The sequence below is a fragment of the Azospirillum sp. UFLA03-27 genome, from assembly GCF_059803775.1.
The window spans coordinates 1-40,439 of record NZ_JAUQTX010000024.1; the positions used below are offsets into that span (position 1 = coordinate 1).

Here is a 40,439-nt window from a genome sequence, read left to right on the forward strand (position 1 = left end):
GCGTATAATCGTCGGCAGCGTCAGATGTGTATAAGAGACAGGGATGAAGGCGGCGCCGATCATGGCGGCGACGGCGGTCAGCAGGATCGGCTTGAAGCGGATGGCCCCAGCCTCCAGCACCGCCTCGCGCAGCGGGGTCCCGCGCTCCCTCAGATGGCGGATGAAGTCCACCAGCAGGATGGAATTGCGCACGATGATCCCGGCCAACGCGATGAAGCCGATCATCGAGGTGGCCGTGAAGGCCGCTCCGAACAGCCAATGGCCCAGCACGATTCCGATCAGGGTCAGCGGCACCGGCACCAGGATCACCAGCGGCAGCTTGAAGCTCCCGAACTGGGCAACGACCAGCAGATAGATGCCGAGGATCGCCACCCCGAAGGCCGCCCCCATGTCGCGGAAGGTGACATAGGTGATCTCCCACTCGCCGTCCCACAGCAGGACGGGCCGGCTCTGGTCGTCCGGCTGGCCGTGCAGCCGGATCTCCGGCGCGGCGGCCAGCCCGGCGGCGGGCCAATCGACGGCCTTCAGATGCTCCTGCACCGCCAGCATGCCGTAGATTGGCGCCTCGAAGCGCCCGGCCAGATCGGCCATGACCATCTCCGCGAAGCGCCCGTTGTGGCGGAACAGCGTGTGGGAGGCGGGTTCCCGCGTCATCGTCACCAGATCGCCCAGCTCCACCGTGCCGCGCGCCCCCGGAACCGGGGTGGAGAGGAGGCGTTCGGACAGGAACAGGCCGGAGCGCGGCATCTGCACGGCGATCTCAATGGGCGTGCGCCCCGCCCCGCGGTGCGAGTAGCCGACGGGAACGCCGCCGGTCAGCGCGCGCAGCGTGTCGTAGACGGCCTGCTCCTCCACGCCGTGGAACTCCAGGCTTTCGCGATCCAGCGCGAAACGCAGCCGTTCGCCGGGTGGGCGGATGCTGTTCTCCACGTCGACGATGAAGTCCACGCCGCGGAAGGCGCCCTCCACCGCCAGCGCCGCCTTGCGCCGGGTCTCCGCGTCGGGGCCGTAGACCTCCATCAGCAGGGTGGACAGCACGGGCGGGCCGGGCGGCACCTCGACCACCTTCAGCACGGTCCCGGCGGGCAGGGGGAGGGTGGAGAGCCGCGCCCGGATGTCGAGCGCGACCGCGTGGCTGTTGCGGGCCCGCTCGCTCTTGGGGGCGAGATTGACCTGCAGGTCGCCCTGCTCCGGCTGGTCGCGCAGGTAGTAATGCCGGACCAGACCGTTGAAGTTGAAGGGGGATGCGGTCCCGGCATAGGCCTGGACGCTGGCCAGTTCCGGCAGATCGGCGATCTTCCCCGCTGCGGCGAGCAGGGCGCGCTCCGTGTCCTCCGGCGCCGCGCCGCGCGGCAGGTCGAGCACCACCTGAAGCTCCGACTTGTTATCGAAGGGCAGCAGCTTGACCGCCACGTCCTTGGTGTAGAACAGCGCCGTCGAGGCGAGCGTCGCCACCCCGACCGCCAGCAGGAAGATCCAGGCCCGGCGCTTGCTGCGGACCAGCGGGCGCGCGGCGGCGCGGTAGAGGCGCCCGAGCCGCCCGCCGTCCTGCTCGCCGTGTCCGGTCCCGTGCCCGCTTGCCGGAGACTCCCCCGGACGCAGCGCCACCATCAGCCAAGGCGTCAGCACCATGGCGACGAAGAAGCTGAAGACCATGGCCGCCGAGGCGTTGGCCGGGATCGGGCTCATGTAGGGGCCCATCAGGCCGGAGACGAACATCATCGGCAGCAGGGCGGCGATGACCGTCAGAGTGGCGACGATGGTCGGATTGCCGACCTCCGCCACCGCCTCGATGGCGGCCTGGACCTTGCTCCGCCCGTCGCGCATTGACCAGTGGCGGTCGATGTTCTCGACCACCACGATGGCGTCGTCGACCAGGATGCCGATGGAGAAGATCAGGGCGAACAAGCTGACCCGGTTGATGGTGTAGCCCATCAGCCAGGACGCGAACATGGTCAGCAGGATGGTCGTCGGGATGACCACCAGCGTCACCAGCCCTTCCCGCCAGCCGATGGCGAGAACGATCAGCCCGACGATGGTGACGGTGGCGAGCGCCAGATGGAACAGTAGCTCGTTGACCTTCTCGTCGGCCGTCTCGCCGTAGTTGCGGGTGACGGTCAGCGTCAGGTCCTTGGGAAGCCCCTCCGCCTGGATGGCCTGGACGCGCTCCAGCACGCGGTCGGCGATGGTGACGGCATTGGCCCCGGCGCGCTTGGCGATGGCGATGGTGACGGCGGGGGTGCGGACCAGCCCGCCCTTGCCGTCCGGCACCAGATGCCAGGCGCTGCTCTCGCCGGGCCGCGCCCCCGCCACCACGTCGGCCACGTCCTTCACATAGACGGGCCGCCCGTCACGGGTGGTGACCAGAAGCAGCCCGATGTCCGCCGTGCCCTGGAGCGTCTGGCCGGCGACCACCGGCAGGCTGCCGCCCGCGCTGCGCACCGACCCGGCGATGAAGGAGCGGTTGGCGTTCTTCACCTTGTCCACGAGCTGGTTCAGCGTGACGCCGTAGAGCGCCAGCCGCTCCGGGTCGGGCTCCACGCGGATCTGGTCGGGCTGGCCGCCGACGATGAAGCTGCGCCCCACATCCTCCACCTGGACGAGCTGGCCCAGCAGGTCGTCGGCCACGCCGTGCAGGGCATTGTCGGTCCAGCGCCCGGCGGCCTCCGCCCTGGGCGACAGGGTGAGCGTCAGGATGGCGACGTCGTTGATGCCGCGCCCGACGATCAGCGGTTCCGGGATGCCCAGCGGAATGCGGTCCATGCTGGCGCGCACCTTCTCGTGCACGCGCAGGATGGCGTCGTCGGACGGGGTGCCGACGAGGAAGCGCGCGGTGACCACCACGCGGTCGTCCATGGTCTGGCTGTAGGTGTGCTCGACCCCGTCGATGCCCTTGACGATCTCCTCCAGCGGCCGGGTGACCAGCTCCACGGCGTCGCCGACCTTCAGCCCGTCCGCCTGGACGAGGATGTCGACCATGGGGACGCTGATCTGCGGTTCCTCCTCACGCGGCAGCGACAGCAGGGCGATGGCGCCGACCGCCAGCGAGGCGAGCAGCAGCAGCGGGGTCAGGGGCGAGCGGATGAAGGTCCGCGTCAGCACCCCGGAAAGGCCGAGCCTCATGGCGTCCCCCTCACGAGCCCGCCGGGCGGACGATGACGTCGCCGGGCTTCAGGCCGGACAGGATCTCCAGCCCGCCGGGCCGGTCGCCGACCGTGGGAATCTCACCGCCCGCCTGAACCGGGACCTCGGTCCCGTCAGCCAGCCGGACGAAATCGGTGCCGAAGCGGCGCAGCAGCCAATCCGGCGGAATCACCACCGCGTCGCGCGTGCCGGTGGCGACATAGACCCGCACCCGCTCGCCGACGAAGAAGTCGCCCAGGCCGCTGACCGTGGCGTCGGCGACCACCCGACCGCCGGCCATCTCGGGATAGACCTGCCGGACGGCGCCGCGCGCCAGCGCCGTGGCGCCGGGATCGGTGACGGTCACCGGAGCCAGCCCGCGCTGGCCGACCAGCACCGGGTCGCCCTCCTTCAGGAAGCGGGCGTGCCGCTCCGGCAGGCGCAGCCGCAGGATGTAGGTGTCGGTGGCGATGCTGGCGACCGGCTCGCCCGGCATGACCACGGCGCCGGCGATCACCTTGACCTGAAGGATGCGCCCGGCGGCGGGGGCCAGCACCTCTCCCTCCCGCGCCTGTTGGGCGACGACGGAGCGTTCGGCCTCCATGGCGGCGATCTGGGCGCGGGCGACGTCCAGCGCGGCCTGCGCGTCGTCCAGCCGCTGCTGCGTGCCGGTGCCGCTGGCGCGGAGCTGGCGGGCGCGTCCAAGCTCCAGCTCCGCCTGATGCTGCTGCGCCTTCAGCGCCTGGATGCGCGCGTCCAGCGCGGCGAGTTGGAGCGGCAGCTTGGGGTCGTGAACGGTGGCGATGACCTGCCCGACGGTCACCTTGTCGCCCTCCGTCGCCTTCAGGTCGGCCACGGTGCCGCCGATGCGCGTGCGGGCCAGCGTCTCGCGCACGCTTTCCACGGTGGCGAAGACGGCCTTCAGATCCTCCACCGAGCGCGGCTGCACGGTCAGGCTGTCGGGCTCGGCCGCCGTCGCGGACAGGGGAAGGAGGGCCGCCAGCAGGGCGACGGCGAGCAGCGCCTTGCGGACCGGCGTGCGTGGAGGAAGGGAGCGGGGCATGGCGGGCCACTTCGGACGGGAGGAGCGGAACTCAGGGCGTCTTGATCCTATATTTTAGACATTGCTAATTTAGCGTCAACGAATAAAATGCGAAAGCCAGCCGGCAGTCCGTCCGGCCTGAAGGAGACCGCCTCATGAGCATCGACCGCATCGTCATGGCTTTCGCCGGGACCGTGATCCTGCTGAGCCTCGCCTTGTCCCAGCTTCACGGCCCGAACTGGCTGTGGCTGACCGCCTTCGTCGGGGCCAACCTGCTCCAGGCGGCCTTCACCGGCTTCTGTCCGCTGGCGATCGTGCTGAAGCGGATCGGGCTGCGCCCCGGCATGGCCTTCGAGTAGGCGCGGGCCGGGCAAGGCGGGGCATTCGACCAAGACACACAACCGGGCAGCCCAACAGACCCGGATCTTCCGGAGAGGAAACGGATATGGCCCACATCGTCGTACTCGGGGCGGGCATCGGCGGCATACCGATGGCCTACGAGCTGAAGGATCGGACGCGGCCCGGCGACCGGATCACCGTCGTGTCGAACAGCGGCCAGTTCCAGTTCGTGCCGTCCAACCCCTGGGTGGCGGTCGGCTGGCGCAAGCGCGGCGACATCACCGTCGCTCTGGCGGAGCCCTTCGCCCGCAAGGGCATCGCCTTCAACCATTCCGGCTGCCGCGCGCTGCGGCCCCAGGACAACGCGCTGGATCTCGGGGACGGGACCAGCCTCGGCTACGACCAACTCGTCATCGCCACCGGCCCCGAACTGGCCTTCGACGAGATCGAGGGCTTCGGGCCGCAGGCCAACACCGTCTCGATCTGCCACGTCGACCACGCGGAGGCGGCGGCCCAGCGGTGGGAGGCGTTCTGCCGCAACCCCGGCCCGCTGGTCGTCGGGGCGGTTCAGGGGGCGTCCTGCTTCGGTCCGGCCTACGAGTTCGCGATGATCGCCGACGCCGACCTGCGCCGCCGCAGGATCCGCCACAGGGTGCCGATGACCTTCGTCACGTCGGAACCCTACATCGGGCATCTCGGGCTGGGCGGGGTAGGCGACACCAAGGGACTTCTGGAATCGGCGCTGCGCGAGCGCCACATCCAATGGATCGCCAACGCCCGCGTCGACCGCTTCGAGCCCGACACGGTCCACGTCACGGAGGTCGATGCCGACGGCAAGGACAAGGCGCGGCACATGGTGAGCAGCCGCCTGACCATGATGCTCCCCGCCTTCCGCGGCATCGCCCCGTTGCGCGGTGTGGAGGGGCTGGTGAACCCGCGCGGTTTCGTGCTGACCGACCGCCACCAGCGCAACCCGACCTTCCGCAACGTCTTCGGCGTCGGCGTCTGCATCGCCATCCCGCCGGTGGAGAAGACCCCCGTCCCGGTCGGCGTTCCGAAGACCGGCTACATGATCGAGACCATGGTGACCGCCGCCGCCCACAACATCCGCGCCATCCTGGACGGCAGGGAACCGACGGAGGAGGCGACCTGGAACGCGCTCTGCCTCGCCGATTTCGGGGACAGCGGCGTCGCCTTCGTCGCCATGCCGCAGATCCCGCCGCGCAACGTCAACTGGTCGTCGCACGGGCGCTGGGTCCATCTCGCCAAGGTCGGTTTCGAGCGCTACTTCCTGCGCAAGGTGCGCAAGGGCATCGGCGAGCCGGTCTATGAACGCTACGCGCTGAAACTGCTGGGCCTGACGCGCGTGCAGCCGGACGCGCCGGCCACGCTGGACGGGTAAGGAGCCATACGGATTGAAAGTGGCCGGGCGTGGGTGTATGCGGCGCAAGGGAGAAGCCGACGCCCCCGCGACCGCTCCCGTTCACCGGCCCCGTCCGAAGGAAGCCATGCCCCCCACGCTCCGACCGGTCCGCCTGACGCTCGCGCTGGCCGCGATGCTCGCCGCGGTGGCCCCGGCCGGGGCGGCGGAGCCGCCGATCCGCGTCGGCGTGCTGGCCTACCGGGGCGGCGACCACGCCAACGCCGTCTGGGAACCGACCGTCCGCTATCTGGCGGACCGCTTTCCGCAACGCGGGGCGGAGATGGTGCCGCTCGACCTGCCGGGCATGGACGCGGCGGTGGCCGCCGGCGGCGTCGATTTCGTGCTGACCAACACCGGCAACTATGTGGAGCTGGAGGCCCGCCACGGCGTCACCCGCATCGCCACGCTCCATTCCTCCCGCTCCGGCGCGTCGGGGGCGGCGGTGGGCTCGGCGCTGATCGTCCGCGCCGGGCGCGACGACATCCGCAGCCTCGCCGACCTCAAGGGCAAGACCGTGATGGCGGTGGACCCCGACGCCTTCGGCGGCTTCCAGGTCGCCTGGGCGGCGCTGCTGACCGCCGGGGTCGATCCCTACGCCGACCTGAAGGAGCTGCGCTTCTCCGGTTTTCCCGTGGACCGCGTCGCCTTCGCCGTCCGCGACGGCGCGGTGGACGCCGGCGTGCTGCGCGCCTGCGTGCTGGAGGAGCTGGCCCAGGAAGGCCACCTCGACCGCGCGGGTTTCCAGGTCGTCGGCGCCCGGACGGAGCCGGGGTTCGGCTGCGCCCTGTCCACCGGCCTCTATCCCGACTGGCCGCTCGCCCGGCTGGCCAACACGCCGGAGGATCTGGCGAAGGCGGTGGTGGTCGCTCTGTTCCAGATGCCCGACGGCCATCCGGCGGCGCTGGCCGGCGGCTACGAGGGCTGGACGGTGCCGATGGACTACCAGCCGGTCCATGGCCTGTTCCGCAGCCTGCGCATCGGTCCCTACGAGCATCTGCGCGACGTCACCCTGCTCGACCTCGCGCGCGAACACTGGCACTGGCTGGCGCTGGCGGCGCTGGCCCTGTTGTGGTGGGCGGTCCATTCGCTGCGGGTGGAGCATCTCATCAAGGTGCGCACCGCCGAGCTGCGCGCGGCCAACCGCGAGCTGCGCCGCGAGATGGCCGAGCGCCATCGCGCCGAGGAAACCGCCCGCGAGCGGCAGAAGGAGATGGACCACGTCGCCCGCCTCTCCATCCTCGGCGAGATGGCCAGCAACATCGCTCATGAGCTGAACCAGCCGCTGGGCGCCATCGCCAACTACGCGCGCGGCTGCACGCGGCGGCTGGAGGCCGGGGTGGGCAGCCCCGCGGAGTTCGCCGAGGCCTCCCGCGCCATCGCCACCCAGGCCGACCGCGCCGGGCAGATCATCGCCCGCATCCGCGACTTTGTGCGCAAGCGCGCCGTCCAGTTGGAGCCGGCCGACGTCAACGGCGCGGTGGAGGCGGCGTTGCAGCTTTGCGAGGGGCGGGCGCGCAGCGGCAACATCCCGGTCACCCGCGCACTGGCCCCCGGCCTGCCGCCGGTCCTGGCCGACCGGGTGCAGATCGAGCAGGTCGTCCTGAACCTTGTCAAGAACGCGCTGGATGCGATGGATGGTCTGGCGGACGGCGAGGCGGGGGAGGGACGCGGCGTCACCGTGCGCACCGGGCTGGACGTGGAGGGGCGGGTGGAGATCGCCGTGTCCGACCGCGGGCATGGCCTGTCGGAGGACGCGCGGGCGCGCCTGTTCGATCCCTTCTTCACCACCAAGCCGGGCGGCATGGGGCTGGGCCTGTCGATCTGCCGAACCATCGTGGAAAGCCATGGCGGCCATCTCTGGGCCACGGACAATCCGGGCGGGGGCGCCGTGGTGCGCCTCGTCCTGCCCGCAGCGGAGGAGAAGGTCGATGCAGGCTGACGCGGCCCGCACCGTTTACGTGGTGGACGACGATCCGGCGATGCGCCACTCGCTGGGCTGGCTGATCGGCTCGCTGGGCGTGGCGGTGGAGTCCTTCGGTTCCGGCGAGGAGTTCCTGCGCGCCGTCCGCGCCGACCGGCCCGGCTGCCTCGTCACCGACGTGCGCATGCCGGGGATGAGCGGGCTGGAGTTGCAGGACACGCTGGCCCGCGCCGGGTCGGTCCTGGCCGTCGTGGTCATCACCGGCCACGGCGACGTGCCGATGGCCGCCCGCGCCTTCCGCGCCGGGGCGGTGGACTTCATCGAGAAGCCCTTCAACGACCAGCTCCTCCTCGACCGGGTTCACGAGGCGCTGGAGACGTCCCGTCGGGCGTGGGAGGCGCAGGCGCGCAAGGCCCATGTCCGCGCCCTGCTGGCCCGCCTGACCCCGCGGGAGCGGCAGGTCGCCGATCTGGTGGTGCAGGGCAAGCCGAACAAGGTCATCGCGGCGGAGATCAACCTCAGCCTGAAGACGGTGGAGGTCCATCGCCACAACGTCATGGATAAGCTGGAGGTCGCCTCCGTCTCCGACCTGACCCGGCTGCTTCTGGAAGCGGAATAAGGGTCAGACGGCCGCCATCGCCTGCCGCACCCAGCCGAGCAGGGCGGGCAGCGGCATCGCCCCGGCGGTGCGCGCCACCTCGCGCCCATGGTGGACCAGGACGAGGGTCGGAATGCTGCGCACGCCGAAGCGGGCGGCGAGATCGGGGGCAGCCTCGGTGTCGACCTTGGCGAGCCGGACGTGGGGCTCCAACTTGCCGGCGGCCTGTTCGAAGACCGGCGCCATCATCCGGCACGGCCCGCACCACTCCGCCCAGAAGTCGATGAGCAATGGCAGGTCGCTGCGCTCGGCCTGGGCGGTGAAGCGGGCGGCGGTCAGCGCGATGGGTTTGCCCTGGAACAGAGGCTGGCCGCAGCGGCCGCATTTGCCGGCGCCGGGCTGGTCCAGGCGTGCGCGCGGTAGGCGGTTCAGGGTGTCGCAGCTTGGGCAGGCGACGTGCAGAAGGTCGGACATGGCGCGGCTTCCCTCCAGGACGGGCGTCTTTATCAGCGTGATCTAATGCAGCGTCCGTGAAGCGCAAGAGGCCGCCGGCGCGGGACAGGGCTGCGGTCGGCGCCCCTTTTCATTGTGGGGTCAAGCGAGTGGCACGACCCTGCGATGTGCGCCTTCGGCATTGCGGTTGGCGGGGCGCTGTTCCTAGAATGCCGGCCCGTGGCCCTTCCCTCTCCGGGAGCGGCCAAGCCCTTCCGCAGAACCGCGATTCCGAATGAAGCCTTCCTTTTCGTCCGCCTCCGCCGCCGGCTGTTCCTCCGTGGACGATTCCGGTTCCGCCCTGGCGCGCGCGCGGGCTCTGACGATGGGGTGGGGGCCTGGAGCACGGGGATTGTCCGCGCTGTCCGCCACCACGGTCCCGGCGCCGTATCGGGCGCTGCTCGACCACGACCGCGGCATGACTGCCGTCCTGTCGGAGCGGTGGGGCGAGCCGGTGGGCGTGCGGGTGCTGCGCCAGCGGACGGAGCCGGACGGGACGGCGCTGCAGCGCGACATCGTGCTGACCGTCGGGCCGGATGCGCTGCCGGTGGAACTGGCGAGCATCCGCATCGCGCTCGGCGGCTTTCCCGCGGCCTTCGCCGAACAGCTTCGCGAGGGGACGGAACCCTTCGGGCGTCTGCTGGCGCGGAACGGAATCGCCTTCTCGGTGCAGGTGCTGGGTCTGTTGACCGCCCCAGCCGCCGACGTCTGGGCTGCGGAGGGGCGCGTGTCCAGTGGCGCCACGCTGTACGGGCGCCTCGGGCGGCTGGTGCGGGCGGACGGCTGGACCATCGCGGAAACGGTGGAACTGCTTCCCCGCGCCTGAGGCCCGATGTCGGACAGCGTGCCATCCGGCGGAGCATCTGCTAAACCTGCGAAACCGTTCACGTCCTCCGCATCGGTGACCATGACCGCTCCGCATCTCCCCTATCTGTCGCAGTTCTCGCTGGAAGGCCGGGTGGCGCTGGTCACCGGGTCCGGGCGCGGGCTGGGTCTGGAAATCGCCCGCGCCATGGCTGGGTCCGGCGCCCATGTGCTGCTGAACGGGCGTGACGCCGCGCGGCTGGAACCGCAGGCCGAGGCCATCGCCGCGGCGGGCGGACGGGCCTCGGTGCTGGCCTTCGACGTGGCCGACCGGGACGCGGTGCGGGACGCCTTCGCGCGGATCGGGCAGGATCACGGGCGGCTGGACGTGCTGGTCCAGAATGTCGGGCAGCGCAACCGCAAGCCGCTGACCGACTTCGCGGATGAGGAAATCAGCGAGCTGCTCAACGTCGATCTGGCCGCTGGCCTGATCCTGGCGCGGGAGGCGGCGCGGCTGATGCTGCCCCAGGGCTTCGGACGGCTGATCACGGTGACATCCATCTCCGGGCAGATCGCCCGTGCCAACGACGCGGTCTATGCCGCCGCCAAGGCCGGGCTGGCCGGCATGGTGCGGGCGCTCGCCGCCGAGTACGGTGCGAAGGGCCTGACCAGCAACGCCATCGCGCCGGGCTTCTTCGCGACGGAGACCAACGCCGGCATCATCGGCAATCCGGCCCTGTCCGCCTATTTCGAGGGACGCACCCCGATCGGCCGCTGGGGCCGCCCGGAGGAGATCGCCGGGGCCGCGGTGTTCCTGGCCTCGCCCGCCGCGTCCTACGTCAATGGGCATGTGTTGGTGGTGGACGGCGGCGCCACCATTCTCATGTGAAGGCCGGTCTTACAGGAAGCAGCACCGCCATGCTGGCGATCCCCTTGTCATGCGCCGATCCGGCGGAGGCCTTCCGCGCCCTGTCCGGACAGCCCTGGTCGATGCTGCTCGACAGCGCCGCCGCGCACCCGGCCCATGGCCGCTACAGCTACATTGCCGCGGAGCCCTTCCGCACCCTGGAGTCGCTGGACGGGCGGGCGCATCTTGATGGCCAACCGGTGGACGGCGACCCCTTCTCCGTGCTGGCGGAGGAGCTGGCGCGCCACGCCCGGCCGGAGGGGCCGCCGGGACCGGCGCCCTTCTGCGGCGGGGCGGTCGGCTTCATCGGCTACGAGGCGGGGCTGCGGCTGGAGCGCATCCGCCCGCGCCACGCCAACCCCGGCGGCCAGCCCGAGATGGCCTTCGGCTTCTACGATGCGGTGGCCGCTTTCGACCATGCGGAGCGCCGCGCCTGGGTGATCGCCGCCCGTCCGGAGGCCGAGGACCGCGCCCGCGCCCTGGCCACCCGGCTGGAGGGCGGCGGAGCGTCCCCCCTCGGCCCCGTCCCAGCCGCCCCCTGGCGGAGCGAGCTGGAGCGCGACGACTATCTGGCGCGGGTGGAGCGGGTGCTGGAGTACATCCGGGCCGGCGACATCTATCAGGCCAACTTCACGCAGCGCTTCCTGGCCGAGCGGCGCGACGGGCTGGACAGCTACGCGCTGTACCGGCGGCTGCGCGCGATCAGCCCGGCGCCCTTCGCCGCCTATCTCGACTGCGGCCCGCGCCTGTGCATCGCCAGCGCCTCGCCGGAGCGCTTCATCCGATTGAGCGCTGCGGGGGAGGTGGAGACGCGCCCGATCAAGGGCACCCGCCCGCGCTACGCCGATCCCGCCGTGGACGCCGCCGCCGCCGCGGAACTGGTGGCCAGCGTCAAGGACCGGGCGGAAAACCTGATGATCACCGACCTGCTGCGCAACGACCTCGGTCGGGTGTCGCGGGTGGGCAGCGTCCGGGTGCCGACGCTCTACGGGCTGGAGAGCTTCGCCAGCGTGCATCACCTCGTCTCGGTCGTCACGGCGCGGCTGCGGCCCGGCCTGGGGGCGGTGGACCTGCTGCGGGCGGCGCTGCCCGGCGGCTCGATCACCGGGGCGCCCAAGATCCGCGCCATGCAGATCATCGACGAGCTGGAGGTGGCGCGGCGCGGCGCCTACTGCGGGTCCGTCGCCTGGCTCGGCTTCGACGGCGCGATGGACAGCAGCATCGTCATCCGCACCCTGTCGGTCACGCCGGATACGGTGTTCGCCCAGGCCGGCGGCGGCATCGTCGCCGATTCTGACCCGGCGGACGAGCATGAGGAGATGATGGTCAAGATCCGCGCCCAACTCCGCGCGCTGGGGGAGACCCAGGGATGAGTCCGGCCATGAACGTCGTCTGGCTGAACGGGCGCCTGCTGTCGGCGGAAGAGGCGCGGATCGACCCGGCAGACCGCGGCTTCACGCTGGGTGACGGGCTGTTCGAGACGATCCGGGTGGCCGGCGGCACCGCCCGCCATCTCGACCGGCATCTTGCCCGGCTGGCGGACAGCGCGGCGCTGCTCGGCCTGCCGCTCCCCCAAGGCGCGGCAACGCTGACGACCGCGGCCGAAGCGCTGATCGCGGCGCAGGGTTGCGTTGAGGGTGTGCTGCGGATCACGCTGACGCGGGGGACCGGAGCGCGCGGCGTGCTGCCGCCGGCGGACGCCGTGCCGACGCTGCTGATGACGCTGGCGCCCGCGCCACCGCCCGTCGGCGCGGTGGAGGCGGTCATCACCCTCTGCACCCGGCGCAATGAGCATTCGCCGCTGTCGCGCGTGAAGTCGCTGAATTACCTGGACTCCATCCTCGCCCGGCAGGAGGCGGCGACGCGCGGCGCGGGGGAGGCGCTCCTGCTCAACAGCGCGGGCCGTCTGGCCGAGTCCAGCGTGGCGAATCTGTTCATCGTCCGGGATGGGCGCCCGCTGACCCCGCCAGTCGTCGAGGGCGCGCTGCCGGGCATCCGCCGCGCGCTGATCCTGCAACGGGGCGATGCGGGGGAGGCGCCGCTTTCCGTCGCCGACCTGCTGGGGGCTGAGGAAGCCTTCCTGACCAACAGCCTGGGTCTGCGCCCGCTGCTGCGCGTCGACGGGCAGGCCATCGGCGCCGGAAGGGTGGGGCCGGTGACGGCGGCCCTGCTGAAGGACATCGCGGCGGAATAGAGAGCCCGGTCACGGACGAAGGTAGGACCAGCCCTCTTCCTGAAGCTGCATCAGGCGGACGACTCCGGAGGGCACCAGCTTGGCTTCCGGCACCATGGGGACCTCGCCCTGCTCGACGCGGATCATGCCGTTGCGGGTGTTCTCGCAGGCGGAATAGGTCAGGGTCGGCAGGCTGCCCTTCAGCAACGCCAGCCGGTCCTTCACGGGTGAGCGGTCAGCGCGCAGCATGTGCAGGCCGGGGCCGAAGGTGACCAGCTCGACCTCCACCGTCTCACCGATGTTCTTGTAATATTCGATGATGTTCTTGACGTTGTTCAGCGCCATGTTCATCAGCGCCGGGTCGTTGCTGCTGACCTGGATGGCGACACGGTGAACGCCGGGCTGGTCCGCCGCGGCCTTCCGCCCCGCCATGGCCGCGGTCATCCCGGCGAATCCGGCCAGAGCCAGCGCCGCCCGGCGCGTGGAGCGCATTGCCATGTCATCCTCCCTTCCGCTGTGGGGGCATCCGCTGTCCTAGCACAATGACCCCGGACGCCGCTTGTTCCCGAAGGGAGAGGCGCCGCAACGGAAGGGGGAGGGCGTCAGCGGCGCAGGGCGTGTTTGGCGGCCTGAACCATCATCATCTCCCCCACATTTTCGGGCGTCACCAGACCGACCAGCCGGCCGCTGCCGTCATCGACGCCGACGGCGGGCAGGCTCTTCTCCTGCATCAGGCGCAGCGCCTCCTCCAGCTTGCCGTGCCGGTGGATTACCGGGATATCGGGGCGCATCACCTCCAGCACCGGCGTGTCCGGGCCGCGGTCGCGCAGGGCGCGGATCAGGTCGTCGCGGGTCAGCACGCCGCGCAGCTTGCCAGCCCCATCCACCACGGGAAACTCGTGCTGGGTCGTCCGGATCAGGCATTGCACCGCGTCCTCCAGCACGCCGGAGGGCGGCAGCGTTTCGAAGCGGGTGACCATGGCGTCCGACACGACCACGCCATGGGTGATCTCGCGCATCTGCACCGCGTGCGCCTCCGACGAGGCGCCCAGATAGACGAACAGCGCGATGAACAGCAGCATCGGGTTGCCGAACAGCCCGAGCAGCCCCAGCCCGATGGCCACCGCCTGCCCGACCGAGGCCGCCACCTGGGTGCCGCGGACATAGCCCATGCGACTCGCCAGCACCGCCCGCAGCACGCGCCCGCCGTCCATCGGGAAGGCCGGAATCAGGTTGAACAGCGCCAGGAACAGGTTCACCACGGCCAATCGGGACAGCACGTCGATGCCGGCGTTCCGCACCTCCGCCGCCTCCGCCGGCACGAAGCCGCCGAGTGCGGCATAGAGCAGCGCCGCGATCACCAGATTGACCGCCGGCCCGGCCAGCGCCACCACCAGCTCCTGCGAGGGCTTTTCCGGCAACCGCTCCAGACGGGCCACCCCGCCGATGGGCAGCAGGGTGATGTCCGGTGTGCGGACGCCGTAGCGCCGGGCGGCGAAGACGTGCCCGAACTCGTGCAGCAGCACGCAGAGGAACAGCAGCGAGAGGAAGACCACCCCCTCCAGCGCCGCCGGCCAGCCGCCCTGCGCGTGGTAGGCGGCGCCGATCCACAAAAGGAACAGGAAGAAGGTGATGTGGATGCGGATCACCGTGCCCTTCACGGTGCCGATGGGGATCGACCAGCTCATCCCGACCTCGCCTCGCGCTGTGACCGATGTGGGTGTGATCCTTATGTGGTGATCCAAGGGGCGTGGCGTCACGCTGCGCTTGGGGAGGGGCGAACGGGCTGAACAACGCCGGTCCGTGCCGTGGGTCGGCGCCCGCTCAAACCAAATGGGGCAATTCCTGCTGCGACTATCGACGAGAAGGAATTTTGTCAAATCTCTTATCGCCAAATTCTTACTGATTAATCAAATTTATGCTACTTTTAAGAGCATTCAGTGCGATGTGCGGAGGCTTTCGGTGAATTTTTTTGACAGCTTTGCCGGTTCGTATTTCAAGACGGGCGTTACCGGACAGCGGATCTATTATCCATTTGGGATATTCGGTCGCGGCCGCATTTTATCAGAAGAAGCCGAAGAGAGGAGATTGAGAACCATAATAAAATTTGCCTTTATTGCTTCCGTGGCAATGTATGCGGTTTTGTTCTCAGCAAGCTTGTCCTTCTGGGTAAAGATGCCCGCATTGTGCGGGGTGGTGGTGGCGCAATATGCCTCCCACTACATGCCCGTGCGGACCCACCGCGTATCAAAGGAACGAATGTCTCTGGTGGAATCGTGGCTGATATCCGCCCGGGGCATCGGAAAGCGCACTCTGTGGGTGTTTTTCGTTCTCAGCGTTCTGATGACGTTGGTCTGCGCGTTTGTCACGTTCGTTGGTAAGGGAGGCATCTGGGACAGGCTTACAATGCTTCTTGGAGTGGCATTCTTTGGAGCGTGCAGCCTTGTCCACCTATGGATGATCCGTCAAATCGACCGAAAAGACCGCCGACCATAACACCCGTCTCCGGACAGCCGCCGCGCTCGCGTGTGAAAGGGAGCGGCTCACCGAAAGCGGGACCGGCCAAGCGGGAATGCGAACCCCCGCCTTGGAACGCCGTCACATCCGGCCCGCGCCGTGGATGTCTCCCGCGCTACACCGCTTTCAGATGGCGGACCGGGCGGCCGGGGGACAGGGCCTCCGCCGCACGGACGATGGCCTGGGCGTCGATGCCGTGATGGCGGTAGAGATCGGCGATGGTTCCGGTCTGGCCGAAATGCTCCACTCCCAGCGCCCGTGTGCGGTGACCAAGGACCGAGCCCAACCAGCCCAGCCCCGCCGGATGCCCGTCCTGCACCGTCACCAGCGCGCAATGGGACGGCACGCCTTCCAGCAGGCGTTCGACATGGGAGCGCGCGTGGGGCTTGCCGCGCTCGCGCGCTCGTTGCGCCGCGCTCCAGCCGGCGTGCAGACGGTCGGCGGAGGTGACGGCCAGCAGCCCGACGTCGCGGCGGTCCTCGCCGAGCATGCCCACCGCCTCGATGGCCTCCGGCGCCACCACGCCGCTGTAGGCGACGACCACCTGGGCGTTCGGGCCGGGGCGGCGCAGCCAGTAGGCGCCTTGGACGATGCCGCTCTCCAGCTCCTCGTCCATCGTCCGGACCGGCTGCTCCAGCACGCGCGAGGACAGGCGCAGATAGACCGAACCGCCGGTCTCGTCGCGCAGCCAGTTCCGCTCGTCCGGCTCGCCTTCGCCCTCCCGCTGCATGTAGTCGAAGGCCCAGCGCATGGTGACGGCCAGCTCGTCGGCGAAGGCCGGCTCGAAACAAGCCAGCCCGTCCTGGGCCATGCCGACCAGCGGCGTGGCGATGGACTGGTGCGCCCCGCCCTCCGGGGCCAGCGTCACTCCGGACGGCGTGGCCACCAGCAGGAACCGTGCGTCCTGATAGCAGGCGTAGTTCATCTGGTCCGCCGCCCGCATCACGAAGGGGTCATAGACGGTGCCGATGGGCAGCAGCCGCTCCCCGAACAGCGAATGCGACAGGCCCAGCGCCGACAGCAGGATGAACAGGTTGGACTCGGCGATGCCCAGCTCGAAATGCTGGCCGTCGGGGGAGAAGTCCCAGGTGTAGGTGGACGGGATGCGCTCCTTCTTGAACAGGTCGGCCAGCGCGCTCTTGGCGAACAGGCCGCGGCGGTTCACCCAGGCGCCGAGGTTGGTGGACACCGTCACGTCCGGCGCGGTCGTCACGATGCGCTCCGCCAACTCCGTCTTTTCGCGCCCCAACTCGTTCAGGATCAGGCCGAAGGCCGCCTGGGTGGATAGCGCCTTCTGCGCCGGGGCGGCCAGGGCCGCCGGCACCGGGACCGCCGCCGCACCATGGCGCCGCCGCCCTTTGGCCGCGAAGGGCACCCGCTTCAGGAAGGCGTCCAACTCCGCCGCCGGCCGGCTCAGCCCTTCGAAGCGGTCCCACTCATGGCCCGGACGGACGGCGTTGGCGGCGCGGAACGCCTCCATCTGCGCCGGGGTCATCAGGCCGGAATGATTGTCCTTGTGCCCGGCCAGCGGCAGCCCGGCGCCCTTGATGGTGTAGGCGATGAAGCAGACGGGCCGGTCGTGCGTGCGCGCCTGGGCGAAGGCGTCGAGCAGTGAGGGCAGGTCGTGGCCGCCGAGATTGCCCATCAGAAGGGCCAGCTCCTCGTCGTTGCGGCGCTCGATCAGGCGGGTGACCGGCCCCTGGTCGCCCAGATCGTCGAGCAGCCGTTTCCGCCACGCCGCTCCACCCTGGTAGGTCAGTGCGGAATAGAGTTGGTTCGGGCACCGGTCGATCCAGTCGCGCAGGCGCTGACCACCCTCCTCCTGGAAGGCCGCCTGCATCAGCGCGCCGTATTTCAGGATCACCACGTCCCAGCCGAAGGCGCGGAAGATGTTCTCCAGCCGCTCCCACAGACCTTCGCGGATCACCGCGTCCAGGCTCTGGCGGTTGTAGTCGACGATCCACCAAGTGTTGCGCAGACCGTGCTTCCAGCCTTCCTGAAGGGCTTCGAAGATGTTGCCCTCATCCATCTCGGCGTCGCCGACCAGCGACACCATGCGCCCCTCGGCTAGGTCCTTCGCCCAGCCCTTGGCCTTCACATAGTCCTGCACCAGCGAGGCGAAGAGCGTCTGCGCCACCCCCAGCCCGACCGAGCCGGTGGAGAAGTCCACGTCGTCCACGTCCTTGGTCCGCGACGGGTAGGATTGGGCGCCCTTGAAGCCGCGGAAATTCTCCAGATTCCCGCGCGTCTGGTTGCCCAGCAGATACTGGATGGCGTGGAAGATCGGGCTGGCGTGCGGCTTCACCGCCACCCGGTCCTCCGGGTGCAGGGCCTGGAAATAGAGCGCCGTCATGATCGTCGCCAGCGAGGCCGAGGACGCCTGATGCCCGCCGATCTTCAACCCGTCCTGGTTGGGGCGGACATGGTTGGCGTTGTGGATCGTCCAGGACGCGAGCCAGAGAACCTTGCGCTCCAGCTCGCGCAGGCAGGCGAGGTCGGCGTGGTTCGGAACGGTCGCATCCATGTCTGTTCCCCTCTTGACGGAGCGGCGGTCGATGATCGGTGAAGCCTATCATTTGTGCCGCGGCAGGAGTTTGCAAAGTGGCGCCGGAAACGCCGCTGGTTTAGCATTAGATTGCGCAAAACGGCTGATGGCAGCATGAAATGCCAAAAATCAAACTCGATCGCATCGACTGGAAGATCCTGGCCCTGCTCCAGCAGGACGGGCGGATGCCCAACAACGAGCTGGCGGAGCGCGTCGGCCTGTCGCCGTCACCCTGCCTGCGTCGGGTCAAGGCGCTGGAGGAGGCGGGCGTCATCACCCGCCACGTCGCGCTGGTCGATCCCGCCGCGGTCGATCTGCCGGTGAACGTCTTCGTCAGCGTCAGTCTGGAGCGGCAGGTGGAGGAGCGGATCGACGCCTTCGAGGCCGCCGTGATGGCGCTGCCGGAGGTGATGGAATGCTATCTGATGACCGGCGACGCCGATTACCTGCTGCGCGTGGTGGTCCCCGATCTCGCCAGCTACGAGCGCTTTCTCAAGGAGCATCTGACACGGATTTCCGGGGTCGCCAACATCCGGTCCAGCTTCGCCCTGAAGCAGGTGCGCTACCGCACGGCCTTGCCGCTGGGTCATCTGGCGGAATGAGCGGAGCGACCGCATATCGATGGAAATCGAAGCACTCGCATCGAGAATATTGATTAGATCTCTAAGTATTTTCTCTTTTATTGTTGAGCTTTCAAAATGAATGTATCATTTTTTCAATTCAAGGGCGCGGCTTGATGGGGGAAGGATGTCGAACGTTTCCTTGACCAGTGCGATCTCTTCAGTCTCGATACATCCGACGATACCGTCCGCCAAGCCGCCGGTGGGCCGGGCCAGGGAGGACGAAGCCGGCACCGGCAGCGGGAAGGCCGACCAAGTGGCTTTGAGTCCGTTGGCGTCGGCCTTGGAAGGCGACGCGCTGTCGTTGTTCAGCAATTTATCCGGCAATGACCGAAGCACCTTGGGTCTCTTCGTTTCATCCGGCCAAATGTCGTCCGATGAAATGAACGATGCGCTTTCGGGGAAACTGAAGGAATCCCGCAGCCAGACCTTCTGGAAGAGCGCCGTCGAAGCGGGTGTCGGACAGGAAACCAAAAACCAGAAGAAAATCAGATTGCTTTCGGAAAGCATCGAAGCACGGCTGTCCGCCATCGATAAAATAGCAAGTTCGGCGTCACGCCTGGATCAGGCCGTGGCGATCACGAGCGAACTGCGACGCTCAATGTGGGAACGCAGCTCACTGATGAGTCGAGCGGACGAAGGCGCGACCACCGTGAAGTTGACGGCGGAATTTGCCTTGAACAAGATGGCGCGGACCGACTCGGAACGCGCGGCGGGGGACAAGCTCAGCGCTCTGGGCTTCAAGTCCGAGAGCTTCGATCAGTTGTTGAAGGACACGGCGGTCAAGGACATCGCCGCCATGTGAGCGATGCCCCGCTGTGACAACCGGCGCCTGCCGGCCGTATTCCCGCTGCCAACGCGTTCGGCATCCCGTCGTCCGGAACGCCCATGACGTTCGCAATGGAAGACCTGGGCCGCGTTTTGCCATAAAGAGTATTGGAACAGGGGCGTGCGGCGAATTTACCCGCTGACAGACCCCGATCAACAGGCAAAGGCATCGGGAAGCAGGACGGGATGATGGACTGGGACAAGTTGCGGGTGTTCCATGCTGTGGCCGAGGCCGGCAGCTTCACCCACGCCGGCGAGGCCCTCAACCTCAGCCAATCGGCGGTCAGCCGGCAGATCAGCGCGCTGGAGGACAGCCTCGGCGTTCCGCTGTTCCACCGGCACGCCCGCGGGCTGATCCTGACCGAGCAGGGCGAGTTGCTGAATCACGCGGCGCGCGACATCTTCGCGAAGCTGTCGATGACCCAGGCGATGCTGAGCGAGAGCAAGGACGCCGCCAAGGGGCCGTTGAAGGTGACGGCCACGGCGGCCTTCGGTTCGACATGGCTGACCCCGCGCATCGGAGAATTCCTGGCGCTCTACCCGGACATCCAGCTCACCCTGCTGATCACCGACACGGAGTTGGATCTGGGCATGCGCGAGGCCGACGTGGCGATCCGCGTCAGCCCACCGCGCCAGCCCGACCTGATCCAGCGTCATCTGATGACCTTCCGCTCTCACCTCTACGCGCACCGCCGCTACCTGGACCGGAAGGGAGAGCCGCAGACGGTGGCCGATCTCGCCTCGCACGACTTGGTGACCTATCCGCAGGAACTGCGCCCGCCCTTCGCCAACACCCACTGGCTGCGCGATCTGGTGACCGATCCGGTGGCCCGCGACCGGACGGTTCTTCAGGTTAACAACCTGTACGCGATCTTCCGCGCCGTGGAGAGTGGGCTGGGCGTCGGCTCGCTGCCCGATTATCTGGTGACCGGCCTGGACGATGTTGTTCGGGTGCTGCCGGATCAGTCCGGGTCGAAGGTGGACGCCTTCTTCGTTTATCCGGAGGAGTTGCGCCATTCCAAGCGCATCGCGGTCTTCCGCGACTTCCTGGTCAAAAAGGTTGCGGAAAGCCAATTCTAATTCCCGCTCAGCGGGTTGGCCAACAAGGGGCGCGGCGCCGGACAGGGCCGTGCCCCTTTGTTCTTTCGCCCATTCGGCTTTGGCCGGCGGCGGGGCGAACCCCGTTTTCGTGTTGGGCCGATGCAAGCACCGCGCGCTTCGAAGACGAACCGCGCAATCCGCATCCGGCGTTCAAGCGGATTCGGCGATCGGTTCGGCCGGAGTGGAATCGCTGTCGAACAGGTCGGGGAAGCGCCGGGCCAGATCGGGCAGGGAGTTCAGAATCTCGCGCAGATGCACGCGCATGGCAGCCTCGGCGGCGTCGGGGCAGCGCGCCCGGATGCCCTCGACGATCTGCTCGTGCTGGGCGATCAGCCGGTCCAGCGGAGTCGCCTGGGGCAGGCTGAGGTAGCGCACGCGGTCCATCTGGGCCTTGGTTTCCTCCACCACCCGCCAAGCGTATTCGCAGTCGACCCCCAGCGCGATGGTGCGGTGGAAGGCTTCGTCCAGATCCAGGAAGGCCGCTGGGTTGGTGCTCGTGGCGGCGTCGCGCTGCGCCTTCAGGTTGGCCTCCAGCTCCGCGACGGCGCGGGCCGGCAACCCCTCGCCGGCCTTGCGGGCCACGGCCAGTTCCACCGCCTCGCGGACGAAGCGGGCGTCCATCACCTGCTTGGCCGAGATCTTGACGACGAAGGTGCCGCGCTGCGGGCGGATGACCACCAGTCCGGACTCGCTCAGCTTGATGAAGGCCTCGCGCACCGGCTGGCGGCTGACGCCCAACTGCCCCGCAACCTCCTGCTCGGACAGCGGCTGGCCGGGCTGAAACTGCATCGTCACGATGGCGTGGCGCAATTCCCGAAAGACGCGGCGCGCCACGGGCTCGGTCGAATCCGGCTCGATCCTCCTCAACATGCTCCCCCCAATCCCTTCTTTTTTCCGTCCGCCCCGCCGGTGCCCGCCCGGACGATCCTGTACAGCGGATTCATCCTGCACCGTTCGCAAGCCCATGGACAACACCATTCTTGTATACTACCATACCAGTCGCGTATCGAACAATCGCCTCCGTGCAAGAGGCGTTGTCCTCAAAGGGAGGAAACATGAGCATCATCACTCGTACTTGGCGCGTCGCCGCTCTCGGCTTTGCGCTGGCCACCGTCGCCGGCGGCGCGCTGGCCGCCGATTACACGCTCAGCGTCAACACGGCGCTGGCCCAGCAGGACCCGCTCTACAAGGGGCTGGAGGAGTTCAAGAAGAACGTCGAGGCGCGGTCCGGCGGCAAGATGGCCGTCCGCCTGTTCCCCGGCTCGCAGCTCGGCAAGGACGAGGACGTGCTGGAGCAGGCCCGCGCCGGGGCCGGAGTCGCGGTCGTCGTGGACGGCGGGCGTCTCGCCGTCTTCGTGAAGGAGTTCGGCGTTCTGGGCGGCCCGTACCTCGCCCAGGGGTACGACGGCATCCGCAAGGTCGTCACCTCGCCGATGTTCGACCAATGGTCGGACAAGCTGCGCAAGGCGTCGGGCCATCAGGTGCTGTCCTTCAACTGGTGGCAGGGCGAGCGGCACCTGCTGACCAACAAGTCGGTGAAGGGTCCGGAAGACCTCGCCGGCATCCGCATGCGCACGCCGGGCGCTCCGGTGTGGATGGAGACGATCCGCGCCATGGGCGCCACCCCGACCCCGATGGGCTGGTCGGAGGTCTACACCGGTCTGCAGCAGAAGGTGATCGACGGCGTCGAGGCCCAGCATCCGGCCAGCTTCGGTTCCCGTCTGTATGAAGTGACCAACCACGTCACCAAGACCGGCCACATCAACCTGATCACCGGCATCGTGACCAGCGCCGCCTGGTTCGACAAGCTGCCGCCGGAGCAGCAGACGATCCTCAGGGAAGAAGCGCTGAAGGCCGGCGACAGCGCGTCGCGCGCCACCCAGGCGTCGCTCGCCGACTTCGAGAAGCAGATGAAGGACAAGGGCATGACGATCGAGGAGATCGACGTGACCCCGTTCCGCAAGGCCACCGCGCCGGTCTACGAGAAGCTGGGCTACGCGGAACTCCACAAGGAAGTGGAAAAGCTGCTGCAGAACTGACGCGGGGTTCGGTTCGCGCTGACCTTGCTCCCTCCCTGACCCTCCCCCGCTTACGCAGGGGAGGGGACAAATTCTCCCTCCCCTGCGTAAGCGGGGGAGGGGCGGGGCGGGGCAATGCTTCCTAAATCCAAGCCGTCCGCCGCCATCAAGGGACCGCCATCATGTCGTCCTTGTTTCACAAGGGGGAAGCCTTCCTGGCGATGCTTCTCCTCGCCGCCATCGTCCTGCTCGTCTTCGCCGCCGGCGTTATGCGCTGGTTCGGCCATCCCCTGGTCTGGTCGGTGGACGTGGCGCAGCTCCTGTTCGTCTGGGTCGCCTTCCTCGGCGCCGACATGGCGCTGCGCAAGCGCGCCCACATCGGCATCGACTATCTGGTCAAGCGTCTTCCGGCCTCCAGCCGGGCCATGCTCGATTTGGTGCTCGGTGTGCTGGTCCTCGCCTTTCTCATCACCATGACGGTGATGGGCTACCGGCTGACCATGCTGAACCTGGAGCGCCAGTTCGGCGACAGCGGCATCAGCTACGCCTTCGTGACATCGGCGGTGCCGGTGGGCTGCCTGCTGCTGGCTGTCACGCTGACCGGCCAGATCCTGGAAACGCTGCGCGAGCTGCGCAGCCATCCCAAACCGGTCTTCGCGCCGGCCCCCAAGGCCGGCGACATCGAGGAGGTCGTGCCGTGACCCTTCTTGCCGTCACCTTCTTCGCGCTGATGGCCTTCGGGCTTCCGATCGCCTTCGCCATCGGCATCGCCGGCTTCTCCTTCTTCGCCACGAACGACATCATCCCGATGTCCATCGGGGTGCAGCAGGTCGCCTCGGCCTCGCAGAGCTTCCCACTGCTGGCCGTGCCCTTCTTCGTGCTGGCCGGTCACATGATGAACCGGACGGGCATCACCAGCCGCCTGATCAACTGTTCCAACGTGCTGGTGTCCTGGATGTCCGGCGGGCTGGCGCAGGTCTGCATCGTGCTGTCCACGCTGATGGGCGGCGTCTCCGGCTCGGCGGTTGCCGACGCCGCGATGGAGGCCCGCATCCTCGGCCCCAGTCTGATCGCCCGCGGCTATTCGAAAGGCTTCACCTCGGCCACCATTGCGGTCGGCTCGCTGATCACCGCGACGATCCCGCCCAGCCTTGGTCTGATTCTCTACGGCTTCGTCGGCAACGTGTCGATCGGCCGGCTGTTCCTGGCCGGCGTCATTCCAGGTCTGTTGATGATGGCCGGGCTGATGCTGACGGTTTGGCTGATCGCCAAGCGACGCGGCTACCGTCCGGAGATGGCGGAGCGGCCGACCCTGCGCGCCGTGTGGCGGGCGATGGCCGACGCGAAATGGGCGCTGCTGTTCCCGGTGGCTCTGCTGTTCGCCATCCGCGGCGGCCTGTTCACCCCGTCGGAGGTCGGCGCCTTCGCCGTCGTCTACGCCGCCGTCGTCGGTTTCCTGCTGCACCGGGAGCTGACCTGGGCCGCGGTGGCCGAGGCGCTTCAGGAAGCGGTGGTGGACACCGGCCTGATCATGCTCATTATCCTGTTCTCGGGCATGGTCGGTTACGCCATCATCTTCGAGCAGGCGCCCCAGACCATCGCCGAGGCGATGACCCAGCTCACCACCAATCCTCTGATGGTGGTGGCGCTGATCCTGATCTTCCTGTTCATCGCCGGGCTGTTCGTCGAAAGCACGGTGCTGGTCCTGCTGCTGACGCCGATCTTCCTGCCCATCGTCACGCCGCTGGGCGTCGATCCGGTGCATTTCGGCATCCTGATGATGACCATCGTCACGCTGGGCTCGATGACGCCGCCGGTGGGTGTGGCGATGTACACGGTGTGCAGCCTGCTCGACTGCCCGGTCGAGGAATACATCGTCGAATCGCTGCCCTTCGTCGGCACAGTCATCGCTCTGGTCGCCGTGCTGGCACTCTGGCCGGGGCTGGTGCTGTTCCTGCCGAACATGCTGATGTAAGGGAAGAGGGGGCTTGCCTTGGGATGGGGCGCTGATATACTAGTATATGGCGCTCCGATCTCTCGGCGGACCCACGGCCGGTCCGGGCACACCAAGCCCCGTCCATGGAGCGTCCTTGTCATTGTGGAAACGGGGCAGGGCCGCGTGTGAAGGGCAAACGCCAAGGGGCGGTCCGGGCAGGGCCGCCCCTTCGCGCTTCCAGACGCTCTATTTGCCTTTCACCATGCCCCAGAGCGGCTCGATCACCTTGTGCACCAGGGGGATCAGCAGGGCGCCCAGCAACAAGCCGAACACCCCGGCCCCGGCCGCCCCGACCAGCCATTCCACCGCGGCCTTCGCCGTCGGCACGGCCTCTCCCGCCGCTACGGCGGCGCCATGGATCGCGTGCCCGACCGCTGTCAGGCCGAAGCCCTCCAGCCCATGGATGACGATGCCGCCGCCGACCCACAGCATGGCCGCGGTGCCGACCAGGGCGAGCAGCTTCAGGAAGACCGGCATCCCCTTGACCAGCCCACGCCCGATCGCCTGGGTGACCGGGGCGAGCGTTCGGTCGGCCCCGCCCGGAGCGCCGGGGGAGAGGGTGCGCAACCCCAGGAGGCTGGCCGCCGGACGCCCGTTCTGCGCCAGCGACAGGCCGACGTCGTCCGCCTTCACGATCAGCGCCACCGCGCCATAGACCAGCGCCGTGATTCCCACCCCGACGATGGCAAGGACGGCGGCCTGCATCCAGAAGGACGAGGTTTCGGCGGCGACTGTGGACAGGACGATGGCCATGATCTCCGCCGACAGGATCAGGTCGGTCTTGATGGCGCTGTTGACCTTCTCCCGCTCGAACTGCGCGGCTTCCTGCCCCGCGGCGCCTGGTCCCTCCGCGTCGTGATGCGCCGCGTGGGGGCGCAGTGCCTCCCAGACCTTCTCCGCACCTTCGTAGCAGAGAAAGCCGCCGCCCAGCATCAGCAGCGGCGTGATCGCCCAGGGCGCCACGAGGCTGAGCGCCAGCGCCAGGGGCAGCAGGAACACCAGCTTGTTCTTCAGCGAGCCCAGCGCGATCTTGCCGATGATCGGCAGTTCACGGTCGGCGGTGAAGCCGACCATGTAGCGCGGCGTCACCGCGGCGTCGTCCACCACCACCCCGGCGGCCTTGGCCCCTGCCCGCGCCGCCTGTCCGGCGGCATCGTCCAGCGAGGCGGCGGCGACTTTCGCCAACCCGGCCACATCGTCCAGCAACGCGATCAATCCTGTGCTCAAGGCTTTGGCTCCCCTCCGTATCGGCGTCCATGGAGCAGACAACGCCGCCGGGGGCAAGCCGGACCTTCGGAGGGGCGGTCAGTCGTCGACCAACTCGTCGGCGGTGAGCATGTGGAGATCCGGGTCCGGCATATCCCGGCCGTCGTCCAGATAGAGCACCCGGTCGACCAACACGAGGACGCGCACGCCGTCCACCGGGACGACGCTCAGCCGCCGGCTGATGACGGCGTTGCGGAAGGCCACGGCCCGGTCGTTGTAGGTGACCGACAGGACGTCGTTCGTTCCTTCCAGCATGGGCAGCGCGTAGCGCTCCATCATCTCCGCGGTCAGCCCGTCGATGCGTGGCAGCAGGGAGGAACCGACGATGTCGAAGCGGTGCCGCTCGATCCAGCGGGCCAGCGGCGGGGACACAGCCTGAGCGATCAGGCCGGGTGTGTAGAGGGTGCATTTCTCGCCCATGCTCCGCACCATCGCCTTCAGGCCGAGGAAGGTGGGGTGGTGCCGGAAATGGCCGGTCAGCACGTCGCGCAACAGCGCCTGCTCCCGCGGGTCGGGCAAGGTGGCGCCGGATTCCCAGCGGGCGACGGTTTCCTCGGTGGTGGCCAGCATGACGGCGAACTGCGCGGCGGTCAGGCCGTGCAGCCTTCGCAACGCGCGCACGATCTGCGGCCACTCATGCACCGGCACAGACGGCTCTCCAGATTATCTCCAGGGGTAATGATCGGAGAATACGCGATTCCCCGGCAAACACATACGCAATCCTGTGGGAGAAGTCATACCGGAGTATCCAAAATTTTGGTTCGCCAAGCCGACTGTTCCGATTCTAAACGCTTGAGGCAGCTGTAATTTTTCGGTCTTGCTGATCTGCGGGCATAGCGCTTCTGGTATCGGGTATACCACGGCACAATAACCCCATCAGCAAAGAGGAGACACATCATGGCTTACGCTTCCGCCCATCACAGCCATCACGACGGCCTTCTGTCGAACATCGCCAAGGGTGTTACGGAATTCGCCAGCGCTTGGTTCTCGGCCACTCCGCTGTATATCGTATACCAGGCGGTGTCGTCCGGCACCTACGCTCCGGCGGCCAGCACCTCCACGCTCGACCTGCCGACGCTGATGCGCGAATGACCGGCGCCAGGGCCTTCCGGCCCCACGACGCGGCGGCCCGCCCATCCGGGCCGGAAAAAAGGACCGACTCCTCCGGAGCGGTCCTTTTTCGTTTTGTGCGCTGTTTTATCCGGCGACGGTGAAGGTCGTCGGCGGCTTGCCTTGGCGCTGGCGCTCCAGCATCGTCAGCAACGCCTGATCGAGAAGGCGCGTGTAGGCGTTCATGTCGAACAGCGTCCCGCCGTCGCGCTCGGCGCGCAGCCTTTTCCGAACGGCGTCGAGACCGGCGCGGTTGTTCGCCCAATGAAGAACCGCGCTTTCGTAGTGCGCCAGGGATTCCATCACGAAGTCGGGAAGGCCCGCGGTGTGGAGCAGACTGGCGGCGACGCGCGATTGCAGCGTGTGTCCCGGGCACGTCACCAGCGGAAGCCCCACCCACAGCGCGTCGCTCGCCGTCGTGTGGGCGCCGTAATGCAGGGTGTCCAGCATCAGGTCGGCGTTCTGGAGCCGGGACAGGTGATCGTCCAGGGTCGGCGCCCAGGGCGCGAAAACGACGCGGTCCGCGGCGATGCCCGCCGATTGGGCGGCTCTAAGCAGGTTCCGCTCGGCCTCCGCCGTCGCATGGGCAAGCCACAGCACCGCTTCGGGGATTTTGTGCAGCAAGGCCATCCAGACGGCCCAGATCTCGGGCGTGATCTTGTAGGCGTTGTTGAAGCAGGCGAGCACGAAGCCATCCGCCGGAAGACCGCAGGCCGACCGCGGCGGGGGCGGCGGGACTCCATGACGCCGGTCCCGCGGCAGGAAGCAGCGCGGCATCCGGGCAACCGCCTCGGTGAAGCCGTTTTCCAGTTCCGGCGGCAGGGAGACGGGATCGGCGACGATGTAGTCGATCCAGGGCGCGCCCATGGTGCCTGGATAACCCAGGAACTGGACCTGCACCGGTGCTGGCCGGGCGGCAAGGATGTGCGGCCGCGGGTGGCCGGTGTAGCCCTTGAGGTCGATCAGAATGTCGACGCCATCCCGCCGGATCGCTTCGGCGGTCTCCTCCGCGGTCAGGGGATCGATGTCGATGAAACGGTCGACGCCCTCGCGGATGCGGCCACGCTCGACGCTGTCGTCATCCGGCCCGTAGGTGTAGGCGAGCACGCGGAAGCGCGAGCGGTCATGCAGCTCCAGCACCTCGGCCAGCAGCTGCGCGACCGGATGCTGGCGGAAATCGTTCGACAGGTAGGCGATGGTGGCGACGCCCGTCCTGCTGGGCTTCGTCTTCAGCCGCACCGGCTTCGACCGGATCGTCTGCGCGTGCGCCCGCGCCGCCGCCAGGAGCGACCGGGCGGACACGCGGTGGGACAGCATCATGGAGGCCTGGACCGGCACGCCCTGCGCGGCGATGGAGTCCAGCGCGACCGCGTCGTCGTCGAAGCTGGACCAGTCGCAAGACCGTTGCTTTGTCTGGATCAGTCCAACCGTCGCGGTCGGGTTCCCGGGTGCAATCCTCAGCGCGCGGCGGTAGGCGTCCGCGGCGGCGGCCAGCTTGTCCTGCCCCTTGAGGGCGGTCCCCAGATTGAACCACACCGCCGGGGCGTTCGGCGCCAATGCCGCCGCCTGATGGGCCAGACGCTCCGCCTCCGCAAGGCGTCCCAATTGGAACAGCGCCGCCGAGAGGCTGAGCAGCGTGTCCGGACTCGCCGGGTGCAGCGACCGCGCCTGTTCGAGCATCCCGGCGGCCCGGTCGTAGGCGGCCATCCTGAACAGGGTGTTGCCGATGTTGAGCAGGATTCCGGGGTGATGCGGGTCGCAAAGACGCGCCCGCTCGAACGCGCTCAAGGCGTCGTCGTAGCGCTGGCTTCCGAAGGCGGCGTTGCCGGCCGCCGCATGGAGGTCCCGCCCAAACCCCGCGATCTGCGGAGTCAGGGCGGCGCCCCTGGTCGCTTGTTCGAACAACGTGACGGCGCGCCCCAGATCGCCTTTCTGGGCCAGCGCCAGTGCGTCCGACAATTTGCGCATGTCCGGCGCGGAGAGACCGCCGGACTGCCTGTTCTTGTTCATGGTCGATACAACCCGGATTGCTTCGGTTCACGCAACACACCGAACCGGGCTGCGCCCGTCGCAGTCCGGTTCGTGCGAGCCGCACCGCCACCGCGACGCGCTCCATAAGGTTATGCTAACGCGGCGCCACCCTGGGGAGGAGAGCGTTGTCGTCGGACCTGCTTCCACACGCAGGCCGTGCCGGGACCGTCAGGCGTCCCCGGCGATCTCCGCCAGAAGCTGGACCTGGAAGGACAGCAGGAAAGCCGCCCGCTCCTGCGCCCGCGCCCGGCCGGCCGGGGTCTGCATGGTGTTGGGAAGCAGCAGCAGCTTCGCCTTGAAATGGTCCAGCGCGTACTGCAGGTCGTCCAGCGGGCGGGTCTCGGCCATCGGGTCCTCGCCGTGGAACAGCGCCCGCTTCATCAAGCCGGAGGTGGCGAAGCAGCGGGCGATGCCGATGGCCCCCAGGCTTTCCAGCCGGTCGGCGTCCTGGACCAGCTTCGCCTCGATGGTCAGCGGCGGGATGCCGGCGGAGTAGCTGTGCGCCTCGATGGCGTGGCGGGTGGCGGGGATCAGCGCGTCCGGGAAGCCCATGCCGCGCAGAACCTCCTCCGCCCGATCCGCCGACAGGCGGGAGGCGCGGCTGCGGTCCGGATGGTCCTTGGGCACGTTCACGATGTCGTGGAGCAGGGCCGCGGCCAGCACGACGAGCATGTCGGGTGGCGGTCCGCCCTCCCGTTCGGCCTCCGCCGCGGCCAGAGCCTTGGCGGTGCGCCAGACGCGAAGAAGATGGTCGATGTCGTGGGCCGGGTCCTCGGCCGCGTTGGAACGCAGCCATGTGGTGATGGAGCTTTCCCAAACATCGACATCGCTGAGCACAACATCTTTTGGCATGAGCGCTCGTCCTCTTTCGTGCTTTTTACATAATATGGGGATGGGCAGGGCTGTTGTCCCGAAATCATTTGTGGGCGGGCATCCCCCACCCCGAATCGGGACTCCCAAATCAGGCCCCCCTTATCCGGAATGGTTGCGTCGCGCCGAATGCCCGATGACCACGGGCCGTCCCGCCGTTAAGGTGACGCCCGCCCGGAACGGGCCGACCGACAGGCAGAGGGGAGACATGCAGCCGATCATTCAGGTGCGTGGGCTGGAAAAGACCTACGCCACCGGCTTCCAGGCGCTGAAGGGGGTCGATCTCGACATCCGCCGCGGCGAGATCTTCGCCCTGCTGGGACCGAACGGGGCCGGCAAGACGACGCTCATCAGCACCGTCTGCGGCATCGTCAACGCCACCGCGGGCACCGTGATGGTCGACGGGCACGACATCGTGCGCGACTGGCGCGCCGCGCGCTCGCTGATCGGCCTCGTCCCGCAGGAGCTGACGACCGAGGCGTTCGAAAGCGTCTGGGCAACCGTCAGCTTCAGCCGCGGGCTGTTCGGCAAGCCGCCCGATCCTGCCCACATCGAGAAGGTGTTGAAGGACCTGTCCCTCTGGAACAAGAAGGACAGCAAGGTCATGGCGCTGTCCGGCGGCATGAAGCGCCGCGTGATGATCGCCAAGGCCCTGTCGCACGAGCCGCGCATCCTGTTCCTCGACGAGCCGACCGCCGGGGTGGACGTGGAGCTTCGCCGCGGCATGTGGGAGATGATCGGGCGGCTGCGCGACAGCGGCGTGACCATCATCCTGACCACCCACTACATCGAGGAGGCGGAGGAGATGGCCGACAGCATCGGCGTCATCTCCAACGGCCGCATCGTGCTGGTCGAGGACAAGGCCGCGCTGATGCGCAAGCTCGGCAAGCGGCTGTTGACCCTGCAGCTCCAGAACCCGCTGGGGTCCATCCCGGCGGAGCTGGCCGGCTACCCCCTGACCCTGTCCGGCGACGGGCGTGAGCTGGTCTACAGCTTCGACACGCAAAACGACCAGACGGGCATTGCCCGGCTTCTCCGCAAGCTGGGCGACCACGGCATCGATTTCACGAACCTGCACACCGAGGAAAGCTCCCTCGAGGAGATCTTCGTCAGCCTTGTGAAGGAGCGGGCATGACCTCCCCCATCAACCTTCATGCGGTCAAGGCCATCTACCTGTTCGAGCTGGCCCGCACCTGGCGCACGCTGTTCCAGAGCATCGCGGCGCCGGTCATCTCGACCTCGCTCTACTTCATCGTCTTCGGCGCGGCCATCGGCGGGCGCTTCACGGCGGTGGACGGTGTGAGTTACGGCGCCTTTCTGGTGCCCGGCCTCGTCATGATGTCGGTGCTGACGGAAAGCGTATCCAACGCCTCCTTCGGCATCTACATGCCGCGCTATTCCGGGACGATCTACGAGGTGCTGTCGGCGCCGATCTCGGCCTTCGAGACGGTGCTCGGCTATGTCGGGGCGGCGGCGACCAAGTCGATGATCCTCGGCGTTCTGATCCTGCTGACGGCCCGGCTGTTCGTCGACTACTCGATCCAGCACCCGTTCTGGATGGTCGCCTTCCTGGTGCTGACCTCGGTCACCTTCAGCCTGTTCGGCTTCATTCTGGGTGTCTGGGCGGACGGCTGGGAGAAGTTGCAGATCGTACCGATCCTGGTCATCACGCCGCTGGCCTTCCTCGGCGGCAGCTTCTACTCGATCAGCATGCTGCCGCCGCTGTGGCAGAAGATCACCCTGTTCAACCCGGTCGTCTACTTGGTCAGCGGCTTCCGCTGGAGCTTCTACGGCCAGGCCGACGTGCCGGTGGGGATCAGCCTCGCCATGACCGCGCTGTTCCTGGCACTCTGCCTGACGGCGGTCTGGTGGATTTTCCGCACCGGCTACAAGCTGAAGAACTGACCGGTCCGGACGGCGGGGATCACGCCCCGCCGTCCGGTTTCCCGCTGCCCGACTTTCCTTTGTCCAGCATCCCGTGGGCACGGTGCCACTCCTCCAGGGATTCCGGCGGGTAGTCGTCGCTGCGCTCGTTCCCTGGCCCCGCCTCGACCGGGACCCAGTTGGCCTTCGACCCCAGCATCATGTGGACGTGGGCCGGCGCCTCCGGCAGGGGGCTGTCGATTGCGCTGGCGAAGGGGTGGACCAGCTCCGGCCAGCGCGGGTCGCTCACCCACAGGGCGGAGCCGCAGCGCGCGCAGAAGCGCCGCTCGCCGGGGCTTTCCTCCCCGTCGATGCGGGCGTGGAAGACGGTGATGTGCTCCGCCCCCGTCACCGCCAGCGTGTCGGCCTTGGCCCCCAGATTGATGGCGTAGCCGCCCCCGCCCGCCGTCTTGCGGCAGATCGAGCAGTAGCAGCGCAGGTAGGGGACCGGCGCGTAGGCGTCCACCGAGAATCGCACCGCGCCGCAGTGGCAGGACCCGTCCAGCTTCATCCGTCCTCTCCTCCGATCCTCGGGCGCCCGGCCGCGGCGCCGCATCCATCCAACCCTCCCGGTTCGGGAAAGTTTCCGAGGGACGCGGCGTCGTTTCAAGTCACGGATGGCAGTAGGGCAGGCAATCGCATGCGCGCCTCATGAACCCTCTCCCCTCCGGGGAGAGGGGATTTCGCCGGCTCTCAGACGTCGACCACCGGGGCCATCGCCTCGGCCATCGCCAGCAGCGCGGCGTCCTGGAAACGCGGCGCCACCAGCTGGACCCCCACCGGAAGCCCGCGCGGCCCGCGGCCGCAGGGCATGGCGAGGCAGGGGACGTGCAGCACCGTCCAGATCGAATTGAAGATGTGATCGCCCGTGGTGTGCAGCCCCTCCGGCGCTTCGCCCGGCGCGGGTGGGGTCAGGATCACGTCGATGGACTCGAACAGGGCGGCGAAGCGCGGCCGGCAATTGTCGGCGACGTCGTAGGCCTCGGTCAGGGTGCGTGCGGTGATGCCGTGGTTGTGCTCGCAATGGTCGGCCAATTCGGAATGCAGCCGGTGGCGGTCGCTGATGTAAAGGTCGAGGAAGGAGGCCCGCCCCTCGCCGCGGCGGATCACGTCCTGCACCTCGGCCAGGGTCGAGAACGCGTCCGGCAGCTCGAAGGGTACGACCACCGCTCCGGCCTCCTCAAGCCGCCGGGCAGCGAGCAGCAGCGCCGCCTCGCCCGCCGGCTCGATGCGCGACCAGACGGGGGAGCGGCAGAGCCCGACGCGCAAGCCCGCCAGGGTGACCGGCGGAGTCGCGCCCATGCCCTCCAGTTGGAACGCCTCGGCCATCAGCGCGAGGTCCGCGACCGAACGCCCGTACCAGCCGAGCGTGTCGAGGGACACCGCGTAGTGCTTCATCCCCTCGCGGCTGACCACGCCCCAGGTCGGCTTGAAACCGTAGATGCCGTTGAAGGCGGCGGGACGGATGTGCGAGCCGCCGGTCTGGGTGCCGAAGGCCAGCGGCACATGCCGGTCGCCGACCGCCGCCCCCGACCCGGAGGAGGAGCCGCCCGGCGTGTGGGCGAGGTTGACCGGGTTGCGCGTTGCCGCCTTGCGCCCGCCGGAGGCGAACTCCACCGTGTCGGTCTTGCCCAGCAGGATGCCCCCGGCGCTGCGCGCGATGGACACGCAGGCGGCGTCGCGGGCGGGCCGGTGGCCCTGGAAGATCGGCGAGTTCTGGGTGGTCGGCAGGTCGGCGGTGTCGATCACGTCCTTCACGCCGAAGGGCAGGCCGTGCAGCGGGCCGGCGGCGGGACGCTTGTCGGCCTCCCGCGCGGCGGCCAGCGCCAAGGCGGGATCGACGGTGATCCAGGCGCGCACCTCCGCGTCGCGGGCCGTGATGCGCTCCAGGCAGGAGCGGATCAGCGCCTCGCTGGTCAGGCGGCCGTCGCGGATGGCGTGGGCGGCCGCGCTGGCCGTGAGTTCGAACGGTTCCATGGCGGGTCCTTTCGGTGAGTCAGACGTCAGGCGGGCAGAGCAGGGCGCTGGCGGTGGTGGTCGGTCACCGCCTGGAACGCCATCCCGGCGCGGAAGACCAGGGGCTCGTCGAACCAGCGCCCGACGATCTGCATGCCCACCGGCATCCCGTCGCCGTCGAAGCCGCAGGGCACCGACATGGCGGGCAGGCCGAGCGCGCCGAAGCCGTAGGTGAAGCGGCTGACCGCCCGCGTCGCCTCGATCATGTCGGCGCTGTCGTAGATGCGCGGGGCCACGATGGGGGTGGTCGGGGTGAGGATCAGGTCCACCCGCTCGAACAGCGTGCGGAACCGCAGCTTCCAGGACGCCAGCCAGCGCCTCGATTCCGCGTATTGCACGCCGCTCACCGGCAAACCGAGCTGCAGGCGGCGCAGCACCTCCGGCCCGATGGACTCCGGGGCGGTCTCCATCTTGTCGAGGTGATACTGCGCCATGTCGGCGACGAGCAGCGAGAAGGCGGTGCGGGCCTGCGCCACCTCCGCGTCCTCAATGGTGATGTCGACCAGGACGGCGCCGGCCTTCTCCAGCACCGCCGCCGCCGCGCGCACCCGCTCCGCCACCGCGGGCTGGAGAGTGTCGAAGTAGAAGTTGCGCGGAAGCCCGATGCGCGTGCCGGCGATCCCCGCCTTCAAATCCGGCAGGAAATTGCCGAGCGGCACGTCGACCGAATTGGGGTCCTCCGGGTCGTATCCGGCGATGGCGGCGAAGGCGCGCGCCACGTCGGCGACCGAATAGGCCAGCGGGCCAACGGTGTCGAAATCGACGCTGCACGGGATCATGCCGACGTTGGACACCCGGCCGACGCTGGGCCGCAACCCGACCACCCCGCAGAGCGCCGCCGGGATGCGGATGGAGCCGCCGGTGTCGGTGCCGATGGAGACCCGGCACAGCCCGGCGGCGACCGACGCCGCCGATCCGCCGCTCGACCCGCCGGGCACCCGCCCGGTGTCCCAGGGATTCCGGCAGGGGCCGTGATGCTCGTTCTGGTTCGTCGAGCCCAGGCAGAATTCGGACAGGTTGTTGCGCCCGACCAGGATGGCGCCGGCGTCGCGCAGGCGGCGGATCAGCGGAGCGTCCCGATGCCCCATCCGGGCGAAGCGTTCGGAGGAGCCGTAGCTGGTCGTCTCCCCGGCCAGTTCGAAGCAGTCCTTGACGGTGACGGTCACCCCGTCCAGCAGGCCGGGCCAGTCGCCCGCCGCCCGTGCCTCGTCCTGCGCCCGCGCCCGGTGGATCGCCCCGCCGGCGTCCACCGCCAGCAGGGCGTTGACGATCGGGTTCAGGCTCTCGATGCGGGTGAGGCGGGCGCGGGTCTCCGCCTCGCTGGCGCCGGGCATGGAGGGGCTGCCGCCGCCGGACCGGGCCGGATGCGTTGTCGAAAGTTCGGACATGCGTTGCTGCTTTCCGCTCGCGTGCCGGATGGCTTCGGACGAACTGCTCCGGCGACGGCCTGTTGAGTCGCTTCGTTGCGCTTAGGGACGGAACCGCCGGATCAGGCGGCGTCCGCCATCGCCAGATGGGCGATGACCGCGTCCAGCGGCATCACGTCGGCGTATTTCTTGCCCATGTCGAACAGGTTGGCGCGGTGCGGCTCCTCCGCCCGGTCGCCCACGCACTCCTCCACGATGATCGGGCGCAGCCCGTGGGCGGAGGCGTCGATCACGCTGGCCCGCACGCAGCCCGAGGTCGTGCAGCCGGTGACCAGCAGCGTGTCGACCGCGTTCGCCCGCAGCCAGGATGACAGGGCGGTGCCGAAGAAGGCCGAGGCGTGCTGCTTGCGCACGATGAACTCGTTGGGCAGCGGTGCGACCTCCGGAGCGAAGGCGACGTCGGGCGAGTCGGCGGTCAGGGTCAGCAGCGACGGAATCTTCTCGCCGAACGGGCCGATGCCGCCCGGAGCCTCCGGCGCGATGAAGCAGGCGTGGGCGATCGGCATGCCCAAGGGACGAACATGTCCGAGCAACTTTCCCGTGGCGGTGATGGCGCTGTTGATGTTGAAGCCGCCGAAGGCGTCCTCGCGCGTGAAACCGATCTGGAAGTCGATGATGAGGAGGGCGCACTTGTGGCCGAAGCCGAGCGGCTTGCCGATGCCCTGGCGCTCGTAGATGGAAAGATCGCTCATTTCAGGAGGTTCCTTCTTCCGCTGCTGCGCCGCATCACGGGCGCCCAACCAGCATACAACGAGGTTTTTTTGCATTCAAAGTCCATAGTTTCACCATTTCAAACCCGCCTCTGCCCGTCTTTTGCGCAGATATGCATATTGCTGTATTCATAAGCAATGCCACGAAACCCATCGCTAAATTGCTGATTTAAAATGATTTACACGCGGACTGCGACAGCCTGTCGCAGGATGGCACGATTCCTGCGAATTTGGTCGGGCATAAGGGTCCAGCGCAGATTGTGTGCAAAAGTAGACCGGACAAATCTTAGCGCTGCCCGTAAAATCTTTGACACAGAGGAGCAGGCTTATGGACGGGATCAATCGCAAGGAACGCGCCGGCCGGAGCGAGCGGAGCGGCGTCAACCGCCGCCAGTTCGGCACCTTGCTGGCCGCCGGCGCCCTGGCGGCGGGCAGCGGCTGGCCTCTGCCGGCGTCGGCGGCGCCGCCGGTCCTGCGGGTGCGCATCGGCAGCGACATCGGCAACCTGGATCCCGCCCGCATCTTCCAGATCGAGAACCAGACGGTCGCCACCCAGATCTTCAACGGGCTGGTCAAGTATGACGAGGCGAGCAACGCCATCGTCCCCGACCTCGCCACCGGCTGGGACATCTCCGGCGACGGCACCGTCTACAGCTTCGCCCTGCGCAGCGGCGTCACCTGGCACAAGGGCTTCGGTCCCTTCACCTCCGACGATGTGAAGTTCTCGTTCGAGCGCGTGTTGGACCCGCAAACCGGCAGCAGCTACAGCGGGCAGCTCGCCTCCATCAAGTCCATCGAGACGCCGTCCCCTGACAAGGTTGTCATTACGCTGAAGGAGCCGAACTCCGGCTTCCTGCACAAGGTGTCGGCCTTCAATCAGGGCTGGATCGTCAGCCGCAAGGCGCTGGGCGAGATCGGCGACAAGGCCTTCGCGCTGAACCCCATCGGCACCGGCCCCTTCGTGTTCCAGAACTGGGCGCCGGGCCGCGAGGTCAAGCTGTCCGCCAACAAGGACTATTTCGCGGGCGCCCCGAAGGTCGAGGAGGTGCAGTTCCGCGTCATCAAGGACGAGACGGCGGCGGCCATCGCCCTGGAGAACGGCGAGATCGACATCTTCTTCGGCCTGCAGCAGCCGGAGGTTATCCAGCGGCTGAAGGGCGGCGGTCTGGTCACCGTGCACGACCGTGACGCCAACCACACGATCAACCTCGTCCTCAACACCTCGATCAAGCCGCTGGGCGATGTACGGGTGCGGCAGGCGATCTACCACGCCATCAACCGCAAGGCGCTGATCGACGGCTTCTTCAAGGGCACCAAGTCGGAGGCCAGCGGTTTCCTCACCCAGGCGTTCCAGGAATTCACCGATCAGGTCCCGCTGTTCCCCTACGACCCGGCGAAGGCCAAGGCGCTGCTCAAGGAGGCCGGGGTGGGGGCCTTCACGCTGGACCTCGTGGCGCCGGGCGCCAACCCCTACGACAAGATCGTCGTGCCGATCGCCAGCGACCTCGCCGCCGTGGGCATCGACGCCAAGATCAAGGTGCTGGAGCGCGGCGCCTACCTCCAGGCGCGCAACAAGGGCACGGTGCCGACCTGCATCACCGGCGTCGTCGGCGCGCCCGACCCGGACAGCCCGATCCTGTCGCTGTTCGCCAAATCCTCCTTCCCGCCGGGCCTCAACACCGCCCATTACGAGGGCATCGAGGACCTGATCGCCGCCGCCCGGCAGGCCCAGGGCGACGCCGCCCGCAAGGAGGTCTACGGGAAGATCCAGGCCAAGGTGATGGGCGACGTGCCGGTGATCCCCCTCTACGCCGACCACCTGTACATCGCCCACACCAAGAAGGTTTCCGGCTTCGTCCAGAACTCCCTGTTCACGATGAGCGCCTATCCGGTCTCGCTGCTGGAGGCCTGAGAATGGACCGGCTTCTTCGCCAACTCTCGCAGCTCGCGATCACGGTGTTCGGCATCGTGACCGTGACCTTCTTCCTGGTCCGGATGATCCCCGGCGACCCCGCCCAGTACATGCTGGGCGACTACGCCACCGAGGAGGCGCTGGCGACGCTGCGCGCCCAGCTTGGGCTCGACCAGCCGGTCTACGTGCAGTACGGGCTCTACGTGCTGCGCGCCGTCACCGGGGATTTCGGGTCGTCGGTGGTCACCGGCCGCCCGGCGCTGGAGGAGATCCTGTTCAGCCTTCCCGACTCCGCGATCCTGGCCTTCGCCGGGCTCGCGGTGGCGGTGGCGATCGGCATCCCGCTCGGCATCCTCACGGCGGAGCGCCAGGGATCGTGGAGCGACATGCTGATCATGATCGTCGCGCTGTTCGGCATCTCCTTCCCGGTCTTCTGGCTCGGCCTCGCCTCCGTCCTGCTGTTCTCGCAGGAGCTGAAATGGTTCCCGGCGCTGGGGGCCAGCTCGGGCGGTGGGGTCCTCACCCACCTGCACCATCTGGTGCTTCCGGCGGGGGTGCTGGGCATCTCGGTCGCGGCCTACATCACCCGCCTGACCCGCTCGGCGATGCTGGAGGTGCTGGGCCAGGACTGCATCCGCGTCGCCCGCGCGATGGGGGTGCCGGAGCGCCGGGTGGTGTGGCGGCTGGCGCTGAAGAACGCGCTTGTGCCGATCCTCGCCATCGTCGGGGTGACCTTCGCCTGGTCGCTGGGCAGCGCCATCCTGATCGAGGTGGTGTTCAGCCGGCCCGGCATCGGCTCGATGATCCTGAAGGCGGTCTCGGCCCGCGACTACCAGCTCGTCCAGGCGGGCGTGCTGGTGCTGGCCGTCGCCGTCGTCCTCGTCAACAGCCTGCTCGACCTCGCCTACGGGCTGGTCGATCCGCGCCTGTCCACACGGTGACCCCATGGCAGCCACAGCAACCCTCTCCGCCTCCGCTTCGGCGCGGCGGTCGTCCCTGATGCGCTACTTCCGCCATCCGGGCTTCCTGATCGGCGTGATCCTGCTGACCCTGCTGCTGATCGTGGCGGTGGCGGCCCCGTGGATCGCCCCGATGTCGCCGCTTGAGACCGACCTCGCCAACACGCTGGCCCCGCCCTCGGCGGCTCATCTCCTGGGCACCGACCAGTTCGGGCGCGACGTGCTGTCCCGCCTGATCTGGGGCACGCGCATCTCTCTCCAGGTCGCCGTCGCGGTGATGGCGCTGTCGCTGTCGCTGGGGATGGTGATCGGCGCCGTCGCCGGCTTCTTCGGCGGCTGGGTCGAGCGGGTGACCGTCTCGATCATCGACATCCTGCTGGCCTTCCCCGGCTTCCTGCTGGCGCTGGCGCTGGTGGCGGCCCGCGGCTCCTCACTGGAGTCAGTCATCATCGCGGTGGCGCTGGCCTTCACGCCGCGGGTCGCCGCGGTGATGCGGGCGGTCGTGCTGACCATCAAGCCGCGCACCTACGTCGAGGCGTCGCGGGCCATTGGCATGGGCACGATGCGGCTGCTGTTCCTGCACGTCGTGCCGAACAGCCTGCCGCCGGTGATCGTGGTCGCCACGGTCAGCGCCGCAACCGCCATCCTGGCCGAAGCGGGCCTGAGCTTCCTCGGCCTCGGCGTCCAGCCGCCGGCCCCGACCTGGGGCAACGTCATCGCCGACGGGCAGAGCTTCCTGGCCTCCAACCCGCTGATCTCGCTGTCGGCGGGGATCTGCATCGCGGTGATGGTGGTCGCCCTGAACCTGCTGGGGGACGGCCTGCGCGACACGCTCGACCCGCAGATGCGCCGTTCGTCGGGGCGTGTGCTGTGAGGACGCCCCCCATGCCAAACAAGGCCATGCCGAACCTTCATGCCGTGGCGCCGGCGGCTCCCGTCGCCCCCGCCACGGCTCCCCGCCCGGTCGCCCTGGAACTGCGCGACCTGACTACGGTCTTTCCCGGCGACGACGGGCCGGTCACCGTCATCGACGGCGTGTCGCTCGCCGTGCGGGCCGGCGGCACGCTGGCGGTGGTCGGCGAGTCCGGGTCGGGCAAGTCGATGACCTTCCTGTCGGCGCTCGGCCTCGTCGCGGCGCCGGGCCGCGTCCGCCGCGGCGAGGTGCGGATCGACGGCGCCGACATCCTGCACCAGCCGCCGGAGCGGCTGCGCCGCCTGCGCGGGGCGGTCATTTCGATGATCTTCCAGGACCCGCTGACCGCGCTGAACCCCGTCTTCACCATCGGCGAGCAGATCGTCGAGGTGCTGCGGGCCCACCAGCGCATCGGCCGCTCCGCCGCCCGCGCCCGCGCCATCGAACTGCTGGCCCGCGTCCAGATCCCCGACCCGGCGCGGCGGGTGGACGACTACCCGCACCAGCTCAGCGGCGGGCAGCGCCAGCGCGTGCTGATCGCCATGGCCATCGCCCTGTCGCCGAAGATCCTGATCGCCGACGAGCCGACCACGGCGCTCGACGTGACGGTGCAGGCGCAGATCCTCGACCTGCTCGCCGACCTCCAGGCGGAGACCGGCATGGCGCTGGTCCTCATCACCCACGACCTCGGGCTGGTCGCCAGATACGCCGACGACGTGGCGGTGATGTACGCCGGGCGGCTGGTCGAGACCGGCTCCATGGAGGAGGTCTTTACCCACCCCCGCCACCCCTACACCCGCGCGCTGTTCCGCAGCTGTCTCTTATACACATCTGACGCTGCCGACGATTATACGC

General features: G+C 68.5%; 37 protein-coding genes. 22 read left to right on the forward strand and 15 right to left on the reverse strand.

Annotated elements, in window-relative coordinates; all coding sequences use genetic code 11:
* A partial coding sequence (locus Q4I23_RS05845; RefSeq protein ID WP_498525576.1) for an efflux RND transporter permease subunit occupies positions 1–3,123 on the reverse strand: 3,123 nt, incomplete at its 3' end.
* A 10-nt stretch (positions 3,124–3,133) separates the two neighbouring features.
* Positions 3,134–4,186, reverse strand: a complete 1,053-nt coding sequence (locus Q4I23_RS05850) for an efflux RND transporter periplasmic adaptor subunit (protein ID WP_498525577.1) — start codon at positions 4,184–4,186, stop codon at positions 3,134–3,136.
* Positions 4,187–4,320: 134 nt separating this feature from the next.
* Between Q4I23_RS05850 and Q4I23_RS05855 the strand changes: the two genes are divergently transcribed.
* From Q4I23_RS05855 to Q4I23_RS05870, 4 genes are all read left to right on the forward strand, one after another.
* Positions 4,321–4,524, forward strand: coding sequence for a YgaP family membrane protein (locus Q4I23_RS05855; RefSeq protein WP_454016268.1), 204 nt, complete (start codon positions 4,321–4,323; stop codon positions 4,522–4,524).
* A gap of 86 nt (positions 4,525–4,610) precedes the next feature.
* Positions 4,611–5,906 carry an NAD(P)/FAD-dependent oxidoreductase gene (locus Q4I23_RS05860; RefSeq protein ID WP_498525578.1) on the forward strand — a complete coding sequence of 432 codons (1,296 nt, stop codon included), beginning with the start codon at positions 4,611–4,613 and terminating at the stop codon, positions 5,904–5,906.
* Between the two features lie 106 nt (positions 5,907–6,012).
* Positions 6,013–7,866: a sensor histidine kinase gene (locus tag Q4I23_RS05865; protein WP_498525579.1), complete on the forward strand. Its 1,854-nt coding sequence runs from the start codon at positions 6,013–6,015 to the stop codon at positions 7,864–7,866.
* Complete coding sequence (locus tag Q4I23_RS05870; RefSeq protein ID WP_145624798.1) at positions 7,856–8,467, forward strand: response regulator transcription factor; 612 nt, start codon at positions 7,856–7,858, stop codon at positions 8,465–8,467. Before Q4I23_RS05865 ends, Q4I23_RS05870 begins: the two co-directional genes overlap by 11 nt.
* Before the next feature lie 3 nt (positions 8,468–8,470).
* On the opposite strand, the gene trxC is transcribed toward Q4I23_RS05870, so the two are convergent.
* Positions 8,471–8,920, reverse strand: a complete 450-nt coding sequence (gene trxC / locus Q4I23_RS05875; RefSeq protein ID WP_498525580.1) for a thioredoxin TrxC — start codon at positions 8,918–8,920, stop codon at positions 8,471–8,473.
* A gap of 370 nt (positions 8,921–9,290) precedes the next feature.
* Here trxC and Q4I23_RS05880 point away from each other — a divergent pair, with 370 nt between their 5' ends.
* The 4 genes from Q4I23_RS05880 (at position 9,291) to Q4I23_RS05895 (ending at position 12,843) form a co-directional block, all read left to right on the forward strand.
* A complete protein-coding gene (locus tag Q4I23_RS05880; RefSeq protein WP_498525581.1) occupies positions 9,291–9,764 on the forward strand; it encodes a hypothetical protein in 474 nt (157 codons plus the stop codon).
* 81 nt (positions 9,765–9,845) lie between these two features.
* Positions 9,846–10,631 (forward strand): SDR family oxidoreductase, encoded by a 786-nt coding sequence (locus tag Q4I23_RS05885; RefSeq protein WP_498525582.1) that lies wholly within the window; start codon positions 9,846–9,848, stop codon positions 10,629–10,631.
* A 29-nt stretch (positions 10,632–10,660) separates the two neighbouring features.
* A complete protein-coding gene (pabB, locus tag Q4I23_RS05890) occupies positions 10,661–12,022 on the forward strand; it encodes an aminodeoxychorismate synthase component I (protein ID WP_498525583.1) in 1,362 nt (453 codons plus the stop codon).
* A complete protein-coding gene (locus tag Q4I23_RS05895; RefSeq protein ID WP_498525584.1) occupies positions 12,019–12,843 on the forward strand; it encodes an aminotransferase class IV in 825 nt (274 codons plus the stop codon). The genes pabB and Q4I23_RS05895 overlap by 4 nt, the downstream gene beginning before the upstream one ends.
* A gap of 9 nt (positions 12,844–12,852) precedes the next feature.
* Here Q4I23_RS05895 and Q4I23_RS05900 read toward each other — a convergent pair whose 3' ends face one another.
* Together Q4I23_RS05900 and Q4I23_RS05905 are read right to left on the reverse strand one after the other, a co-directional pair.
* Positions 12,853–13,320: a DsrE family protein gene (locus tag Q4I23_RS05900; protein ID WP_498525585.1), complete on the reverse strand. Its 468-nt coding sequence runs from the start codon at positions 13,318–13,320 to the stop codon at positions 12,853–12,855.
* 104 nt (positions 13,321–13,424) lie between these two features.
* A complete protein-coding gene (locus Q4I23_RS05905; RefSeq protein WP_454016276.1) occupies positions 13,425–14,510 on the reverse strand; it encodes a site-2 protease family protein in 1,086 nt (361 codons plus the stop codon).
* Positions 14,511–14,625: 115 nt separating this feature from the next.
* Between Q4I23_RS05905 and Q4I23_RS05910 the strand changes: the two genes are divergently transcribed.
* Entirely contained in the window at positions 14,626–15,318 is a 693-nt protein-coding gene (locus Q4I23_RS05910) for a hypothetical protein (RefSeq protein ID WP_498525586.1), read from the forward strand.
* 136 nt (positions 15,319–15,454) lie between these two features.
* On the opposite strand, the gene Q4I23_RS05915 is transcribed toward Q4I23_RS05910, so the two are convergent.
* The gene (locus tag Q4I23_RS05915; protein WP_498525587.1) at positions 15,455–17,863 is read right to left on the reverse strand and encodes a thiamine pyrophosphate-binding protein; all 2,409 of its coding nucleotides are present in this window, start codon (positions 17,861–17,863) and stop codon (positions 15,455–15,457) included.
* Positions 17,864–18,003: 140 nt separating this feature from the next.
* On the opposite strand from Q4I23_RS05915, the gene Q4I23_RS05920 reads away from it, so the two are divergent.
* The 3 genes from Q4I23_RS05920 (at position 18,004) to Q4I23_RS05930 (ending at position 20,412) form a co-directional block, all read left to right on the forward strand.
* Complete coding sequence (locus tag Q4I23_RS05920; protein WP_454016279.1) at positions 18,004–18,486, forward strand: Lrp/AsnC family transcriptional regulator; 483 nt, start codon at positions 18,004–18,006, stop codon at positions 18,484–18,486.
* Between the two features lie 160 nt (positions 18,487–18,646).
* A complete protein-coding gene (locus Q4I23_RS05925) occupies positions 18,647–19,309 on the forward strand; it encodes a hypothetical protein (protein WP_498525588.1) in 663 nt (220 codons plus the stop codon).
* Between the two features lie 212 nt (positions 19,310–19,521).
* Positions 19,522–20,412 carry a LysR family transcriptional regulator gene (locus Q4I23_RS05930; RefSeq protein ID WP_454016281.1) on the forward strand — a complete coding sequence of 297 codons (891 nt, stop codon included), beginning with the start codon at positions 19,522–19,524 and terminating at the stop codon, positions 20,410–20,412.
* A gap of 171 nt (positions 20,413–20,583) precedes the next feature.
* On the opposite strand, the gene Q4I23_RS05935 is transcribed toward Q4I23_RS05930, so the two are convergent.
* A complete protein-coding gene (locus Q4I23_RS05935; RefSeq protein WP_237907472.1) occupies positions 20,584–21,303 on the reverse strand; it encodes a GntR family transcriptional regulator in 720 nt (239 codons plus the stop codon).
* 185 nt (positions 21,304–21,488) lie between these two features.
* Here Q4I23_RS05935 and Q4I23_RS05940 point away from each other — a divergent pair, with 185 nt between their 5' ends.
* The 3 genes from Q4I23_RS05940 (at position 21,489) to Q4I23_RS05950 (ending at position 24,426) form a co-directional block, all read left to right on the forward strand.
* Positions 21,489–22,472 (forward strand): C4-dicarboxylate TRAP transporter substrate-binding protein, encoded by a 984-nt coding sequence (locus Q4I23_RS05940; RefSeq protein ID WP_498525589.1) that lies wholly within the window; start codon positions 21,489–21,491, stop codon positions 22,470–22,472.
* 161 nt (positions 22,473–22,633) lie between these two features.
* On the forward strand, positions 22,634–23,152 hold the full coding sequence (locus Q4I23_RS05945; protein ID WP_454016282.1) for a TRAP transporter small permease: 519 nt from the start codon (positions 22,634–22,636) through the stop codon (positions 23,150–23,152).
* On the forward strand, positions 23,149–24,426 hold the full coding sequence (locus tag Q4I23_RS05950; protein ID WP_498525590.1) for a TRAP transporter large permease: 1,278 nt from the start codon (positions 23,149–23,151) through the stop codon (positions 24,424–24,426). Before Q4I23_RS05945 ends, Q4I23_RS05950 begins: the two co-directional genes overlap by 4 nt.
* 207 nt (positions 24,427–24,633) lie before the next feature.
* Here Q4I23_RS05950 and Q4I23_RS05955 read toward each other — a convergent pair whose 3' ends face one another.
* A complete protein-coding gene (locus Q4I23_RS05955; protein ID WP_498525591.1) occupies positions 24,634–25,674 on the reverse strand; it encodes a DUF808 domain-containing protein in 1,041 nt (346 codons plus the stop codon).
* Positions 25,675–25,752: 78 nt separating this feature from the next.
* A complete protein-coding gene (locus Q4I23_RS05960) occupies positions 25,753–26,361 on the reverse strand; it encodes a helix-turn-helix domain-containing protein (protein ID WP_498525592.1) in 609 nt (202 codons plus the stop codon).
* A gap of 249 nt (positions 26,362–26,610) precedes the next feature.
* Here Q4I23_RS05960 and Q4I23_RS05965 point away from each other — a divergent pair, with 249 nt between their 5' ends.
* On the forward strand, positions 26,611–26,805 hold the full coding sequence (locus tag Q4I23_RS05965) for a hypothetical protein (RefSeq protein WP_498525593.1): 195 nt from the start codon (positions 26,611–26,613) through the stop codon (positions 26,803–26,805).
* A gap of 105 nt (positions 26,806–26,910) precedes the next feature.
* Here the strand turns inward: Q4I23_RS05965 and Q4I23_RS05970 are convergent, their stop codons facing one another.
* Together Q4I23_RS05970 and Q4I23_RS05975 are read right to left on the reverse strand one after the other, a co-directional pair.
* Entirely contained in the window at positions 26,911–28,833 is a 1,923-nt protein-coding gene (locus Q4I23_RS05970; RefSeq protein WP_498525594.1) for an O-linked N-acetylglucosamine transferase, SPINDLY family protein, read from the reverse strand.
* Between the two features lie 189 nt (positions 28,834–29,022).
* Positions 29,023–29,706 carry an HD domain-containing protein gene (locus tag Q4I23_RS05975; RefSeq protein ID WP_145704657.1) on the reverse strand — a complete coding sequence of 228 codons (684 nt, stop codon included), beginning with the start codon at positions 29,704–29,706 and terminating at the stop codon, positions 29,023–29,025.
* A gap of 226 nt (positions 29,707–29,932) precedes the next feature.
* Here Q4I23_RS05975 and Q4I23_RS05980 point away from each other — a divergent pair, with 226 nt between their 5' ends.
* Complete coding sequence (locus tag Q4I23_RS05980) at positions 29,933–30,859, forward strand: ABC transporter ATP-binding protein (protein WP_498525595.1); 927 nt, start codon at positions 29,933–29,935, stop codon at positions 30,857–30,859.
* The gene (locus Q4I23_RS05985; protein ID WP_014242063.1) at positions 30,856–31,629 is read left to right on the forward strand and encodes an ABC transporter permease; all 774 of its coding nucleotides are present in this window, start codon (positions 30,856–30,858) and stop codon (positions 31,627–31,629) included. Before Q4I23_RS05980 ends, Q4I23_RS05985 begins: the two co-directional genes overlap by 4 nt.
* Before the next feature lie 19 nt (positions 31,630–31,648).
* On the opposite strand, the gene Q4I23_RS05990 is transcribed toward Q4I23_RS05985, so the two are convergent.
* The 4 genes from Q4I23_RS05990 to Q4I23_RS06005 form a co-directional block, all read right to left on the reverse strand.
* A complete protein-coding gene (locus Q4I23_RS05990) occupies positions 31,649–32,158 on the reverse strand; it encodes a GFA family protein (RefSeq protein ID WP_498525596.1) in 510 nt (169 codons plus the stop codon).
* Between the two features lie 182 nt (positions 32,159–32,340).
* A complete protein-coding gene (locus tag Q4I23_RS05995; RefSeq protein ID WP_498525597.1) occupies positions 32,341–33,624 on the reverse strand; it encodes an amidase in 1,284 nt (427 codons plus the stop codon).
* 26 nt (positions 33,625–33,650) lie between these two features.
* Positions 33,651–35,051 (reverse strand): amidase, encoded by a 1,401-nt coding sequence (locus tag Q4I23_RS06000; RefSeq protein ID WP_498525598.1) that lies wholly within the window; start codon positions 35,049–35,051, stop codon positions 33,651–33,653.
* Between the two features lie 101 nt (positions 35,052–35,152).
* Positions 35,153–35,782, reverse strand: coding sequence for an isochorismatase family protein (locus Q4I23_RS06005; RefSeq protein WP_498525599.1), 630 nt, complete (start codon positions 35,780–35,782; stop codon positions 35,153–35,155).
* A 346-nt stretch (positions 35,783–36,128) separates the two neighbouring features.
* Between Q4I23_RS06005 and Q4I23_RS06010 the strand changes: the two genes are divergently transcribed.
* The 4 genes from Q4I23_RS06010 to Q4I23_RS06025 form a co-directional block, all read left to right on the forward strand.
* On the forward strand, positions 36,129–37,712 hold the full coding sequence (locus Q4I23_RS06010; RefSeq protein WP_498525600.1) for an ABC transporter substrate-binding protein: 1,584 nt from the start codon (positions 36,129–36,131) through the stop codon (positions 37,710–37,712).
* Positions 37,713–37,714: 2 nt separating this feature from the next.
* Positions 37,715–38,653, forward strand: a complete 939-nt coding sequence (locus tag Q4I23_RS06015; RefSeq protein ID WP_137105776.1) for an ABC transporter permease — start codon at positions 37,715–37,717, stop codon at positions 38,651–38,653.
* 4 nt (positions 38,654–38,657) lie between these two features.
* Positions 38,658–39,545 (forward strand): ABC transporter permease, encoded by an 888-nt coding sequence (locus Q4I23_RS06020; protein ID WP_040136983.1) that lies wholly within the window; start codon positions 38,658–38,660, stop codon positions 39,543–39,545.
* Positions 39,546–39,556: 11 nt separating this feature from the next.
* A partial coding sequence (locus Q4I23_RS06025) for an ABC transporter ATP-binding protein (protein ID WP_498525601.1) occupies positions 39,557–40,439 on the forward strand: 883 nt, incomplete at its 3' end.

Coding starts and splice junctions, on each gene's coding strand:
- Q4I23_RS05870 (WP_145624798.1), top strand. CDS start 7,856: ATGCAGGCTGACGCGGCCCGCACCGTTTACGTGGTGGACGACGATCCG.
- Q4I23_RS05930 (WP_454016281.1), top strand. CDS start 19,522: ATGGACTGGGACAAGTTGCGGGTGTTCCATGCTGTGGCCGAGGCCGGC.
- Q4I23_RS05985 (WP_014242063.1), top strand. CDS start 30,856: ATGACCTCCCCCATCAACCTTCATGCGGTCAAGGCCATCTACCTGTTC.
- Q4I23_RS05855 (WP_454016268.1), top strand. CDS start 4,321: ATGAGCATCGACCGCATCGTCATGGCTTTCGCCGGGACCGTGATCCTG.
- Q4I23_RS05865 (WP_498525579.1), top strand. CDS start 6,013: ATGCCCCCCACGCTCCGACCGGTCCGCCTGACGCTCGCGCTGGCCGCG.
- Q4I23_RS06010 (WP_498525600.1), top strand. CDS start 36,129: ATGGACGGGATCAATCGCAAGGAACGCGCCGGCCGGAGCGAGCGGAGC.
- Q4I23_RS06005 (WP_498525599.1), bottom strand. CDS start 35,782: ATGAGCGATCTTTCCATCTACGAGCGCCAGGGCATCGGCAAGCCGCTC.
- Q4I23_RS05915 (WP_498525587.1), bottom strand. CDS start 17,863: ATGGATGCGACCGTTCCGAACCACGCCGACCTCGCCTGCCTGCGCGAG.
- Q4I23_RS05975 (WP_145704657.1), bottom strand. CDS start 29,706: ATGCCAAAAGATGTTGTGCTCAGCGATGTCGATGTTTGGGAAAGCTCC.
- Q4I23_RS05895 (WP_498525584.1), top strand. CDS start 12,019: ATGAGTCCGGCCATGAACGTCGTCTGGCTGAACGGGCGCCTGCTGTCG.
- Q4I23_RS05900 (WP_498525585.1), bottom strand. CDS start 13,320: ATGGCAATGCGCTCCACGCGCCGGGCGGCGCTGGCTCTGGCCGGATTC.
- Q4I23_RS05850 (WP_498525577.1), bottom strand. CDS start 4,186: ATGCCCCGCTCCCTTCCTCCACGCACGCCGGTCCGCAAGGCGCTGCTC.
- Q4I23_RS05885 (WP_498525582.1), top strand. CDS start 9,846: ATGACCGCTCCGCATCTCCCCTATCTGTCGCAGTTCTCGCTGGAAGGC.
- Q4I23_RS05995 (WP_498525597.1), bottom strand. CDS start 33,624: ATGGAACCGTTCGAACTCACGGCCAGCGCGGCCGCCCACGCCATCCGC.
- Q4I23_RS05990 (WP_498525596.1), bottom strand. CDS start 32,158: ATGAAGCTGGACGGGTCCTGCCACTGCGGCGCGGTGCGATTCTCGGTG.
- Q4I23_RS06000 (WP_498525598.1), bottom strand. CDS start 35,051: ATGTCCGAACTTTCGACAACGCATCCGGCCCGGTCCGGCGGCGGCAGC.
- Q4I23_RS06020 (WP_040136983.1), top strand. CDS start 38,658: ATGGCAGCCACAGCAACCCTCTCCGCCTCCGCTTCGGCGCGGCGGTCG.
- Q4I23_RS05945 (WP_454016282.1), top strand. CDS start 22,634: ATGTCGTCCTTGTTTCACAAGGGGGAAGCCTTCCTGGCGATGCTTCTC.
- Q4I23_RS05980 (WP_498525595.1), top strand. CDS start 29,933: ATGCAGCCGATCATTCAGGTGCGTGGGCTGGAAAAGACCTACGCCACC.
- Q4I23_RS05860 (WP_498525578.1), top strand. CDS start 4,611: ATGGCCCACATCGTCGTACTCGGGGCGGGCATCGGCGGCATACCGATG.
- Q4I23_RS05935 (WP_237907472.1), bottom strand. CDS start 21,303: ATGTTGAGGAGGATCGAGCCGGATTCGACCGAGCCCGTGGCGCGCCGC.
- Q4I23_RS05965 (WP_498525593.1), top strand. CDS start 26,611: ATGGCTTACGCTTCCGCCCATCACAGCCATCACGACGGCCTTCTGTCG.
- Q4I23_RS06015 (WP_137105776.1), top strand. CDS start 37,715: ATGGACCGGCTTCTTCGCCAACTCTCGCAGCTCGCGATCACGGTGTTC.
- trxC (WP_498525580.1), bottom strand. CDS start 8,920: ATGTCCGACCTTCTGCACGTCGCCTGCCCAAGCTGCGACACCCTGAAC.
- pabB (WP_498525583.1), top strand. CDS start 10,661: ATGCTGGCGATCCCCTTGTCATGCGCCGATCCGGCGGAGGCCTTCCGC.
- Q4I23_RS05905 (WP_454016276.1), bottom strand. CDS start 14,510: ATGAGCTGGTCGATCCCCATCGGCACCGTGAAGGGCACGGTGATCCGC.
- Q4I23_RS05970 (WP_498525594.1), bottom strand. CDS start 28,833: ATGAACAAGAACAGGCAGTCCGGCGGTCTCTCCGCGCCGGACATGCGC.
- Q4I23_RS05920 (WP_454016279.1), top strand. CDS start 18,004: ATGCCAAAAATCAAACTCGATCGCATCGACTGGAAGATCCTGGCCCTG.
- Q4I23_RS05940 (WP_498525589.1), top strand. CDS start 21,489: ATGAGCATCATCACTCGTACTTGGCGCGTCGCCGCTCTCGGCTTTGCG.